General features: G+C 52.4%; 52 protein-coding genes (1 of these 52 running past the window's edge). 7 read left to right on the plus strand and 45 right to left on the minus strand.

The window, feature by feature from the left end; genetic code table 11:
- Positions 1-437: 437 nt before the first annotated feature.
- From tyrS to HMPREF2554_RS01015, 4 genes are all read right to left on the minus strand, one after another.
- Positions 438-1,742 carry a tyrosine--tRNA ligase gene (gene tyrS, locus HMPREF2554_RS01000; RefSeq protein ID WP_070553621.1) on the minus strand — a complete coding sequence of 435 codons (1,305 nt, stop codon included), beginning with the start codon at positions 1,740-1,742 and terminating at the stop codon, positions 438-440.
- Positions 1,743-1,897: 155 nt separating this feature from the next.
- A complete protein-coding gene (locus HMPREF2554_RS01005) occupies positions 1,898-4,216 on the minus strand; it encodes a HelD family protein (protein ID WP_070553624.1) in 2,319 nt (772 codons plus the stop codon).
- A gap of 126 nt (positions 4,217-4,342) precedes the next feature.
- Positions 4,343-4,888, minus strand: a complete 546-nt coding sequence (locus tag HMPREF2554_RS01010) for an adenine phosphoribosyltransferase (protein WP_070553626.1) — start codon at positions 4,886-4,888, stop codon at positions 4,343-4,345.
- Between the two features lie 97 nt (positions 4,889-4,985).
- A complete protein-coding gene (locus HMPREF2554_RS01015; RefSeq protein ID WP_004006301.1) occupies positions 4,986-6,590 on the minus strand; it encodes an AMP-binding protein in 1,605 nt (534 codons plus the stop codon).
- 256 nt (positions 6,591-6,846) lie between these two features.
- Between HMPREF2554_RS01015 and HMPREF2554_RS01020 the strand changes: the two genes are divergently transcribed.
- Positions 6,847-7,284 (plus strand): ankyrin repeat domain-containing protein, encoded by a 438-nt coding sequence (locus HMPREF2554_RS01020; protein ID WP_070553628.1) that lies wholly within the window; start codon positions 6,847-6,849, stop codon positions 7,282-7,284.
- A gap of 112 nt (positions 7,285-7,396) precedes the next feature.
- On the opposite strand, the gene HMPREF2554_RS01025 is transcribed toward HMPREF2554_RS01020, so the two are convergent.
- From HMPREF2554_RS01025 to HMPREF2554_RS01120, 20 genes are all read right to left on the minus strand, one after another.
- Positions 7,397-7,879, minus strand: coding sequence for an arginine repressor (locus HMPREF2554_RS01025; RefSeq protein WP_037231933.1), 483 nt, complete (start codon positions 7,877-7,879; stop codon positions 7,397-7,399).
- A 258-nt stretch (positions 7,880-8,137) separates the two neighbouring features.
- Positions 8,138-8,899: a hypothetical protein gene (locus HMPREF2554_RS01030; protein ID WP_004006298.1), complete on the minus strand. Its 762-nt coding sequence runs from the start codon at positions 8,897-8,899 to the stop codon at positions 8,138-8,140.
- 211 nt (positions 8,900-9,110) lie between these two features.
- Complete coding sequence (pheT, locus tag HMPREF2554_RS01035; RefSeq protein ID WP_070553630.1) at positions 9,111-11,663, minus strand: phenylalanine--tRNA ligase subunit beta; 2,553 nt, start codon at positions 11,661-11,663, stop codon at positions 9,111-9,113.
- A 5-nt stretch (positions 11,664-11,668) separates the two neighbouring features.
- On the minus strand, positions 11,669-12,796 hold the full coding sequence (gene pheS / locus HMPREF2554_RS01040) for a phenylalanine--tRNA ligase subunit alpha (protein ID WP_070553632.1): 1,128 nt from the start codon (positions 12,794-12,796) through the stop codon (positions 11,669-11,671).
- Between the two features lie 278 nt (positions 12,797-13,074).
- Positions 13,075-13,596 (minus strand): ABC transporter ATPase, encoded by a 522-nt coding sequence (locus HMPREF2554_RS01045; protein ID WP_239652978.1) that lies wholly within the window; start codon positions 13,594-13,596, stop codon positions 13,075-13,077.
- Positions 13,597-13,747: 151 nt separating this feature from the next.
- Positions 13,748-15,082 (minus strand): iron uptake transporter deferrochelatase/peroxidase subunit, encoded by a 1,335-nt coding sequence (gene efeB / locus HMPREF2554_RS01050; RefSeq protein ID WP_070553634.1) that lies wholly within the window; start codon positions 15,080-15,082, stop codon positions 13,748-13,750.
- A 207-nt stretch (positions 15,083-15,289) separates the two neighbouring features.
- Positions 15,290-16,630 (minus strand): iron uptake system protein EfeO, encoded by a 1,341-nt coding sequence (gene efeO / locus HMPREF2554_RS01055; protein WP_048778744.1) that lies wholly within the window; start codon positions 16,628-16,630, stop codon positions 15,290-15,292.
- Positions 16,631-16,673: 43 nt separating this feature from the next.
- Positions 16,674-17,660: an iron uptake transporter permease EfeU gene (gene efeU / locus HMPREF2554_RS01060; protein ID WP_070553636.1), complete on the minus strand. Its 987-nt coding sequence runs from the start codon at positions 17,658-17,660 to the stop codon at positions 16,674-16,676.
- 278 nt (positions 17,661-17,938) lie between these two features.
- The gene (locus HMPREF2554_RS01065; RefSeq protein WP_070553638.1) at positions 17,939-18,379 is read right to left on the minus strand and encodes a (deoxy)nucleoside triphosphate pyrophosphohydrolase; all 441 of its coding nucleotides are present in this window, start codon (positions 18,377-18,379) and stop codon (positions 17,939-17,941) included.
- Between the two features lie 66 nt (positions 18,380-18,445).
- On the minus strand, positions 18,446-19,396 hold the full coding sequence (locus HMPREF2554_RS01070) for a cation diffusion facilitator family transporter (protein WP_004006290.1): 951 nt from the start codon (positions 19,394-19,396) through the stop codon (positions 18,446-18,448).
- Positions 19,397-19,460: 64 nt separating this feature from the next.
- Positions 19,461-20,405, minus strand: a complete 945-nt coding sequence (locus HMPREF2554_RS01075) for a TrmH family RNA methyltransferase (RefSeq protein ID WP_246825960.1) — start codon at positions 20,403-20,405, stop codon at positions 19,461-19,463.
- 170 nt (positions 20,406-20,575) lie between these two features.
- Complete coding sequence (gene rplT / locus HMPREF2554_RS01080) at positions 20,576-20,956, minus strand: 50S ribosomal protein L20 (protein WP_004006288.1); 381 nt, start codon at positions 20,954-20,956, stop codon at positions 20,576-20,578.
- 113 nt (positions 20,957-21,069) lie between these two features.
- The gene (rpmI, locus tag HMPREF2554_RS01085; RefSeq protein ID WP_004006287.1) at positions 21,070-21,264 is read right to left on the minus strand and encodes a 50S ribosomal protein L35; all 195 of its coding nucleotides are present in this window, start codon (positions 21,262-21,264) and stop codon (positions 21,070-21,072) included.
- 168 nt (positions 21,265-21,432) lie between these two features.
- A complete protein-coding gene (gene infC / locus HMPREF2554_RS01090) occupies positions 21,433-22,134 on the minus strand; it encodes a translation initiation factor IF-3 (RefSeq protein WP_013398777.1) in 702 nt (233 codons plus the stop codon).
- Between the two features lie 372 nt (positions 22,135-22,506).
- The gene (locus HMPREF2554_RS01095; protein ID WP_013398776.1) at positions 22,507-22,926 is read right to left on the minus strand and encodes a DUF1844 domain-containing protein; all 420 of its coding nucleotides are present in this window, start codon (positions 22,924-22,926) and stop codon (positions 22,507-22,509) included.
- A 71-nt stretch (positions 22,927-22,997) separates the two neighbouring features.
- Positions 22,998-23,708, minus strand: coding sequence for an SseB family protein (locus HMPREF2554_RS01100; protein ID WP_244864684.1), 711 nt, complete (start codon positions 23,706-23,708; stop codon positions 22,998-23,000).
- Between the two features lie 187 nt (positions 23,709-23,895).
- Positions 23,896-24,648, minus strand: coding sequence for a HisA/HisF-related TIM barrel protein (locus HMPREF2554_RS01105; RefSeq protein ID WP_013398774.1), 753 nt, complete (start codon positions 24,646-24,648; stop codon positions 23,896-23,898).
- Between the two features lie 4 nt (positions 24,649-24,652).
- Positions 24,653-24,832 (minus strand): hypothetical protein, encoded by a 180-nt coding sequence (locus HMPREF2554_RS01110; protein ID WP_004006282.1) that lies wholly within the window; start codon positions 24,830-24,832, stop codon positions 24,653-24,655.
- 38 nt (positions 24,833-24,870) lie between these two features.
- Positions 24,871-25,533, minus strand: coding sequence for an imidazole glycerol phosphate synthase subunit HisH (locus HMPREF2554_RS01115; protein WP_013398772.1), 663 nt, complete (start codon positions 25,531-25,533; stop codon positions 24,871-24,873).
- Between the two features lie 293 nt (positions 25,534-25,826).
- Positions 25,827-26,468, minus strand: a complete 642-nt coding sequence (locus HMPREF2554_RS01120; RefSeq protein ID WP_013398771.1) for a LysM peptidoglycan-binding domain-containing protein — start codon at positions 26,466-26,468, stop codon at positions 25,827-25,829.
- 459 nt (positions 26,469-26,927) lie between these two features.
- On the opposite strand from HMPREF2554_RS01120, the gene lexA reads away from it, so the two are divergent.
- Both lexA and HMPREF2554_RS01130 read left to right on the plus strand, forming a co-directional pair.
- Complete coding sequence (gene lexA / locus HMPREF2554_RS01125; RefSeq protein WP_013398770.1) at positions 26,928-27,596, plus strand: transcriptional repressor LexA; 669 nt, start codon at positions 26,928-26,930, stop codon at positions 27,594-27,596.
- Between the two features lie 102 nt (positions 27,597-27,698).
- Positions 27,699-28,067: a VOC family protein gene (locus HMPREF2554_RS01130; protein ID WP_013398769.1), complete on the plus strand. Its 369-nt coding sequence runs from the start codon at positions 27,699-27,701 to the stop codon at positions 28,065-28,067.
- A gap of 162 nt (positions 28,068-28,229) precedes the next feature.
- Here HMPREF2554_RS01130 and HMPREF2554_RS01135 read toward each other — a convergent pair whose 3' ends face one another.
- Positions 28,230-30,248 carry an ATP-dependent DNA helicase gene (locus HMPREF2554_RS01135; protein ID WP_013398768.1) on the minus strand — a complete coding sequence of 673 codons (2,019 nt, stop codon included), beginning with the start codon at positions 30,246-30,248 and terminating at the stop codon, positions 28,230-28,232.
- Between the two features lie 17 nt (positions 30,249-30,265).
- Entirely contained in the window at positions 30,266-31,915 is a 1,650-nt protein-coding gene (gene hflX, locus HMPREF2554_RS01140) for a GTPase HflX (RefSeq protein ID WP_013398767.1), read from the minus strand.
- A 117-nt stretch (positions 31,916-32,032) separates the two neighbouring features.
- On the opposite strand from hflX, the gene HMPREF2554_RS01145 reads away from it, so the two are divergent.
- Positions 32,033-32,662, plus strand: coding sequence for a class I SAM-dependent methyltransferase (locus HMPREF2554_RS01145; protein WP_041322031.1), 630 nt, complete (start codon positions 32,033-32,035; stop codon positions 32,660-32,662).
- A gap of 94 nt (positions 32,663-32,756) precedes the next feature.
- On the opposite strand, the gene dapF is transcribed toward HMPREF2554_RS01145, so the two are convergent.
- The 3 genes from dapF to miaB all read right to left on the minus strand — a co-directional run bounded on the left by dapF (position 32,757) and on the right by miaB (position 36,320).
- A complete protein-coding gene (gene dapF / locus HMPREF2554_RS01150; protein ID WP_013398765.1) occupies positions 32,757-33,695 on the minus strand; it encodes a diaminopimelate epimerase in 939 nt (312 codons plus the stop codon).
- 75 nt (positions 33,696-33,770) lie between these two features.
- Positions 33,771-34,745, minus strand: coding sequence for a tRNA (adenosine(37)-N6)-dimethylallyltransferase MiaA (miaA, locus tag HMPREF2554_RS01155; RefSeq protein ID WP_013398764.1), 975 nt, complete (start codon positions 34,743-34,745; stop codon positions 33,771-33,773).
- A gap of 57 nt (positions 34,746-34,802) precedes the next feature.
- Complete coding sequence (miaB, locus tag HMPREF2554_RS01160; RefSeq protein ID WP_013398763.1) at positions 34,803-36,320, minus strand: tRNA (N6-isopentenyl adenosine(37)-C2)-methylthiotransferase MiaB; 1,518 nt, start codon at positions 36,318-36,320, stop codon at positions 34,803-34,805.
- A 40-nt stretch (positions 36,321-36,360) separates the two neighbouring features.
- On the opposite strand from miaB, the gene HMPREF2554_RS01165 reads away from it, so the two are divergent.
- The gene (locus HMPREF2554_RS01165; RefSeq protein ID WP_246825961.1) at positions 36,361-37,683 is read left to right on the plus strand and encodes a hypothetical protein; all 1,323 of its coding nucleotides are present in this window, start codon (positions 36,361-36,363) and stop codon (positions 37,681-37,683) included.
- Between the two features lies 1 nt (position 37,684).
- Here the strand turns inward: HMPREF2554_RS01165 and HMPREF2554_RS01170 are convergent, their stop codons facing one another.
- From HMPREF2554_RS01170 to dapB, 12 genes are all read right to left on the minus strand, one after another.
- Complete coding sequence (locus HMPREF2554_RS01170) at positions 37,685-38,692, minus strand: DNA glycosylase AlkZ-like family protein (protein WP_013398761.1); 1,008 nt, start codon at positions 38,690-38,692, stop codon at positions 37,685-37,687.
- A 55-nt stretch (positions 38,693-38,747) separates the two neighbouring features.
- Positions 38,748-39,833: a regulatory protein RecX gene (locus tag HMPREF2554_RS11705; protein ID WP_013398760.1), complete on the minus strand. Its 1,086-nt coding sequence runs from the start codon at positions 39,831-39,833 to the stop codon at positions 38,748-38,750.
- A 139-nt stretch (positions 39,834-39,972) separates the two neighbouring features.
- A complete protein-coding gene (gene recA / locus HMPREF2554_RS01180) occupies positions 39,973-41,085 on the minus strand; it encodes a recombinase RecA (protein WP_004006268.1) in 1,113 nt (370 codons plus the stop codon).
- Positions 41,086-41,407: 322 nt separating this feature from the next.
- Positions 41,408-41,629, minus strand: a complete 222-nt coding sequence (locus HMPREF2554_RS01185; RefSeq protein ID WP_004006267.1) for a DUF3046 domain-containing protein — start codon at positions 41,627-41,629, stop codon at positions 41,408-41,410.
- A 157-nt stretch (positions 41,630-41,786) separates the two neighbouring features.
- Positions 41,787-42,194 (minus strand): helix-turn-helix domain-containing protein, encoded by a 408-nt coding sequence (locus HMPREF2554_RS01190; protein WP_004006266.1) that lies wholly within the window; start codon positions 42,192-42,194, stop codon positions 41,787-41,789.
- 234 nt (positions 42,195-42,428) lie between these two features.
- On the minus strand, positions 42,429-42,944 hold the full coding sequence (locus HMPREF2554_RS01195; protein ID WP_041321721.1) for a CinA family protein: 516 nt from the start codon (positions 42,942-42,944) through the stop codon (positions 42,429-42,431).
- Positions 42,945-43,027: 83 nt separating this feature from the next.
- Positions 43,028-43,654, minus strand: a complete 627-nt coding sequence (gene pgsA, locus HMPREF2554_RS01200) for a CDP-diacylglycerol--glycerol-3-phosphate 3-phosphatidyltransferase (RefSeq protein WP_013398757.1) — start codon at positions 43,652-43,654, stop codon at positions 43,028-43,030.
- A gap of 247 nt (positions 43,655-43,901) precedes the next feature.
- Complete coding sequence (locus HMPREF2554_RS01205) at positions 43,902-47,012, minus strand: DNA translocase FtsK (protein WP_013398756.1); 3,111 nt, start codon at positions 47,010-47,012, stop codon at positions 43,902-43,904.
- Between the two features lie 231 nt (positions 47,013-47,243).
- Positions 47,244-48,968 carry a ribonuclease J gene (locus HMPREF2554_RS01210; RefSeq protein WP_013398755.1) on the minus strand — a complete coding sequence of 575 codons (1,725 nt, stop codon included), beginning with the start codon at positions 48,966-48,968 and terminating at the stop codon, positions 47,244-47,246.
- Between the two features lie 279 nt (positions 48,969-49,247).
- Positions 49,248-50,183: a 4-hydroxy-tetrahydrodipicolinate synthase gene (gene dapA, locus HMPREF2554_RS01215; RefSeq protein WP_013398754.1), complete on the minus strand. Its 936-nt coding sequence runs from the start codon at positions 50,181-50,183 to the stop codon at positions 49,248-49,250.
- A 156-nt stretch (positions 50,184-50,339) separates the two neighbouring features.
- A complete protein-coding gene (locus HMPREF2554_RS01220; protein WP_013398753.1) occupies positions 50,340-50,990 on the minus strand; it encodes a tetratricopeptide repeat protein in 651 nt (216 codons plus the stop codon).
- 21 nt (positions 50,991-51,011) lie between these two features.
- Positions 51,012-51,779 carry a 4-hydroxy-tetrahydrodipicolinate reductase gene (gene dapB / locus HMPREF2554_RS01225; protein WP_013398752.1) on the minus strand — a complete coding sequence of 256 codons (768 nt, stop codon included), beginning with the start codon at positions 51,777-51,779 and terminating at the stop codon, positions 51,012-51,014.
- A 284-nt stretch (positions 51,780-52,063) separates the two neighbouring features.
- On the opposite strand from dapB, the gene HMPREF2554_RS01230 reads away from it, so the two are divergent.
- A complete protein-coding gene (locus HMPREF2554_RS01230) occupies positions 52,064-54,007 on the plus strand; it encodes an acyltransferase family protein (RefSeq protein WP_013398751.1) in 1,944 nt (647 codons plus the stop codon).
- 250 nt (positions 54,008-54,257) lie between these two features.
- On the opposite strand, the gene HMPREF2554_RS01235 is transcribed toward HMPREF2554_RS01230, so the two are convergent.
- The 3 genes from HMPREF2554_RS01235 to HMPREF2554_RS01245 all read right to left on the minus strand — a co-directional run bounded on the left by HMPREF2554_RS01235 (position 54,258) and on the right by HMPREF2554_RS01245 (position 55,902).
- Positions 54,258-54,761 (minus strand): hypothetical protein, encoded by a 504-nt coding sequence (locus HMPREF2554_RS01235; protein WP_070553645.1) that lies wholly within the window; start codon positions 54,759-54,761, stop codon positions 54,258-54,260.
- 28 nt (positions 54,762-54,789) lie between these two features.
- Positions 54,790-55,347, minus strand: coding sequence for a hypothetical protein (locus tag HMPREF2554_RS01240; RefSeq protein ID WP_013398748.1), 558 nt, complete (start codon positions 55,345-55,347; stop codon positions 54,790-54,792).
- Between the two features lie 105 nt (positions 55,348-55,452).
- Positions 55,453-55,902: a hypothetical protein gene (locus HMPREF2554_RS01245; RefSeq protein ID WP_239652982.1), complete on the minus strand. Its 450-nt coding sequence runs from the start codon at positions 55,900-55,902 to the stop codon at positions 55,453-55,455.
- 149 nt (positions 55,903-56,051) lie between these two features.
- On the opposite strand from HMPREF2554_RS01245, the gene HMPREF2554_RS01250 reads away from it, so the two are divergent.
- Positions 56,052-57,017, plus strand: coding sequence for a hypothetical protein (locus HMPREF2554_RS01250; protein ID WP_013398746.1), 966 nt, complete (start codon positions 56,052-56,054; stop codon positions 57,015-57,017).
- Positions 57,018-57,036: 19 nt separating this feature from the next.
- Here the strand turns inward: HMPREF2554_RS01250 and HMPREF2554_RS01255 are convergent, their stop codons facing one another.
- On the minus strand, positions 57,037-57,671 hold the 3' portion of the coding sequence (locus tag HMPREF2554_RS01255) for an epoxide hydrolase family protein (RefSeq protein ID WP_041321719.1). The gene runs 439 nt beyond the window's last position; the window shows 635 of its 1,074 coding nt (coding positions 440-1,074); the start codon falls outside the window, past its right edge — the gene reads right to left on this strand; the stop codon is at positions 57,037-57,039.

Raw genomic sequence — 57,671 nt, forward strand, 5'->3', positions numbered from 1 at the left:
CAAACAACACACCACACCAACAACAACACACAATTAGAGTCATCATCAGCCGGTCATCACATGATAAATCACCGCAACCAACCCCACCCGGATCACAACCAGAAATGAAGTCCTCGCCGCGGCGACTCATACAACTATACACACCCACACCCACCACCGCAACCCAGTGGGTGATGAGATAGAACACTCACAAAAACACTAGTCAGATATCTATAAATTCTACAGTGCTGGTTGGGGGTGCGAAAGACCCCGAAGCTATGAAGCTCTTCACTGTTCTTAAAAAGCGCGTATTCCCGTCATGCCACCTCAAAAACTCGAATCGCTAAAATATTCTTTTCTCTTTAGGCCGCCGCACTGAAGATATAAATGAAGGGTTCCCATACATCGAACTGTGTGGAAACCCTTCAAGATCCTGTGGTAAACGGGAATAGTAAACCCTATACTACGGTAATCGCGCCCTGGTTTTTCTTGCCCCGACGCACGATTGCATACTTACCGTGCAAAAGCTGCTCAGATGAGATCAGGGCATCTTCACCTTGAACCTTCACACCATTGACAGATGCGCCGCCTTCTTTCAGGATACGTCGCGCCTCAGACTTGGAAGAGGCAAAACCAAGCTCCGTAAGCGCAGTAATCAGATCCAGCCGATCCGAAGAGAGCTCAACCGAAGGCAGCTCATCCATTACAGCCTGAAGAGTGCTCTCGTCCAAGGACGCAAAGTCTCCCTTGCCAAAAAGAGCTTCCGAAGCCGCTATGGCCTGTTCCGTAGGCTCAACACCGTGAACAAGGGTCGTAACCTCATAAGCAAGCCGTTTCTGTGCTTCACGCTTGTACGCTTCGGCTTCGACCTTATGCTCGTATTCGCCAATCTCCGCACGAGTCAAGAAAGTGAAGACCTTCAAACGATCTATTACATCCGCATCAGCGGTATTAAGCCAGAACTGGTAAAAAGCATATGGAGAACACATCTCGGGGTTCAGCCAAATTGCGTTGCCTTCACTCTTACCAAACTTCGTGCCATCAGAGTTTGTAATCAGAGGGGTTCCAATAGCATGAACGGTTTTTCCCTCGACCTTGCGAATCAGCTCGGTGCCGCTGGTGAGATTACCCCACTGGTCAGAACCACCGGTTTGCAAAGTGCATCCGTACTGACGGTTAAGCTCAAGATAATCTAAGCCCTGCAAGATTTGGTACGAGAACTCAGTGTAAGAAATACCTTCTTCAGAGTTTAGGCGTTTAGCAACAATTTCTTTCTTGACCATCGTACCCACACGAAAATGCTTACCAATATCGCGCAAGAAATCGATAGCCGAAAGCTGCCCGCCCCAATCCAAATTATTCACCATACGAGCCGCATTCTCGCCCTCAAACGAAAGAAAACGCTCAATCTGAGACCGTAGAGATTGAACCCAATCAGCAACGACTTCTCGGGAGTTAAGTACGCGCTCCGATGTCTGCCGGGGGTCTCCGATCAGACCAGTAAAACCGCCCACCAGACCTAGGGGATAGTGCCCGGCAAGTTGCAGACGACGCATTACCAAAAGCTGCACAAGGTGCCCCAAATGTAAGGATGCGGCGGTAGGGTCGTACCCGGTATAGAATGTAAGCTTTTCATCGCTCAATGCTTTTTCAAGTACCTCTTCGTCAGTACTCACATGCACGAGTCCGCGCCATTTGAGCTCCTGCCAGATGTTCTCGAACGTGTCGTCATTGTGCTGCGCATTAAGGATGTCGGCAGACATGGTTCTCTATGTTCTCCGTTCCATGACATACGGTGTAAAAATATTTGATGCGCAGAATACAGCCTGCACATAGTAAGTACACCCAGGATTGATAGTTATAGCCTAGCACTACGTCGCTACCTGCGATACATGCCAACACTACTTACGGGTCTACTTTACGACTGGGCAGATCCGGCTGCTTCAGCACCTAGACCTGCGGGCATTGAGGTTCCTACCAGATGAAGCCGCTGTGTGGGGCGAGTCATTGATACATATAGATCACCTACAGCACCTTGTGCATCGTCAAGAAGCTGCTGCGGTTCCACGATGATGACAACATCAAACTCAAGCCCTTTAGCTTCCCAAGGAGTCAAAACAAGAACCTGATTTTCGACGGCGTCCTCAGCGGTTCCTGTACGATCCGCATGTGTTTCCATAACTGCACGCGCCACCTGTGTGTACTGGGCGGGGGAACAGACTACTCCGATAAGAGCCCCATCTCCTAGGGCAACCTCATCACTCACGCGCTGGACAGTCTCAGCAACCACGTGTTCCTGGGGCACCCGATGGATAAAAGGTGCCCATTGTCCTTCACGCACAGCACGAGGTGCTGACACTTCATACCCGGCTTCGCGTGCAACGGCGACCGCCGCATCCGCAATTTGTGCCGGGGTACGGTAGTTAATCGTCAATTCATCAAGAGTAAACCGTTCCCCCACAAAAGGTTCAAGAGCCTGAGACCACGATGAAGCGGCAGAGGCTGAAGACGCCTGCGCAATATCTCCCACTACCGTAAACGATTTCATGGGGCATCGTCGCATCAGCAAACGCCATTGCATAGGCGAAAGCTCTTGCGCTTCATCCACAACAATATGCCCATAGGCCCAGGTGCGATCCGCCTGTGCCGCAGCTGCAGCAGTCATACGATTGATACCTACCTCGTTGAGAGCGGCGATCTGCTCGGCCGTAACAACGCCGTCTGCACCAATATCGGCGAGTGTCTGATGCACATTCTCAAGTGCTTTTGACGCATTCTCAAGGTTAGCTCGATGCTCAGCCTCTGCGCGCGCTGCTGCTGCCGCACCCGTGACCCGGGAGAAATCACCGAGAAGCTCCGCAGCTTCATCCAGTAAAGGAACATCAGCCTCAGTCAAAGGAGCATCGGCAAGGCGTTTGAGAAGTTCCCTTTCTGCCTCAGTAAAATTCTGAGTTGCGGACTCTAGATATTGCTGTTTCGAGAACAGGGAACGCACCAGCGTTTCAGGTGAAAGCGGCATCCAGGCAAGGTTAAGAGCACGTCGTACATCCAAAGAAGCACGCACATCATCTTGTAAATAAGGGCGGTCCACAATGCGACCGGCGGCTTTATTAAGCTGATCGTCCAGCACGCTCGTCAGTTCCTTAAGCAAAATTTTGACGAACGTCTCGCGAGCTTCATTATGTGGTTTTCCAGTAGCACGAGCCCGAGAACGTGCTGAACGTACCATCTGTGGAGTAAGAACAACATCAGTGCCCTCAACGTTGAGGCGCTGTTCCTGCTCAGGAACTTTTTGGCGATCTTCAACTGCTTTCTTGATTACCTCTACCATGCGCAAATCACCCTTAAGCGCAGCGATACGACGATCGTGCTCGGGTACAGCGCGAAGCCCAGGGTACAGTGTTGCCAAGGAAGCCATGACCACTCCGGTTTCGCCCAGAGAAGGCAGAACACGCTCAATGTACCACATGAATGAATGCGACGGTCCCACCACTAATACACCCGCTTTAGCGAGGCGTTCTCGATTTGTATACAGCAAATATGCCGCACGGTGCAGAGCAACTGCAGTTTTACCGGTACCCGGTCCGCCCTGAACAACCCGAACGCCGCGCAGTTCGGAACGAATAATCGCATCCTGCTCGGCTTGGATGGTCGCGACGATATCATTCATCCGCCCGGTACGTTTCTTATTTAAAGCCGCGAGAAGCGCACCTTCACCATGCAAAGTGTCGCTATCCTGAAGCAATTCGGAGTCGAACACCTCATCTTCGATGTTGGTGACGGTACGTCCCTCTAGCATCAGATGCCGCCGACGCCGAACCCCTAACGGATTAAACGCCGTAGCTTGATAGAACGTGCCGGCCTCGGGGGCACGCCAATCCATCAAAAGCCGCTTCTGGTCGCTATCCATAATTCCTAAACGGCCGATATACCGAACCTCATCGGCTCCGTCTTTTGTAAGGTCAAGACGGCCAAAAACAAGCCGCGCATCCACTGCGTTAAGCTGGGCCAGGCGATCTTCGTAATGGGTGGCAAAAGAGTCCCGTTCGGAACGGTTTTGATGCCCACCAACCGCCTGATTCTTGCGAACATCCGCGAGTTTTTGTGAGGTTTCTTCCCGTAAATCATCTAGTCGTGCATAGATTTTTGCAACATGTTCGCGTTCTTGGGCAAGCTGCTGCGCAAAGACACGTGTAGCAACATTCTCGGAAACATTCTTAGATGTTTCTGCGGGCATAAAAACTCCTTTAACGGCATAACGCCGATTAACTCACGATTTACGGCGATGCCGAAAACAGAGTATCTATTTTACAGGGTTATATGCACGCTCAAAAGCTATGTCTATGTGCTTTGAGGCAGGACGTTACTCAGAAACTACACTTAAAGTTTCTACTCGGTATTGCGCCAGAGCTTCACGCCCGCCCAAGCCTTTGAGCTCCAAGAGAGTGCCAATTCCTGCTACTTTCAGCTCCGCACGTTCAATAAGCTTCGCGGCAGCCATCAGCGTGCCACCGGTTGCCAAGATATCGTCGAGTAGAAGCACGCGGGTTCCCGGTGCGAAATCATGACTGTGAATCTCGATAGCTGCAGTACCATACTCAAGCTCATATTCTTCGCGGTATGTTTCACGGGGCAGCTTACCGGCCTTACGTACCGTCATAATGCCTTTGCCGGAGGCATAAGCAAGCGCTGAAGCCATAAGAAAACCACGGGCTTCTACACCAGCGACAACGTCATAAGTACCTTCAAAAAGCCGTGCTATCTCGTCAATAGATGCTTTAAAAACCTCAGCGTTTGCAAAGAGAGTGGTGACGTCGTAGAACAGGATTCCCTGATGTGGGTAATCCTGAATGGTTGCGCATGCCGCCGGAATAAGCTCTTGCATGGATGCGAGCGCAGAAACGTTCATTACTCTCTCTTTCGGAGGTCAGCGGGTTTTGGGATCAGTCGATGTATGTTCGCCGCAGAATTAATGCGGCACGGTGGCTTTGACAGCCTCAAGAATTCTACCTTTTTTCGATAAACATGGCACGTAGTTCATGTTTAAGGATTTTTCCAGTGGGCCCCAACGGCATGGAATCTACAATTCGATAATGGCGCGGATACTTATAGGCAGCGAGTTTCTCACGCGCGAGAGTATCTAATTCTTGAATCAGCGATTCATCATCCTTGTGCCCGCGAGAGACGACAACAGCTGTAATCTCCTCGCCAACAAGCGCATCATCAAGACCAATAACGGCAACGGCTCGAACCTGCGGATGCGCTTGAAGAACATCCTCTATTTCACGAGGATAAACGGAATACCCATTACGCAGCACCATGTCTTTAATGCGGTCCACAATATAAATATTGCCGTTGTTATCCAGACGAGCTATATCTCCGGTGGCAAACCATGTACCGTCGAAAACCTCGTCCGTAGCCTGAGGGTTATTCCAGTATCCCGCCATGATATTTTCGCCCGAAACCCAAAGCTGCCCATGAGTTCCTGCAGGTAAAGATCGACCTTCATCGTCACGTATCTGCACCTGCACTCCCGGAAGCACACGTCCGACGGAGCCAGTTACGTGCCCAAACTGGGCCTGATTAAAACTGACAACTGGTGAGGTTTCGCTCAGCCCATACCCTTCATATATAGGACAGGAAATTAACGCATCAAATGCACTGTGCGCAGATGCGGGCAGGGGCGAGCCTCCAGAAATACCATATCGGATGCGTCCTTTCAGCTGGCGAGCGTTAGACGGGTTTTCTTCGAGTGCGGCTATAAGCGCAGCATACATACTGGGTACTGCTGCAAGAACCGTCACATCAGCTTGGTCGATGAGTTTGATTGCCTTTTCAGGAGTGAACCTTGGCAAAAGAGCGATGGTTGAGCCAGCAGCGCATGCCGCGTTGAGGGTGACTGTTTGCCCAAATGCATGAAAAAGAGGTAAGCCACCAAAAATAATATCTTCAGCGGTAAATCCGAACACTTGAGCACAGCTTTGGGCATTACTCAGAATATTAGCGTGCGTTAGGGTCGCACCCTTGGGCTTTCCTGTGGTTCCCGAGGTATAGAGAATAAGCGCCGGGTCCGCCGGGCTTACGGGGCATAATTTGAGTTCTGGTTCAGACGGATGGTCTGTTCCAAAGGGAGCTAATGAAGATTGAGGGTCTGCACTCGTGCCGCCTAATATCTCAAGATGCACGGTTCCGTCACACACGAGGGGCACTTGGTGTGCTTCCGCTGCTAGGCGGGTTCCTTCCCAGGCAAAGAGCACGGTAGCGCCGCTATCCTGCAGATGATGTTCAAGCTCGGCACCACTCAGCAGAGGGTTTAACGGAACACAGAGAGCACCGCTTGCCAGAATGCCATAGTATAGAGCGGGCATCAGGGGAACATTAGGCAAAGAGAGCGCTACTCGATCGCCTTCCTTCACACCACATTTTCGCAGATGTGTCTGTACCCGAGCCGCCGCCTGCCCCAGTTTTCGATATGTCACCGTAGCGATATTCGAGGAGGCTGAAAATACTAGCGCTGGAGTGTTCTCGTGTATGCGGCTTGCGAGCAGACGTGCAATATTGTGCGATATTGCCGGTTCAGGGGCGGAGGCATTCTCAACAGTAACGGGCATCGTTTCTTTATTCCTGTTGTATGTTCTTGCGTAGCATGAAAAAGCTCTAACTCGGGGTAGTGCTAACAGCACAATATGGCGTTTGTTTAGCCTTCTCCATTCTAAACCCGTCAATCTCAGGCAAAGTTTACAGCATACCTATAAACCGAGCTTTTTACCTGTCACATTTATTCAACAAATTTGTATTCTGATGAATTCATAATAGTATTTACGAATAAATCAAAATAAACGATAATCTCTCATGCAGGAAGCCTCCATGACCGATAACTTTTCAACATCATCTCAGATCTCCCCCGAACTAAAAGACCAAGAGCTCGAATTCCTCAATTCGATCTTCGACCTTGCCCGCAATAATAAGCCTATTGCGCTCCAGTCGCTCCTCGATCAAGGCATACCGGTAAATCTCACAAACTCCCACGGAGACACCCTCCTCATCCTTGCCGCTTACCATGAGCATGAAGAAATCGTGCGCGTTCTTCTCAAAGCGGGCGCAGACCCAGATCGTCTCAATGACCGTGGGCAAACGGCGTTAGTCTGCGCGGTATTCCGCGATAACCTCACTATCTCTCAGTTGCTTCTTGATGCTGGCGCCAATGCGTCTTTAGGTACACAAACCCCTGCAGATGTTGCCCGGTTCTTCGACCTACCACGTATGCAAGAACTTCTTGCTACGGCAGCATCAACCGCTGAATAGCACAGAGGCAGTGGGAACAAACCATCACGTCTCAATTTTGCGCCCACCGCCTCTTGCAAACCATAGCTTTACACGGCATTCAACGTATCTGAATATTCAATAAAGTCTTTTATTAGTTTGTAGACCATGCCAAGAAACTAGCTGCAAGTTCCTGTCCACCAGCAGGATCGCGGGATATTACCATTACGGTATCGTCTCCAGCTATTGTGCCAAGAATTGCCTCTAAGCCGCTCTGATCGATAGAGGACGCTAGGAATTGCGCGGCACCGGGTGGGGTACGCAAAACCGCAATATTGCCCGAGCCTTCCGCCGTGATAAGCAGCTCTTTAAAGAGCGAAATCATGCGTGCATCGGGAGCTGCCCCTCCCCCACGACGCGCAGGATAGTTTGGAACAGCATATATGAGACCAGCGCCCTCATCACGAATACGTTCAGCACCAATTTCTACAAGATCACGTGAGAGCGTAGCCTGAGTAACTTTCATACCGTCATCAGTAAGATATTGCGCCAGCTCAGCCTGAGAACGTACACGGCGGGTCTGCAACAATTCCACGATACGTGCCTGACGCGCGATTTTTGTCGAGGGGAAAGGCATTTTGTCTTCTACTTCCTTCGGTTCCAACCACAGGTTGAGTCTAGTCACGGACCCCACGAGGTACCGCACCGCTCTCAATACTCAAAGATAATACATATACACATAATTATGCGACCTAAATATCGATTATGCGCAACTTTATTTGAAAACTTTTACGTTTCTAGCATACTTTGTGGACTTTATATCCTCTATTCCCGCATACAAAAGCGGAACCTGACCTCGCATATTCTACAAGGTCAGGTTCCGCCTACTACTGTGCTACTTTTGCCGCGACTCTACATCGTCCTGTGAAGATTCTTCCTCAACGATGTAGCCCTCATCGTCCTCTTCATAGTCGTCAGATTCCTCGAATCCGTCGACATCTACATAATCAACACGAGAGCGGCGATTAGACCATATGCCAAAAGCGCATCCACCGATCAACACAACAAGAGCTAGCGCAAAACTACCCCAGCCAACGAGGTACTGCTGACCTACACTGCCCTGCTCAATCGCTTTAACGCTTCCTTTTTCACCGGTACGCACAACCTCAATCTGGTGGTCAGAGGTCTCTGCGACTAAAGCACTTACCTCACGGGGGAAATCCTGCGCATAGGTTCCAGTCTGCGTACCACGAAAATCGATATTTTCACCCGCATGGACCTCATAGGTGTCCTTCAGGTTTGAGCGATATTTCATGCCGTCGATGCGGTTATCCTTCGGCAGATTACCCTTATATTGCGCTACATTCGAGTCTGTTTCTAAATCGGGGGTCAAATCAACGTAACTGCCTTCAATAACCCAGCTTTTGCCCTCGTATTCCGCGTCCTGATTCGCGGAGAAAAGCGCACGAACACCCACAACGCACAGAACGATTGCAACCACGATAGCCAGAAGTACGCTAAATACCGATACCCAGTTGATGTGGGGTCGTTCTTCGTAGTATTCATCGTCGGCATCGCTCATGCCGAAAAAATCATCCCTGGATTCTTCAGTACCCTCGTAATCGACGTCTTCGTATTCGTCATCACGCTGTGTCATGCGCTCTCCTTATCGTGTTTCCTGTACTAGGGTACCGGTGCCTTAGCTTTACGGAAAGTTAAGACGTGATAGAACCTTCACAGAGTGACGATTTTCTAACGCTCACCTACAGCTTGGCAAGTACATGACTCGTATGAATACATAGCTAACGCCCCTTCTGATCCGTGTAACGGGCGAAGGGGCGCTAGTGATGAACTATGCCATAGTGTGTCTACACACGCGCCACAGCCCCAAAGCGTTCCGCAGCAACAGCAACCGCTGCCTCACGCGAAGCGCTTGCTTCTTCAGCAGTGAGCGTGCGATCAGGTGCCCGGAAGCGCATAGCAAACGCCAATGATTTCTTACCACTCTCGACACCCTGACCACGATAATCATCGAAGACTCGCAAATCTTCGAGCAATTCCCCAGCGCCATCACGAAGAGCCTGAGCTACCTCAGAAGCAGGAATATTCTCATCGACCACAAGAGCAACATCCTGAGTAGCTGCCGGATAACCGTAAATAGGCGATGCCTGAGGCACACCCGAGCGGGAAGCAAACAGTGCAGTAAAGTTCACCTCAAAAGCACAGGTACGTTCAGGGAGATTCTCGGTCTGCAGGAGCTTCGGATGCAGCTCGCCAGCATAACCGATAGTTTGTCCGTCCTGTGTGCGGAGCTGCGCGGTTCGTCCAGGATGGAATGCCTGATGGGTTCCTTGGGCAATCACAATCTCAACACCTAAAACATCCGCTATGAGGCGCGCCGCATCCAGCGCATCGCGCCAGTCATAGGCACGAGCCTGAGTGCCAGGCATTGGCTCGTGCTCAACACCAGCAAACAGGCCACTAAAATACACAGGCTGCTCGGGGATACCCGCATTCAAATCCGCAAGAACCTCATCACTGGGCCGTTCACCCAAAGGAGGGATACTAGCGGAGCCCTGTCGTTCACCAGGAATAAAAACGCGGCCAGCTTCAAAAATCTTCAAGTTTTTGAAACCGCGCGAGAGATTCCGCTGCAAAACCTCTGTTAAACCGGGCAGGAGCGAGCGACGCAGCCATCCCTCAGCAGAAGAAATTGGGTTCGCTAACCGTACCGAGTTCACTTTTTCGCCGGCGGTTGGCGAAGACCAAAGATTATTCGCTTCCTCCGAGACGAAGGGATAAGCGAAAACCTCGGTCAACCCAGCTGCCGCGAGTGCATTAGCAGCTCGCCGACGGGCGGCTTGTTCTGGGGTATATCCGTGACCTGCGGGAGCGACGGGTAGAGTGTACGGAATATTCTCGTATCCATCCAAACGAGCAATTTCTTCCGCTAGATCTTCCGGAGCCAGCAAATCATTACGCCACGAAGGAGCTTTTACGGTGTATCCCGTCGCGGTCGCCTCAACCTCACATCCTATTTCTGTGAGAGTATTGACGATCTGTTCGGGTGAGTACTCCACCCCGATGCGGTTCTTCACGTAATCCCGGGGAAGGTCGATGACCACTGGATCGCGAGAAATCACGACATCGGTCACCCCCGCATCTGCAACTCCTGCTGCGAGCTCGACAAGTAGCTCAACTGCACGCTGGGCAGCCGCTGGCTGAAGTTTCGTATCTACCCCGCGTTCAAAACGCTTAGACGCTTCAGAGATAAGCTTATGACGGCGCGCGGTACGCGCAATGGAAACTTCATCAAAGCGTGCCGCCTCAATCAGAATATTCTTTGTCTCGGTCGTGACCTCGGTAGAAGCACCACCCATGACACCAGCAAGGCCGATAACGCCAGAATCATCGGTAATCACAATGTCCTCTGGATGCAAGTCGCGTTCAACGCCGTCCAAAGTCGTCAGCTTCTCCCCTGCGACTGCTCGGCGCACCACGATTTCTCCCTGTACCTTATCGGCATCATAGAAGTGCAGCGGCTGACCAGTCTCAAGCATCACGTAATTGGAAATATCAACCGGCAGCGAGATAGAACGCACACCCGCTAAGCGCAAGCGTGAAGCCATCCACGTGGGTACTGGCACGGTTGCATCCACACCATTAACCTGGCGCATGGTGAAGCGTATAGTTGCCGGGTTATCGTGAATTGGCGTGGAATCCTCTAGACGTACCGAGATGCCTTCAGAGTTAGCCTTGGGGGCGCGAGCGCCGTATTCCAGAACGAAGTCGTTAAAAGAAGTTCCGGTCGCATGCGCATATTCACGGGCAATACCGCGAATCGAAAACGCATATCCGCGATCGGGAGTCACATTAACCTCTGCTGCTTCGTCATGCAGACCCAAAAGTTCCAACGCATCGGAACCGAGGTCCGGGTCAAGACCCAGCGTAGAGAGCACCAAAATACCACCGTGATCTTCACCAATCCCCAGCTCTCGGGTAGAAGCAATCATACCGGCAGACTTATGTCCATAGGTTTTACGGGCGGTAATGGCGAAGTTTCCGGGCAGTACGGCGCCGGGAAGAGTTACTACGACTTTGTCGCCGACCTTGAAGTTATGGGCACCGCAGATAATACCCTGCACGCCGGATTCTTCAATGCCTTTGCCGGTGAGAGTCTGTGTTTGTCCTTCGGGAACTACGCGCACCTGGCACCAATTCACGGTCTTGCCGTTGGAGTGAGTTTCGGGCTCCAGTGAAAGCACCTGACCGACCACGATGGGGCCGGAAATCTCATCGGTAGGACGATGCACATCCTCTTCCTCTAGACCTACCTTCACGAGAGTTGCAAGAACGTCCTCAGCCGAAGCATCCTCGGGGACAGGCGCAAATTCGCGCAGCCATGATAGGGGTATACGCATAGTGTCTAAATCTCCATCCCGAACTGTTCAGAGAAACGGATATCGCCCTCAATCATGTCGTGCATATCAAGGACATTATTACGGAACATGAGGGTACGCTCAATACCCATGCCGAACGCAAAACCCGAATATACATTGGGGTCAATGCCTGCGGCACGTAAAACATTGGGATGCACCATGCCGCAACCGCCCCACTCAATCCACTGGGGCCCGCCTTTCGCATGGGGGTGCCATAGGTCGAGCTCTGCAGAAGGTTCCGTGAAGGGAAAGAAGTTCGGACGCAAACGAATCTTCGCGTCCTCACCAAACATTGCACGCGCCATATATTCGAGAGTGCCCTTCAGATCAGCCATGGTCAGTCCCTTATCGACTGCCAAGCCTTCAATCTGATGGAATACTGGGGTATGCGTAGCGTCAAGCTCATCTGTGCGATAAACCTGACCAGGGCACACAATGTACAGTGGCAGCTCACGGGTAAGCATGGAACGCATCTGTACCGGAGAGGTATGGGTACGTAAAAGAAGATGCGTTTCTTTAGGCTCTACATAGAAAGTATCCTGCATCTCGCGTGCCGGATGATCTGGCTTAATATTCAGGGCATCAAAGTTATACCACTCGGACTCTAGTTCCGGTCCATCGGCGACTTCCCAGCCCATACCCACGAAAATATCGGTAAGTTTTTCCTGCATCAACGCAACAGGGTGACGCCCACCCAATGAATGGCGTGCCGTGGCAGCGGTTACATCTACCGCTTCTTCCGCAAGGATGTGCGCCTCGCGCTCTGCCTCAAGTTCTGCGGTACGGGCCTCAATAGCCTCGGTGAGTGCCGCACGCGCCTGTCCCAAAAGTTTACCGACCGGCCCCTTATGTTGGTTTTCAAGGTCACGCATCTGCCGATTGGCAAGGCTTAAGCTGCCTTTATCGCCAAAGAATCCAAGACGTACTTCCTTGAGCGAGTCAAAGTCTTGCGCGTGCTCACGCAGAGCTTTCTGCGCGCGTTCACGTTCTGCCTCGAAGGCTTCTCGAACGGTTTCTAAACCGTTCTCAGGGTTCTCTTTTAAAACCTGTGCAATACGGGCAAGAATGTGCGCTGATTCGGGCGCGTTCTCATGTTCCTGCACGGAATCGGTCATAACTACTCTTCTCTGCATTTGTGCATTGTTCTCACCAGGCGGGCGCGCCACAGGGCACGCAGACACGCGCTATCTTTCTAGTTTAGTGCAGTTGGAGTCTTCTTTCACGATAGCTTGTGTCTATAGGCCCTAGGCATGAAAAACTACAGAACATTCTCCCGATCAGAGTAGCCGAAAGCCTTCCACAAAATCTCAGCGCAACCAGCGTTAAATTTAAATAGATCCTGGCCGCATCACCTCTGTGAATGCAGCCAGGCATTATGTCGTCATTTATGTATTTAGACGAGGAGCTCTTTAACAGCGGGGTCAAAAGCGGAACGAATCCATAGGACGTTCGTGATAAACCAGCCAGCATAGATGGGAACAAGACCGTAATGCTGGGAGTTAAGAATATTGCCGATCATCGACATAATAGCGATAAAAGCGCCCAAAATCGCAAATATCAGTCCAAAAGTAAGACCGATGCGTTTACCTTTCTGAATGGTGAAATAAACCCATAGATAAACGACCGCTGCCACGGCAAGAAGCACGAGACCACCCCAAACCCCAAATTCCGGAAGGCCTTCAAGCGGTTTGAAGTTGTTTGGCGCAAAAGCTGAGATAACACCATGAAGAAAGCACAAAAGCGCCGATACAATCATAATTTCTTGAAGACGGAAAATTTTAGGGTGTTTCGATGGTGAATTAAATAGGCTGTCGTGCGATTCGCCGCCTTCTTGGATGTAAATCGCTTGAGTATCCGACGGGGCTGAATCACGTCTAAAAGTGTTCGGATCGTACTGAGGTGCTGGAGTAGTCATCATTGTCTCCCACGATGTATATGTGATTTCTAGCTCAATAGTACCCTGAGGGCTTACGGAAACAAATTAAATTTCCACAATATGACGCATAGCGGCTGGCCAACGTCCGCTATATGAACGTAGACCAGCCGCTAAAGGTTGAATACGAAGCTTAGTTAAAAAGTTTTGATGCTATAAAATCGTTCTCGTCTTTAACTCCTGCCGGAATAGCGAAGACCGCGCTCCCGGTATGCCGCAGATACTCACTCATAGCGTCCGATGCCGTCATGGTACTGAGCAAAGGAATAAAATGCGTGCGAGGGTCACAGATAAAAGCGATAAAGAAGAGACCGGCATCCAGGTGCCCCAGCCCGTCAGAACCATCCGTGTAGTTATACCCACGACGAAGCATCTGCACCCCGTTGTTTTGGTCTGGATGCATCAGACGCATATGCGAATCATCGGGAATAATGGGACCGTATTTGCCCTTCATATTAAAATCCGGAGCGGTAAATTCTTCACCGCCTGACAGCGGCGCGCCTGTTACTTTGGTGCGCCCCACGATTTCTTCTTGTTCCCGTAGCCGGGAGCGGTCCCATGTCTCGATAATCATGCGGATGCGGCGTGCCGCAAGGTAGGTGCCGCCGTCCATCCATTCGGGGTGCCCCTCCGAATTAGATTTTGAAGCCCAGACATGCTTTTCCAACAACTCTGGATTCTGAACCTTAATATTGTTGGTACCGTCTTTGAACCCGAAGAGGTTGCGCGGGGTATCCTGCGTACTTGACGTGGATGCGGTACGCCCAAATCCGAGCTGGCTCCACGCTACAACGGCACGACCCGCCGCAATACGCACTAGGTTTCGGATAGCGTGAAAAGCCACCTGGGGATCATCAGCACAGGCTTGAATACACAGATCGCCGCCGCTTCGCTCGGGTTCTATGACATCCCCCGCCATCTTGGGAATGTCTACCAAGGCGGGCGGAAGTTTATCTTTAAACCCGTACGTATCTTTGCCTTCTGAATCCACGAAAAACGATCGCCCCAAGCCAAAGGTGATAGTTAGATGCCCAGCAGAAAGGTCCATAGCTTCGCCAGTATCTTTTGGAGGTGCTTCATAGGAGGAGTCCTCCCCCACGATTTCTCCCGCCATGAGTTTACGCGATGCTTCTGACCATTCTTTAAAAAGCTTCTTGATCTCATCCTTCGATGTGGTTTTAAGAGTGAGAGCCGCGAAATACATGCGGTCTTGGGCATCTGTCGAGATACCACTCTGATGCTCACCAAAGAAAGAATATGAGTCTTTAACAGCAGACTTACCCGAGGCCTCAGCATTTTTTTGGTCTTCTGCGGAACATCCAGCAAGAGCGCCTACAGTTGCCACAGAGGCAGCCGCTATACCTGCGCCCGTCATCAGAGTCCGTCGACTGGTACCACGAGATACGTCTGACTGGTCAGCAGTGTGGGATTGCTGAACCTGTGTCGTGGGTGTTTTTTCTTCACGCATGAGATATTCTCCCTAAATATTTTGGAGATTATATGACAACTGTGTGTCAGTTGAGTATTTGAGAACCGACCGCCCGCAAGTGTCTCTGTATCCGCGATTATCTCGCGAATGTAGAAACGCTCACGGACGGCTCAGCGTCTAGGCAGCATCTCTCAACGCCATCAATCCCCTGTGTGATCAGGATCTGTACGTTGAAATGCTGATACGTTACTTAGCTGTTGCCGATGAGGTACCTGCCGCTGGCTCGGAAGCATCCTGCGAAGCTCCAGCGGAGGACTCAGATGACGCAGCCGGCTTCGAAGAAGAAGTATCATCGCTCTTGCCCTCAGCGGACTCACCGCCTGCCACGGTCTCAGTCATCTGCGAGACAGGCTCTGCGAGCGCAGTCACGGCATCGGAGAGCTCACGGACTTCTTCTTTGCTCAGCTCGTTATAGGGCTTGAAACCGTCGCCCTGCTTGTACTTATCCAGGATCTTCTGCACGGCGTCGAATTTCTCTTGCAGAGTCTTGGCAAGCTCAGGGTTCTTCTTCTGCAGAATCGGCAGAAGGTTTTCGTAGTCCACCTTCGCACCATCTACGTTACCCTGGAAATCGGAGAGGTCAGTGTGTGACCAGTTCTCTTCCTCACCGGTCAGTTTGGTGTTGACAACCTCGTCCAAGAGCTCTTTCGCACCATTGGAGATCTGGAAAGCATCAAGCTTAAACTTATCCGAATGCACGTAATCGTACAGCTCTTGGGTGTCCTTCACGAGCGTTTCGCTGACTTGTTTACGTTCTTCAGTGGTAAGCGGCTTGTATTCCTTTCCGCCGTTGGCGTCTGCCTTAGGCTGCCACAAGTCTTTCTCGATCTTGTGCCAACCGGTCCACTCCTGAATCTTACCTTCTTCAAGGTCGGTTTCACGCGCATCCAGCTTGAGGTCTAGGGTCTCACCGTAGCTTTCCGCAATGGGCTCGATGCGCTCGTAATGTATACGGGCCGCCGCGTACTTAGCCTTTGCCTCCTCGTTCTTGCCTTCTTGGTAGAGCTTGGCGAACTCGTCAGTATCGGTTTTAAGCGCCTCGACCTGGTCTTTCACGTATGAAGAGTATTGCGTAACTGCGGTATCGCGCATAGCCTGCTCATCAGCAGAGATGGGCTGAGCGCTCTCGTTCTTGACAACTTTAAGATCACCCTTGATGCCGTCGCCAACCATACCGGGCTTGCAGGCTGTCTTATACGAGCCTTCAGGAAGTTCAACAGTGAGATCACGAGAAAGGTTGGGACCAATGTTTTCGACCTCAGAAATAATGCGCAGTCCGTCGGAGCCTAGGACGTAGAACTCGGTCACTTTCGAGCCTTCGTTCTTTACCTTGAAGGTAACCTTACCAGCTTTAACTTCGGTGGCAGAAAGCTTGCACTCGGTATCGGTTGAAGTAACCGAGATGGAACCGTCAGCGGTTCCGCCAGAACCACCTGAGGCGTTATTCGCGCTATTGGGCGTGCACCCGGTCAGCGCAATAGCGCCGACTGACAGCAGGGCACCTGCGGAGTATAGGGACTTTCGCATTGTGTTTTCCTTTGTTCGGGGACAGAGAAATATGAAAAATCAGTTATCCGGCATCGGAAGTAGGGGTCTTAACACCTGCAGAGTTGGAGGAAGAAACAGTTTCACCAGTGATTTTATTAGCCACCTTCGATACGTGCACCATGCCAGATGCTTGAGACGCATCAGCAGCTTTACGCGAAGGGGCATGACCTCGCTTTTGTTTCCAGAAGAAGAGGGGCATAACGATACCCACGTACAGCACCCACGCTATAGCCTCGACCCACGTGGTAGTGGTTGAAAGGTTAAAGACTGCTTTCAGGATCGTGGCAAGGAAACCGCCCGGTTCGATAAAGTCTTGAGAAGCGAATGCTATATTGTTCAGTCCCGGCAGTATTCGTGCTTCCTGTAGATCGTGAATACCATAGGAGAGCACACCAGCAGCAATAATAATAAGGAAAGCACCGGTCCAGGTGAAGAACTTCGCAAGGTTGATCTTCATAACGCCGCGCATCATAGCCCACGCAATGAGTACTGCCGTCAAAATACCGACAATGGCACCAATGACAGGAAGCACCGTGCCTATCTCAGTGCCTTGAGTAGCGGCGCGAGTGGCAGACCAGATAAAGAGCGTGGTTTCAAGACCTTCACGCCCTACTGAGAGAGTCGCGAGAACTATCACGGCCCATGAGCTAGTTTGAACCGCATCAAGTTTTCCGTGAAGTTCTGCAGAGAGGGCGCGAGCATTCTCCGCCATCCAGAACACCATCCAGGTGACAAATCCAACCGCAATAATCGAGAGGGAACCGCCGATGGCTTCTTGGGCTTCAAAGGTCAGCGTTTCAGGCCCAAAAGTCAGAATTGCTCCGAAGATGAGCGAAACAGCGATGGCGGCTGCAACGCCAATCCAAATAGGTGGGAGAAGGTGATTACGCTTGGTCTTGTGCACATAGGCAATAAGGATACCCACGACAAGCGCGGCTTCTAGCCCTTCCCGTAAACCGATGAGGAAGTTACCAATGAATATTCCCCATGATTGTGCATCAAGACCCATAATTCGTCACCACGTTAGATTAGACAAAATTTCTTTTCTTTAATTTAACTCTAAAGGTTCCCTGGGTTACACACCCCATCAGGATCGTGTGAGACTTAGCACACCATAAGTGTAGTGTTGGGATAGGCATAGTTTACCTACAGAATGTCTGCATAATAACAAGGGACCCAACGCTTGTTCAGAAAGAAATATCCGTTAACCTTTCATTTTTTTACAGAAATAACTGATACTTATGCCTTTACGCTCTGGAAATACCTCACAAGACGCACCGTTATATTTCAGCTCTGATGGAGTATGCTCAGCAGCTCCCGCACTATAGGCAAGTCGGCAGGAATCCAGGGTAAATCAAGAATATCTTGACCGCTCTGCTTCTTCACCGAAACCCATCGAAGTTCACGATGATCTTGGAGTGGTAAAGGCTCACCCCTGCTAATCTCGGCAAGGAACACCCGCATAGCAGCCTTCTCGTTTAAGACCCAGCCTTGCGGATGATCTCCCTGTACCTCAGAACCAAGATGTACGCTCACACCAAGTTCTTCCATCAGTTCACGTTCCAGCGCCTGCTCGCAAGATTCCCCCGGCTCAACCTTGCCACCCGGAAACTCCCATAAACCCGCAAGGGATTCGGGTGCAGACCGCTGCGCAACAAGCATCCAAGAGGGTGATTCAAGGCTGTCTACAATAGCAGCACCTACCACATGAACGGAATATTCCGACATCTGTTCCTTTCGAAAATAAGCATTCCAGCAGACCAAGAAGATCTATAAGTCCGGGCTTTCTACCGGCTAATGGGATACGCTCGTGGAGTCCTGCGCTTTGGGACGGTAAACATCCGGCTCCAGATATATAACGCGTGCCGCCGGTACCGCCTCACGAATACGTTCTTCAGTTTTGTCGATCTCATTCGCAACGGTAATTCCCGTATCAGCATCATGAATGCGGATCTTAGCCGCAACTAAAATCTCTTCAGGCCCCAGATGCACAGTCTTAATATGAATAACACGACCCTGATCCCCGTTTTCGATTGCAGCACGAATTTTCGCGAGATCCTCCGGGGAAGCAGCCTCCCCCAGAATCAAAGACTTCATCTCAGAAGCAAGGAATATAGCAATAAAAACCAGAAGTATACCGATAGCCAAAGTTCCGGCGGCATCCCACAGACCGTTGTCGGTCAGCAAAGTCATCGACACACCGAAAAGAGCCAAAACCAAGCCAAAAAGTGCGCCCGCATCCTCCAGCAGAAGTACCGGAAGCTCCGGATTCTTTGAGGTACGTAAGAAACGAAGCCAGCTCTGCTGTCCTTTCATCTCGCGCGATTCTTTAATAGCAACGCGGAATGAGTTACCTTCCAGGAGAATAGAACCTACAAGCACCGCAACCGGTACCCACTGCCATTCCGTAATTCCGTGCGGGTCATGCCATTTTTCGTACCCTTCATAGAGCGCGAAGAGGCCGCCAAGCGCGAAGATAATAATAGATACGATGAAGGCATAGATATAGCGGTTACGCCCGTAACCAAAAGGGTGCTCTTCGTCTGCTTCTTTTTGCGCTACTTTGCCGCCTACCAGCAGAAGTAACTGGTTACCCGAGTCTGCCACCGAGTGAATAGCCTCGGCCAACATTGAAGATGAACGGGTCAGAAGGTAGGCAATAAACTTAAGAACCGCAATGCCTAGGTTTGCGCCTAAAGCCGCAAAAATTGCGCCTGATCCGGTGTGACCAGAATGAGCGGACATTCTTTCTCCAATACATGTCTGTGTTTCAAAAGTTCTTATTTTAGTGAGCCAATAGATCTGGAAGCTATCGAGTCTGGTGTTGTGCCATTGCCGAAGCATAGAGGCATATCGCTGCAGCAGTACCCACATTCAGCGATTCAGCAGCGCCGTACACTGGAACTGCAATGCGCATCGTAGCCGCAGATTTCTCCTCAGCACTAAGCCCTTGAGCTTCATTTCCAAAAAGCCACATAGTAGGACGAGAAAGGTCAAACGCACCTTTTACCCCCGCCGGGGTCTCATCGCTAAAACCTGCGCGAAGAACTGCCGCGTGGTCAATAAGATCTTGAAGATTTACAGTACCGTACCCATCGGCGGCAAGCACAACGGTTCCCTGAGATTTTACATCCTCGGCAAATTCTTCCAGCTCAACACCTTGAATAATGGGAACGTGAAAGAGAGAACCTGCCGTTGAACGTACTGTCTTGGGGTTATAAAGATCAACCGACCCCTTCGTGGTGATAACGAGATCGGCCCCTGCCGCATCCGCCACACGCAGAATAGTACCCGCATTCCCAGGGTCCTGAATCCTGGATAGTACAGCGATAAGTTTAGGGTTGAGAGCGTTTTCACCCCATAAGACAGAGAACGAAGTATCCACCATGAACGAAATGGCAATAATACCTTGCGGGGTTACGGAATCCGCCATAGCCGCCAAGACTTCATCGGTCACGACACGCATAAAGACACGGCGGCCTTCCTCAGGTGTAGGGGTACCGTGCGCTTGTTCCAGAAGTTCAGCAATATCGGGGTGACGCTCATAGGCGCTTTCCGTAACGTATACGGCGTCTAACACCGGTGATTGCAGATGCGCTTTCAGTGCCTCACGCACGGCTTGGGGTCCTTCGACCATGAACTGTTTTTTCTTGGCACGCCCACGACGAGTGCTCAGTTTGGCGATGTCACGTACACGATCAGCATGCGGATTCGACATCACGGTTGGGGAACTTATGCGTTCTAGAAGATTCACCCTTTAAGGGTACAGGCAAACAGGTAACCGATGCGCTCCCCCGCACACGCTGAAGTGGGGCTGCATTTACGGGATTTTCTATATCAGTAAGAAAACGGTCGCCGTCATGAGACACGGCGACCGTTTACGCTTTAATACCCGCACTGCTGCAGGTACTACCTGGCTCTCAGTTATGCTTTAGGAGCCGAGGTATCCTCAGGTAGGTTTTTCTTAGCGATCTCAACCAGAGCATTGAAAGCTGCTGGCTCGTTCACAGCGAGCTCAGCCAGCATACGGCGATCAACCTCAACACCGGCAGCCTTAAGGCCCTGAATGAAACGGTTGTAGGTCAACCCCTGTGCACGGGATGCAGCGTTAATACGCTGAATCCAGAGGCGACGGAAATCGCCCTTCTTCTTACGACGGTGGTCGTAACTGTATACGAGCGAGTGGGTGACCTGTTCCTTAGCCTTACGGTACAGGCGCGAACGCTGACCGCGGTAACCGGATGCACGATCGAGAATAGTACGGCGCTTCTTGTGCGCGTTAACCGCGCGCTTCACACGTGCCACGTGTGTCTCCTTCGTCTTATGTCCTGAACGGCCATCATGTTATACCGTGCAGGAGCGAGTCTTGGTCTGTGATGCGGATTTTCCCGCTTCTCTAGGCGAATTGTAAGCGTAGCTTACTTACCCAGCATCTTCTTAACAACCTTTGCCTGGCCACCAGTAACAATCTGGTCGGATGCCAGACGACGGGTCAGACGAGATGACTTGTGCTCCAGGTAGTGGCGGCGGTTCGCCTGCTGGCGCTTAACCTTGCCGCTACCGGTGAGCTTGAAGCGCTTCTTAGCACCAGAGTGGGTCTTCTGCTTCGGCATAGCTGCCGTTCTCCTTACATTCATCCCCGCGCGAGCGGAGTAGCTTGAGGGGGAAGAGTGCCCTCCCCCAAGGACGAATTACGATCGGGGATTAACCCGCCGTGCCAAACTCAAAGTTCAAGGACGCCACCTCCACGAGGGGCGCCCCCAAGCTGTGTTTCGGCTCTATTACTCGGCTGAAGCCTGAGCTTTCAACTCGGCAGGCATAGCATCTGCCAATGAGTTACTAACGGGCTTCGCCGTAGTCGTGTCGAGACGCTCGCGACCCTTGCGGTTGCCTGAGTTCTGTCCACGGCGCACTTCTGCTTTACCGCGAAGCGGTGCCAGAACCATCACCATGTTGCGTCCATCCTGACGAGGACGAGACTCAATGGTGCTCACCTCAGCCAGTTCTTCTGCCAAACGCTCAAGCAGACGCACACCCATCTCGGGGCGCTGCTGTTCACGACCTCGGAACTGAATCATGGCCTTGACTTTATCCCCACCGGTCAAGAAACGACGAGCGTGCCCAACCTTGGTTTCATAGTCATGGGTATCAATCTTCAGACGGAAACGGATTTCCTTCAGAACGGCGTTAACCTGTTTCTTGCGGGATTCACGAGCCTTGACCGCAGCTTCGTACTTGTACTTACCGTAGTCCATGAGCTTACAAACGGGCGGTTTCGCGTTCGGGGCAACCTCGACAAGGTCGAGTTCGGCATCCTCAGCAAGACGCAAGGCATCTTTAAGAGGAACAACGCCTACCTGCTCGCCACCGGGGCCAACAAGTCGGACCTCCGGAACGCGGATACGATCGTTTATGCGTGGTTCGCTAATGAGTAGCTCCTGTGCTCTGTGGGTTTCCCCGTGAATATTATCCGTGGCGAGCACTAAAAAAGCCCTCGCCGTTTACAAGCGAAGGCACACATCGAATACCGAAAATTCGGTTATCTAACCCGTCTGCCTCACACCATATGCGGGCGGATGCGGGTGGGAGTAGACTCCACTTGCAAACAGTACATTAGTCTACCGGGTTTACAGCTAATTCACAAGAAAATGCCAAGAACGATAACCTTCTTCGTCATATTCCCGTTTTATCCCTGTGAAGCCGGTCAGTCAGCCCAGTAAACCTGCCGTGAGGGGCAGCTACGATTATGCGCATTACGCTACCCCGCACAAGGCAAAATCTTATCTGAAAACCTGTGTAGCGAACATATGAAGATTTACATTCACGGATCGTTCAAGGTACTTCAGCACGCAGAATTAGTACACAGGACCGGTAAATTTCTCGCCAGGCCCTTGCCCCGGCTCATCTGGGATTGACGATGCTTCCCGAAACGCCAGCTGTAACGTCCGCAGCCCATCACGCAGCGGGGCGGCATGCTGCGAACCAATTTCCGGCGCCGCCGCCGTCACAAACCCCGCCAATGCAGTAATAAGTTTGCGTGCTTCATCCAAGTCCTGTAACTCCGCAGCATTATCTTCGGCAGCCAGACCGCATTTGACGGCTGCAGCGCTCATGAGATGGACAGCCGCAGCACCGATAATCTCAACGGCTGGCACATCGGCAATATCCCGCATCTGTTCACTAACGGCATGCATTTGTTCATCAGTTAGCTCTGTACCGCCGTGTACAGGTACAGATTCATTTGATGATGCGCCAAATTGAAAACTATTCGTCATATTACTCATGGTTCTAGAATCTCACACTCTCTAAAGTTCACCAAGACATCATCAACTGAGACTACACAAATCTATGAAGCAGAAAGAAGCTTAATTTGCACAGAATCAACCGCCTGTGACATAAGGTCGCTGCTCGCCAGACTCCGCTGAAAATCCTGAATTACCATATTGAGCTGTTCGCGGGTGAGTCCGGGAAGAACAGCAAGTTTAATCGCAAGCTCAGGACCAGGTCCTCCGCCCCTTAGGATCTTTCCCGTGCCTGTGCGTGCCTGTACGCCGTCACCAACATCGCATTGAACATCCACCAAAGCGGGTTGTGTAGAGATAAGGCGCTTTAGTTCATTTAGTACCTCGTCGCTGAGATACGAAGGGATCCACGGTTTCCCCTGCGCCAAAGACCAAACAGCGGGGCGACGTACCACAAAGGTGAGGTTCTGACCAGGATTCACAACGATGAGTTGGTTATCATCTTCCACAGCACTCAATGCCGTTTTACGCATAGAGGCCGCAACCGGGCGAGCTTGCGGATGCCACTGCGTCAAAGCATCAACACTCGTAAAAACAGGAAGAGCTTTTCGACCATCTGGAGCCTGCAAGCTAACTAATGCCATATCAGCTTCTTTATCAGATACCAGACCATCATGGGTTATATGAGCTTGTGAAAGCTGAGCAACAATCGGAGCAAATATTCGCACTTCACTCAACGCTTCAACAACTGCTGCCTCATCAACTTCATCAGCTTCAAAAGAGGTCAGAACCCGGACTAAATCTGGGTTTGTCAAACCATCGTCTCCATAGTATTGATGGGTTTGTGACGTTCCCTCTCCCAGGTTCCTCCCTTTCCAGGGCTGTCCGCCAGTATCAGTTTGCCTCCCAGCGCTGCGCAATTGAGCCGCAATATGCTCCGGCAACGCGCGCTGTGCAACTGCACGCTTTTGGGGTTCAGACAGATTCCGTTGTTCTTGTGGGTTATGAGGCATCATCATTAGCCGCCTTAAGAGCCTCTTCAAAAGTAAAATTGCCGACGTACAGTGCCTTCCCTAGGACAAGACCTTCCAAGCCCTGATTCGTCAGCGCACGAAGAGTGCGAATATCTTCCAGTGAAGCAACACCTCCCGAAGCCACAACGGGATGCTCAGTGAGACTGAGAACTTCACGAAGCAGCTGTAGCCCAGGCCCTGAGAGAGCACCATCTCGGCTTACATCTGTCACAATATATCGGCATGCTCCCGCAGTTTGCAGCCATCGCACTGTGTTATGCACGGAATCGCCACACCATTCGGTCCCACGTGCTACAACGGTTCCATTGCGAGCATCCAAACCCAGAGCTATCCGCTCACCATAGTGCCCTAGTGTTTTCTCTAACCATGCCGGATGCTGCAGCGCCGCCGACGTCACGTTGATGCGATCGGGTTCAAGACTCAAGGCGATTTCCAAAGAACGTTCATCTTTAACACCGCCACTGACCTGTATTTTTATAGGATTCTGAGCTATCGCACGAACTCGATCAATAACCTTGCGAAGGGTGCGAATGTTGTTACCACGGCCAAACGCCAAATCCAGATCAACAAGATGAATCCATCGTGCCCCCGCGCGGCGCCACGATAGAGCCGCTTCCACCGGATCTGTACCCTCACTCTGTTGGGAGAGGCGACCGCCTACGGGACGCACTGCACGCCCCTGAGCAATATCGACTGCGGGAAGAAGTTCTAGAGTACCCATATTCTTATCCCTGTGACCCGTATACGAAAGTTACATATGCTCCGTAGCCGAAGAGGGCTAAAGCAATAATCCACAGCACAATCTGCGCGCCAAGAGATATGCCCTGTTTACGGAAAGATATACCCCCACCGGCAAAGAATGCCCCAACAGTCATAAGAATAAGTCCGGAGTATAGAGGTGACATGTGATGCTCCTTCGCAGTTTTTCGTAAAATTTATGATGCTACAAACGGTTCATGACGGGAAGATGCGCAACCCAGCGGCGAAGAAATTCTTCACCTGCAGCACCCGAAGCTACCGGACAAAATTGAATTGCTGTGAGAGGACCATTCTCGACAGCTGCAATATAACGCGGATCTGCATCAGTCCAACTGACAGCAGGCGGCTCCATATAGTCTATACTCTGGTCAAAATCCCAGGTAAACACGCCATCCTCTGCTTTGAAATTTAGGGGTTCAGGAAGATCCTGTAAAAATTTACTGGACACAGCGGCCTCAACCCTATAGCATCCTGGATGAGCCCCAGCGGTGGCTAGATCTTGTGCAGCACCCGGCCACTCTCCTAGTGCAGAAATATCAAGGTCTCCAAGCTCTGGGTTCACGGTTCGGATAACTTCAAATAACATCCCAAAACCAGCCCCCGCAACAAGGACAGGACGGCCGCCTGCAACGCGCCTGCCAAGCACCCGATCACCGTGGAGTTTCCGCACAGCCTCGTATGTTTCGAGAGATTTCTTATGGCCAGCAATCACCGTACCATCAGCGTCTCGTAGAGAATCGAGATCTGTGGTAACGAACGCTTGGGCACCGACGCGCTCGCACGCTTGCTGGAGCTCGCCATATGTGCCAAATTCGCCAAGTATAGCTACTGTGGGACGTGTGGGCATAGAGACTCCTTAGTTCCGCTCCCACCGGATTCCAGACGAACAACCGGGCGAGCATACAAATGTCATGTATCTCTAGGGTACAAACTCCAAGGTTTCTGCCCCTAATCTCACGCTATCATCGCATACCGCATGTTATATCGCCTGTATTGAGCACCATATGTCCATAAAAGGGCCTTACGCGATACAGGTCCCTTCAAAGCCACCAGTCGCAAATTAGTCATGAGAGCAAAGAATGCGGAATAGTTATAATAAGCGCACATCCAGTCACGTTTTCTAGATAGCAACTATGGCTGCTATCGCACATTTGGGACTTCTAGACGCTGCCCGACTTTGACAGTTGAACCCTGCAGATCATTAAGTTTACTGATCTGCACCATGGTGTCGCGTGGATCAGTCTTCGGGTCTACCTCTTGTGCAATATCCCAGAGCGTATCTCCAGATTGAACGGTCACGTACCGGGTTCCTGCGCCTTGAGAATTATTTCCAGCGTTTGCTGTATGCGGCGATATAAGAATGATCGCCCCAAGAACGACAAGGGCCGCCAGCGTTATCAGCGGAATGCCAAAAACCCAATTTTTCAGAGCCCTAGAGCAATGCATAGCACGTGTGAAAAATGAGGGATTGCGCTTATTAACCACCGACACACCTTTAAGTTTTTCTGGAACCCGCCGCTGTCCGCTTGATGTTTTACCGGTTACGCTCTGCTGAGTCTGAGAGGAAGATGTGACGTTCACTTTCTGTGGTGCAGCTGAGAATGAAGTCTCGTATACAGCTTGTACTTGAGGAAAAGTCAGTCGAGGATGAGGATGAGGCACACGGGAACGGCTCGGTGAAGCATAGTGTGTACGTGCTCGATAAGAGCCCTGACGAACACGAGCCGGGTGAATGACGGTTAACCCCGCCGGAATCCGGGAGGAAGAAGCAGCCGTTGCCATAGTATTTTCCTTTCCTCTGGTGTGTGACAAGTTCATATCCTCGCCGTTACACACCATTCTCAATGCTCATAATGCGGTTGGTATGAGTTCATATTCCTGCAGAAAGCACATATTTTGCTTTCGGATTCTCTCAAGATGCTCTAGAAATACCGAAGTATTTCGAAGACCGATAATCCCTGCATAGCAAGAGCCTGAACTAGAACATTTCACCGAAAGACCTCAACTTTTATCGAATATGTCTTCCGTAGACACCAACTATATCGAATCTAGTTTCGATAGTCTAGTAGAAAGTTACTAAATATTTCTTCGATTATATTCGAGGTTCATAGAATATTTGTTTGAAGTTTTCTCTCTGATGCTTTAGACTGAGAACGAGACGGTTCATCGTTATGCTTACCTGGATCCAGTCAATACTCTAGGAACCATGGCGTGCGTAAATAGTTAGAAAGAAGGCTCCGCATGACACCCGAAGCTCAGCGCCCTCCGCTGACTCCGCGTCAGCAGAAAATTTTGGATGCGATTCGTACAGAAATCGAGCAGAAGGGATATCCCCCTTCGATGCGTCAGATTGGCGATATCGTTGGGTTGGCTTCGCTTTCTTCGGTGACTCATCAGCTCGGTCGTCTTGAGAAGATGGGGTATATTCGCCGCGATCCAAAACTACCGCGTGCCATTGAGATTCTTGACGATCTAGAGCATGAGGGCACTTCAGCCCATTTTCCGGAGCTGCCTACATTTGAGGTGAGCGATGAGGATATGGTTCCCGTGCCCCTCGTAGGTCGCATTGCTGCTGGTGGGCCTATTACGGCTGAGCAATCCGTTGAGGATGTTCTCTCTCTCCCCCGCCAGCTCGTGGGCAGCGGGAAGCTCTTCATGCTTCGCGTCAAAGGGGATTCTATGATTGACGCCGCCATATGCGACGGTGACTGGGTTGTTGTGCGTGAACAACACACCGCTGATAATGGAGACATTGTTGCGGCTCTTCTTGACGACGAAGCGACCGTCAAAGTATTCCGCCAAGTAGATGGTCATACCTGGCTGCTCCCCCGAAATTCCCAATATGAGCCCATACTCGGCGACCGCGCCACGGTGATGGGTAAAGTAGTTTCTGTTCTGCGAAGCATCTAACAGGGATCTTCTGAACTGCGCGCGTTTTTCTCAAAAGACACGCGCTAGAGGTTCCGTTCCTGCGTATTCAACCGTCTCATGTCCAGAAGGAACAACAGCACAATGATTGACCGTGAGATCGTTTTTATTGTCTATGTATCGGATATCGAGGCCTCAGTGTCCTTCTATACGAGCATTTTAAATCTTGAGGTCAGTTTTACCTCGCCACGCTATGTCACCATGGATTTAGCGCCGGGAGTCTCGCTAGCGTTGTGGACCGGAGCAAGCAATACTCTTCATGAAACTTCAACACGTACGTCTGAGGTATGTATAAATCTCAAGGGTTCCGATGCAGAAATCCTCACGCAGTACCAAGCCTGGGTGGAACAAGGGGTTGTCATATTGGAAGAGCCCCATCGTGATGTATTTGGGATGACTTTCGTAGCAAGTGATCTAGATGGGAACCGTATCCGAGTTTCCCCGATAGACTAACTAATTACTATAGGCAGCCATAAGCGCACAATACATCAGGGAGGGCACCGTTGAACGGTACCCTCCCTTTCTCACATTACATCTATGGACGCTTCGCTACGTTTATGTCTCGGCACCAGTACCGGAATACAACGTGCATTAAGCCCGCGTATCTTATTGCTTTTAGTCAATACTCTGGTAAAGCCGTTCTAAAGCACCCAAAACAACATTCTTATCCTGGGTGGTCCAAAGGTTAGGCATCGCCCGCATCAGGTACCCACTGTATCGCTGAGTCGCCAGCCTAGAGTCAAGGATCGCCACTACCCCGCGATCGTGGACGGAACGTATCAATCGCCCTGCTCCCTGAGACATGCGGATTGCCGCATGATATGCCGAAACAGCCATAAACCCATTCCCGCCTTTTTCTGCCACGGCACGGGTACGCGCTTGAGCGAGTGGATCGTCTGGGCGCGGGAACGGTATACGGTCCATCAGTACCAGACGACAGGAGTCTCCGGGAACATCTACTCCCTGCCAAAGGCTCATGGTGCCGAAAAGACAAGCATTTATATCTTCAGTAAACTCCTCGACAAGAGCCCGCAACGAAGACTCTCCCTGCAAGAGAATATTCAAATCCGTGTGCTGACGTACATATTCAGCCGCTTGCTCGGCACCTCGCTTCGATGAGAATAACCCCAGAGCCCCACCACCAGAAGCTTCACATAATTCGCGTAATCGTTCGAGCTGCTGAGGATTCACGCCAAAGCTCGGTTTGGGCAAGTCGGAAGCCACGTACAGAATTCCCTGCCGTGGATAATCAAAAGGAGAGCCTACATCAAGACCTTCCCAGCGCGGAGCTTGCGGCCCCGCTAACCCTAGGGCACCTGCTACCGCATCGAAGGATTCGCCCACGGTAAGGGTTGCACTCGTAAGAATAACGGTACGGTCCTCAAAAAGCCCCTCACGCAAACGGCTTCCGATGTTCAAAGGAGCAACGTGGAGTGTGGCGGGATCCTGATCGGATGCCGCCGTATATCGTCCGTTTTCCCAATTACCCTGGCGAGATAGCCACAGCACTTCGCGGTGTTCGGCAGACTCCAGCATGCGCGTTGCGGCATCGTGTACCTCAGAGACACGTGAACGAGCCATCTGAAGCCCGGCATCCGCCTCTTTATTGTCACTCTTAGAGTCGGAAAGCGCCGCCCGTGCGGCATCGGCTACAGCCGCGAGCGCGTTCAGAAGTCGCCCTTCGAGCCTTTCTATCAAGCCCTCAGAAACACCTTCACATGCGGTTTCTAAAGAACCGGCGGCTTGTTCAAGCGCGCTGGAGTCTGCTTTGGAGTTCTTGCGGATATCGCGAGCAGCACGCCTAATTAAGGAAGCAGAAAGAGAATCCGTCACCGCGCCGGTCACGCGGTCTGCGAGCTCATGCGCCTCGTCAATAATAGCGATATCGTGTTCGGGAAGTACACCTAAGCCTTCAAAAGCGTTGATGGCAAGCAGCGCATGATTAGTAATCACAAGATCGGCTTCATATGCTTCTTGGCGCGCCCGCTCACTAAAGCACTCCTCAACGAGGGGGCAGCGTTTTCCCAAACACTCTGAGGCGCTCACGGATACCTGCGCCCAGGCACGATCCGATACACCGGGTTTAAGTTCATCGCGGTCGCCGGTCTCGGTTTTTTCCGCCCAGGACCTTAACCGCAGCACCTCTTCACCAATGCGAGACATACTACGCTGAGGCATGTCGAAGAGGGTATCAGGTTCCTCTTCGGGGTATCCCCCGTCGAGTTTGTGCAGGCACAGGTAATTGTTCCTGCCCTTGAGGATTGCGACCTGAGCTTCAGATTCGGGCTCAGAAGAGAGCGCCTCCATAAGTTTTGGAAGGTCTCGTTTTACGATCTGCGCTTGGAGGGCTAGGGTTGCGGTCGCCACGATAATGGGTTTTGTGCTCGCACCCGCATGATGCAGGGCTGGCACCAAATATCCGAGGGATTTACCGGTTCCGGTGCCTGCCTGCACGAGGAGATGCCGCTCAAGGTCGAAAGCTTGCGCAACATGGGCTGCCATCCTACGTTGTCCGAGGCGTTTTTGCCCGCCCGTTTTTTCAATCGCACGATCGAGCAAATCTAACACGGGCTTTGCACCGGGCAGAGTTTCAAGCTCCGCTCCGGTGGGCGCAGTAATATTATCATCGGTCACGGACGCTCACGCTCTCATTACGCGAGTTCACAGACGTTTTCGGGTTCAGAGGCAGAGTCTTGAAGCTCCAATTCAAGCACTTCAAGGAGCTCGCCGTCGATCACATAGTCAGAGAGTTCTGCGGCAACATCCTCACGCACCAAAGCGGTGACAAAGGTTCCATCTGAGACAAACGCAGTACTTTTAATCTCAGCGTCCCAAGCATGAAGACGGGAAATAACTTCACCGTGGTTGTAGGGGATCAGTAATTTAACTTCAAGCGATGGCCGCGGAATTGTATCCGCAATCTTCTGCTTGAGTTCGTCAATGCCCTCCCCTGTGCGCGCCGAGACGATGACGTGGTTCGATTCGCGCTGCCGCATGCGTTCGAGGATAAAGGGATCTGCCGCATCCGCTTTATTGAGCGCAATAATCTCGGGTATACGGCGAGCATCTAAATCTGCGATAACCTCACGCACGGCGCGAATCTGCCCCTCAGGGTCTGGGTGAGATGCGTCTACCACATGCAGAATCACGTCTGCATCGGCTACCTCTTCGAGCGTGGAACGGAATGCTTCCACGAGCTGGGTGGGCAGCGAGCGCACGAATCCTACAGTGTCCGAAAGCGTATAGCCGATGCCGTCCGGAGTCTGTGCTTTGCGCACGGTCGGATCCAGGGTTGCGAAGAGAGCGTTCTCCACCAGAACACCGGCATCGGTCAGACGATTCAGCAACGACGACTTACCTGCGTTCGTATACCCCGCGATAGCGACCGAGGGTACCCTGTTGCGTTTACGGCTTAGGCGTTTTGTCTCACGTGCGGGCGCCATAGCAGCTATTTCGCGCTTGAGCTTTGCCATGCGGGCACGCAGACGGCGGCGATCCATCTCGATTTTGGTTTCACCAGGTCCGCGTGAACCAATGCCTTCACCGGATGCTGCACGCCCGCCTGCCTGGCGTGACAGGGATGCGCCCCAGCCGCGCAGACGCGGAAGCATGTATTCGAGTTGGGCAAGTTCGACCTGTGCTTTGCCTTCACGAGACTTCGCGTGTTGAGCGAAGATGTCTAGAATCAGGGCGGTACGATCGATCACTTTGACTTTAACGATATCTTCGAGGGCTCGTCGTTGTGAGGGTGCTAATTCAGAATCGACGATCACAGTATCAGCACCGCTTGCCTCAACAATGTCTTTGAGTTCGAGGGCTTTTCCTGAGCCAAGAAAAGTTCCGGGGTCTGGTTTGAGGCGACGCTGAACTAGCCCGTCCAGCACTTCAGATCCTGCGGTTTCGGCGAGTGCAGCGAGTTCTCGCAGGGAGTTTTCAGCATCTTCGACGGTCCCTTCGGTCCACAGCCCGGCGAGAACCACGCGTTCTAGGCGCAGCTGACGGTATTCAACTTCAGTCACATCATCGAGCTCGGTAGAAAGCCCGGCGACTCGGCGTAATGCGCGGCGTTCGGCGAGGTCTTCCTGCTCGCCGTCAAATTCTGAGTGTTCCCGCTGATTATCGGAAATTTCTCGGGCACGGGTATCGAGCACGCGGCGTTGTGCGGTGCTACCGGTGCTTTCGGGGTAGATAGTGGTCTGTGCCGCTGCATCTGCACGGCCTAAGACTCGTTCTACGGTTCGGCGTAGCTGCTCATCACTGGGCAGCTTTTCGCTGGAAAAAGAGGTATCTGTTAATTTCATATGTTCCTCTATTTTAGCGGTCGCATGCCGCAGTTGTCGCGGTTTTCGGTTATCTCTCGCTGTGGGCGCATCAGCGTAGCAGCGATGATGCGGGGTGCAGCCGGGTACACTGGATTCATGAGCGAACAGCATTATTTTTCCTCGTCTCCCGAGGTCGAGTTCAAACCTCGAACGGTTCAGGTTGAGTTGGCGGGGCGTCAGGTTTCCGTGACGACCGCGAACGGTATTTTTAGTCCTTCGGGAATAGACAAGGGAACTGCGGTTCTTTTAGCGCAAGTACCTGAGCCGCACGGAAAATATATGCTCGATATTGGATGCGGCTGGGGACCCATCACATTATCTTTAGCTATGCTTGCTCCGCAATCTGAGGTTTATGGGATTGACGTCAATTCCCGCTCGCTTTCGCTCACGGAACAGAATGCCCGCGCTTTGGGGCTGCATAACGTCTCGGTGAGCACCCCTGATGAGATAGATCCCACATTACGTTTCGATACTATCTGGTCCAATCCTCCGATTCGCGTGGGTAAAGAGGTTCTGCACAATATTCTGCTCGCGTGGCTTCCGCGGCTAGCCCCCGGCGGTGCTGCCTATCTGGTGGTTCAAAAGAATTTGGGTTCTGATTCCCTGCAAAAATGGCTGGATGCACAGCTCACCGAACGTTTTGGACCCGAGTTTTCGGTATCTCGATATGCCATGTCGAAGGGGTTCCGTATCTTGGAGGTTGTGCGTTCTTCCAAAGGTTCTTAAAGGCTTCAGGTGGATGCTCACGCGATAATGCCCGCCAGCTTCTCCGCCTCAGAAGAAGGCTGACGGGCATAAGTTCTCAAAACTCCTTCGTAGGTTAGTGGAGCTCAATCTTGGCAACCGTCTGAGCTGGCCCTGCTAGAACGACGTGTTCGAGGTCGTCGGGGCCTAGGACGAAGGTTACTGCGAGCGTGCCGCCGGGAACATGAACCAGCCATTCATCGGGCGCCTCTTCGCCGCCCCAAAAACGGGTTGCCGCCGCGGCCGCGCATGCACCAGTCCCGCAGGATAGAGTCTCACCTACGCCGCGTTCGTATACGCGCATCCTGATGGCTCCAACATTTTTATTCTCGTCGGATGTTTCTAGATCAACCGGAACCACAAACTCAACGTTAGTTCCTTTTTCGGGGGCTGGATTTACCTGTGGTTGGCTGTTCAGATCGAGTCCGTCCAACTTGCCTTCCTGACCCAGCATCACCACAGTGTGGGGGTTACCCATCGAAATCGACAGACCGGCTCGGGGAGTCATCAGTCCACGCGCCGAAACATGCGAATCTTCACCACTTTCGCGTGCTGTGTCTCCGTGGATAAAACTCCACGGACCCATATCAATGGCATATCCTTCTTCGGTGCGCGCCACGATTTTGACGCCACCTCGCGTAGCAATCTTGACGGTCTCACCTACCTCAAGGTCAATCATTCCCTCAGTACGCAAGTAATCGACGAAGGCACGCACACCATTCCCGCACATTTCGGCGATCGAGCCGTCACCATTACGGTAATCCATAAACCAGATAGCGTCTGGATGTTCTTCCAGCATATTCTGCCCGGTCCTGAAATTTTCGGTATACGCTGCACGGATAAAGCCGTCAGCACCGATTCCAAAATGACGATCGCAGACACGCGCGATGAGGTCAGCATCGAGCGGGATCTCAGAGGCTGGGTCGGTCAGAAATATAAAGTCATTACCCGTTCCATGCCCCTTTGTCAGAGTACGCCCGGCTAGTTCTCCCCACGTGGATACGCCATCGGTCATGCTCGTTTTCTACCCTTCGTTCTTCGTGACTAAATCTCTGTAAATTCTACCGGTTTACCGCAGAGGATGCGCTGCTTAAGCGGGTTTCGGCCCTTTACAGCCTTGACTCGCCTGGTGCACGACCTCAAGCGCTTGGCTGAGCAGGTTCTTCGATTCGGCGTCAAACCAGTGTACGCGGTCGTCCCCGCGAAACCAGGTTATCTGACGGCGCGCAAATTGTCGGGTTGCCGTCGCGGTGTCTTCGATCGCATCGTGCAGAGTATACGTCGCGCTCAACGCGGGGTCGGAGGCGGTAGTCTGCGCATCCAAAACCTTCAAAAACTGGGCGTACCCGATGGCACGTGAGGCGGTCTTTCCCTCACGCAGACCATGCTGTTCCAGCGTTCGTACTTCATCTAAAAGCCCTGATTCCGCCATGTTCACCACCCGGCGGTGTAGGCGTTCATGGAGGCGTTCACGATCCATATCAAGCCCAATCTGTATGGCGGGTGAGACATATTCGCGTACTGGCATGAAGGCAGAAAAGGGACGTCCCGTCACCTCAAAAACTTCGAGGGCACGTATAACGCGCCGTTCGTCGTGAACACGCGCCGCAGAGTCAGGATCGACCTGAGCCAGGCGTGTGCGCAAAACACCGAGCCCCTGCTGGGCGGCTTCCTGCTCCAGCCGAGCCCGTACCGCCGAATCCGTGCCGGGAAATTCGAGTTTATCAAGAGCTGCCCGAACATAGAGACCGGATCCGCCCACCAGAATAGGGTACTTACCGCGTGCTCTAATATCCGCAAAGAGCTGCCGGGCTTGATGCTGAAATTCTGCTACCGAAGCTTCCTGCGTGATATCCAAAATATCGAGCAGATGGTGAGGAACCCCCTGCATTTCCTCAGCGGTAATCTTAGCAGTTCCGATATTCATACCGCGATAGAACTGCATGGAATCCGCGTTTACGCATTCACCGTCAAGATGCCGGGCAAGAGCAATTGCGAGCGCACTCTTACCAGTACCGGTGGCACCGACAATAGCGAGAATAGGAGGCTCCAAGGGGTACGTCATGGGTCTATTGTACGGGTCTACATATAATTATGAGACCGCGCGCACCCCCTACGGTATCTAGGATTTAGGCCCAATAGTGGGCATGCCAAGCCCCACCGGACCGCCCGAAGCCTGGGTAGTTCCGGCACCGCAAGATTCGGCCTGTGAACGGTCCCAGGCCTCCCCGGCTCGGGTGCGGCGAAGCTGATACTGCTCAGCGGTGGGATCTGAAATCAGATGGAATGACCCTGCCTCAGTGATAGGAACGGTCACCATGTCTCCAGGGCGAGGCTCTTCGCATCCAGCGGGCACCGAAAAATGTACGAGGCGCTGATCCGGTCCGCGACCCGCCAGACGATGCGTCTGCTGCGCTTTACGTCCAGACTCTGCGACAACCATCAACTCGACAGTCTTCCCCAGCTGTTTATGGTTCTCTTCGCCCGCAATACGGTCTTGCAGAGCCACTAGGCGTTCGTAGCGCTCTTGCACAACATCTTTTGGAATCTGGTTTTCCATAGTCGCCGCCGGGGTGCCGGGGCGAATTGAGTACTGGAAGGTAAATGCTGACGAGAACCGCGCCTGCTCCACCACGCGTAGCGTATCCTGGAAGTCTTCTTCGCTCTCACCGGGGAACCCCACGATAATATCGGTGGTAATGACAGCGTGCGGAATGCGCTCGCGCACCTTCTCTAAAATGCCCAAGAATTTCTTGGATCGGTATGAGCGGCGCATGTCTTTGAGCACCTTATCTGATCCCGATTGAAGCGGCATATGCAGAACAGGCATGACGTTCGGGGTTTCTGCCATCGCTTCTATCACGTCGTCGGTGAACATAGCTGGATGCGGTGACGTGAACCGTACTCGTTCCAGTCCCTTAATATCACCGCAGGCGCGCAATAGTTTGGAGAATGCCTGACGATCCCCAAATTCCACGCCGTAGGAGTTCACGTTCTGCCCAAGCAGAGTTACTTCGATCGCGCCGTCATCGACGAGCGCTTGAACTTCAGCGAGGATATCGCCGGGTCGACGATCTTTCTCTTTACCGCGCAGTGACGGCACGATACAGAAGGTACAAGTGTTGTTACATCCTACGGAGATTGAAACCCAGCCCGAGTACACATGATCGCGTTTCGTGGGCAGGGTCGAGGGGAACACCTCAAGCGATTCGAGCAGTTCCGCCTGCGCTTCGTGATTGTGGCGGGCGCGTTCAAGGAGTGTGGGGAGCGAGCCAATATTGTGGGTGCCGAACACGACATCTACCCAAGGGGCTTTTTCGATAATAGTGTTCTGGTCTTTTTGAGCCAAGCATCCGCCTACAGCAATTTGCATGCCTTCGTGGCGCCGCTTCACAGAGGCCAGCTGCCCCAAATGTCCGTAAAGGCGGTTCGATGCGTTCTCGCGCACCGCGCATGTGTTAAACACTACGAGGTCGGGTTCTTCCCCCTCAGCGGCGCGTACATACCCGTTCGCTTCTAGCAAACCAGACATACGTTCAGAATCGTGAACGTTCATTTGACAGCCAAAGGTGCGAACTTCATAGGTTCGGGGAGTTTCGGCGGACGTTGCGGATTCAGCAGAAAAATCATTTAGGGTCATGCTCACGCCATTAGGGTAGCGGATGGTGGATAATGGCTCTATGCAGGTATCCCTTAGTAATTCTTCCGGCCAATATCCTGATGATCCCCTCGCGACTATTCTTGAGCGTGCCATCGCGGAATACCATCCCGCGCCCACGCACTCCCCCGCCGATTCTGAGGCGTTCCGAGTCAGTGTTCTCAAGATGCTTTCGTGGGCGGCAACCCTACCGGCTATCGGAGATCGGATTCCGCTCTCGCTGACGATTCTCTCAACCGGAATGCGCTCGGTAGTGCTGCGAGTACGCTATGGCTCTAACCCGCATACGCCCTGGCAGCCCGAATCTGTCATCTTAAAGCGTTATCGCCGCGGAGATTCGGCGACTAACGCAGGCGGTTTTGGATACCTTCGGGAAAAATACGGTGCGGTTGCCCTTGATGAAATGGTTCCAGATATCTACCCTGCCCTCTACGGTGTTGATGATGATCTACGCTGCTTAGCACTCGAAGACGTGGTTTTTGAAGGGTCGGTACCCGTTGCAAGCTCCCTCATAGCTGATACTTCCACGCAGCTTTTCAACCAGAACAATACGGCACGCGCTTTTGCGGCTTACGCGGCAGTGTGGGGTGAATTCGCCCGACAAGGAATTTTTGACGACACCGTCGATCAATATCGCGCGTCGCTCGCGAAGGCGGACCGTAGGGCGCAGTTCCCGGGGGCGATGCCCTCCCCGAAACTTGCCGAGAAGGGGCTTCAACGCCTATATCCCGATCTCCCAGCAGAACGGAGCGAAGATGCCGAAGAACCTACAAACGATCTCCAAGAACTAATCTTCCGGTTCCATCGCATTACTCAGCCATTTTTCCTCAAACGCCCGCCGGTACCCGAGCAGTTTAAACGTAGCCGCGGGCAGGTCTATATGCTCTCGTCAGGAGATTTTTCGCCGCATAACGTGCTGTACTCCCCTGCCGATACGGCACCTTCTCGCGGTATCGGCACCCGCGCTTTTGATACGGAGGGAACCTGTATCCACCACCGCGGATTCCCTTTTGTGGAGGCGATGCTCGGGTTTCCCTCGTCGCCCCAGTACCCGCTTTACCGGGTAGATAGGGAACAGGAGCTTCCTAAATTTTATACGGTCCTCTTCGGTGAAATACCTTTAGATGCCAGGCTTGCAGAAGACATTGCGGTGTGCGCAGCTATTACAGTGTGTACGCTTTTGGAGCTTTACGCCGACGGAGCTCGGGTGCGGGTTCTTCCCCGCATTTGCCGCCAGGGTGTTGAGCTGATGCGCATCCTGCTTACTCTTGGGAACACCCAAGACCCTGCGCTTTACGATCTCATCCAGCGCCTTGGCGATTACGGTAAGAACCTCGAAAAGTAGATTAGACGGCACGTCCAGTTGCCTCACCGGCGGCAAGCGTAAAATCCCAGCTAATTCCGTTCCAGGTGAGAACCTGCGGACGCAGTTCCTCACGCAATGCAAAACTCTTATCGGCGTACCCCAGCAGATACTCGTCGAAGGCCGGGAGGCTAAGCTCGCGGTTGAGTGCATCCTTAAGCTCCGAACGGGTAATGCCTTCTTGCCAGGAACCTACCGCATATTCTTGCCCGCCCAGCACAATAGTCTGGGTACAGCGAGCATGTTCAAACGCATACCGGGCATCGGTTATTGTAATCCCAGCCCACCAGCGCAGATCCTCCGCGGTCACCGGCCCGTGACCGCATATATAACGTGTACCCAGTTCAGCCAGTGCCTGTTTTCGCTCATATTTTGTGCGGGGCACAGGTATGGAGTCGCGGTGCACGAAGCTTTCTTCTTTTTCCCGGAGCGGCCCTTGAAGAACCGTGCCCTCACCGCCGTAGAGTCGAATGAGGTGGCTGCGCCGCGAACTTGGCCCGCTATAGCCGTATTCATCCAGAATGGTGTAGAGGTCAGTGCGAGTGAGCGGCTCAAGATGTCCCCTGGTTTGTAAAGCGTCATGAAGGTGCTCACGCCACCGCTCAAAGTCTTCGAGCGTAAAGTTACATTGACGCATATAGGTGGGTTGAGGCTTCGCGCCTCGGCCGGCGACAGCAGCATACAGCGAATCTGCACTGTTAAGAGTCAAAAAGTGGAGTGTCCCGCGCATGGGCCACGAACGTACAATGCTGTAGTCGTGAATGCCTTCAAGAACTGTGTCAGTACTGCACCCAGCTCGTAGCGCAATGGCACGCACACCGGCGTTATAGTTTTGCCCCTGAACAGCGTAGAGATGATTTAACACATGTATCGGGGCGCTTGTCTCTTGGTACAGAGTGTCAGCGTCTACACCTATACCACGATGCGCTGCACTTGGAGCGAGGAGCTGAGCGATCATACGCCTGGCACGAAGTTCTTGTAACGGCTGCATAGATTACCTCTTATCTGTTGCTGGATCCGCTGGATACTCTTCTGATGAAGAATATTCAACAGTCTTCTTCCTGCTCGCTGCGGTACCTCTCGATTTCTTCTTTTACCACCGAAAACGCTACAGATGAAGAATATCCTCGACGTGCCAGCATCCCTACTAGCCGACGCAAGATTTTCTCATTCTCGGTACGATCTGAGAAGTTCATGGAAGGACGCAGTTTTTTGCGCACGAGCTCCGCCGCATCCCGGTGCTCATCTTCGTCCGTGCGTGCAGCGAGCGCATCTTCAGCAAGTTCTCCGGTAATTCCTCGCTCTTTGAGTTCACGGCGCAGAGCGGTTCGGGAAAGCTTCTTATGTTTTCCCCGCTGTTCCACAAAGGAACGCGCATACTCGGCATCGTCGATTAGGTGAGCCGCCTCAAATTTATCGAGCAGCGGCTCTATAAGACTTTCCTCAAACCCTTTATCGGCAAGTTTTTTCTGCAACTGCGCGCGGGATTTAGCAGAATACGCCAGCTGATTGTAAACCAGAGTCTTTGCTCGCGTGTACGGATCTGGCTCTTCGCGCTGTTTCCAACGTCCTGAGCGATTGGTGCCCGGAACATTCGTCTTTTCTTCGGCAGCGATACCTCGAATAAGAGCTTCTTCTTCGGTGCTCAAAGGTTCGTTGAGGGCACTCCCCTCACGAAATAATGGGCCTGATGACCTTTTCTTCTTTCGTACTTTTTCTGGATGTTCTTCCTCTGCACGATGAGCCCCAATAGCCGGGGCGAAGGGCGATTTTTCGGTGTTCTTGGGGCGCCGGAATCCTTTTTTCCAGTCCGGGTTTCGACGCTTCTTACGGGCGCCCGATGTACGCTCTGCTGAAGTTTTTGATGAAGCGTTTTGTGTACGGGGTTCTGCATCATGTTGAGCTGCCGCCCCTCCCCCTCGTGTGCTTGGGAACGAGCGCGATGAGGAAGAACGATAGGGTACAGAATCGGGGTCGGGTTTGTCTTCCACATATCCGTGTGCGGCGGGATGCCAATCAGAGAATCCTGTGGCTTTGCCCTCTGCAGCATCAGAAATTGTTTCAGCGTCAGAAATCGTAGGGTCACTCAACGGGTTATCACCCCAGGCATCCGCCAACCAATCGTTACCCATGCCGCCTTCCTGTGCTGATTCGATGCTGTAATCCTGTAGGTACAACGCCTCAAAGGCGTAGAGTCCTCAGATATGCTGAGCGTGTGCCGCGCATCCTCAAAGCTAGGCTATCGTGGATGCGCGGCACACGCCATCTTATTTAGAATTCTTCTGCGAGCTCGTCGAGAGGATCGGCTTCAACCGATGTGGCTTCAGCTTCTTCCGAAGATTCCTCGCCTTCAGGATCGATAATTCCGAGTTTTACGAGGACCTTATACTGTAGTTCCTCAGTCAATTCCGGGTTATCCTTGAGCAGTTTACGCACGTTCTCGCGCCCCTGCCCCAGCTGTTCGCCATCATAGGTAAACCAGGCGCCAGACTTCTTGACGATGTCATGCTCTACCGCGAGGTCAAGAATACCGCCTTCAACGGAGATACCCTCACCATACAAAATGTCGAACTCGGCCTGTTTGAAGGGAGGAGCCATCTTATTCTTCACGATCTTGGCACGAGTTTTATTGCCAATGGGGTTCGCCCCGTCCTTTAAGGTCTCAATACGTCGAATATCGATACGCACCGAGGCGTAGAACTTCAGGGCCTTACCGCCGGTCGTGGTTTCGGGAGAACCAAAGAACACGCCGATCTTCTCACGAAGCTGGTTAATGAAGATTGCTGTAGTGCCGGTGGATGCCAGGCGACCCGTAATCTTACGGAGAGCCTGGCTCATCAAACGCGCCTGCAGGCCCACATGAGAATCACCCATATCGCCGTCAATCTCGGCGCGGGGAACGAGAGCCGCTACAGAGTCGACTACAACGATATCAACAGCGCCGGAACCAACCAGCATATCCATAATTTCGAGTGCCTGTTCCCCAGTATCGGGCTGCGATACCAAGAGGGCATCGGTGTCAACGCCGAGTTTGGCAGCATAGACCGGATCGAGTGCATGTTCAGCATCAATAAACGCCGCGATACCGCCCGCTTTCTGCACATTCGCTACAGCATGCAGAGCGACAGTGGTCTTACCAGAAGATTCAGGACCATAAATTTCAATCACACGGCCGCGGGGCAGTCCGCCGATACCGAGAGCAGCATCCAAAGCGATAGCGCCGGTTGAAATAACCTCCGTTTTCACGGTCTCTTTATCGCCTAGACGCATAATCGCGCCTTTACCATAATCCTTGTCGATTTTAGCCATCACGGCTTCGAGTGCCTTGGCACGGCCTTCTTCAGGAACACGAGCGACGCCCTGTGCCTTGCTGTTCTTTGCCACGGTTAGTTACCTCGTTCTATCAATAGAAGGTCTCAATGATTCTTCGGGAGGTGCTTCTCGCCACCCTCTGCACACTACTCTACGAAGTCCGCCTGACACTTTAAGACCGGCGGCGGAAGAATGTGGAAAAATCCCCCAGAAAGTACAGATATTTTTACTCTGTGGATAGATTAGCATGACTCGAACAAAAATCCTATAAATCGCACAAATTTTCGGCAAATTTTTTCGAATTTATGCTCGCCGTGTCTATCTCAGAGTCTCCACATACAGCGTCGCAACAACCCCTAAACCGGACTTATTCCGCAGCAATTCATGGATTCGGCTACCTGCGCGGTTCACGGTCGGGTCCCAAACGGCGAACCTCCGGAATATCCTGTGTCTCGCAGACCGCAAGCCAAACATCCTTCGGTGCAACCCCAGCTTCAAGTGCCTCTAAAGCCGTCATATTCCCAAGCGACCCAAGCACCAAATCTCCCGCCAAAACTCGGGCATACCCAGCACCGAATTCGTAGTCCATATTTGTCCAAAACTCGCTGAGTTTCATCATCCCTCCTTACGCTCTCCTGTTTCAGAGCACATCCGAAAAAATCACGAGAATGCTTCATCAGAGTCCCCTGCGAAGGTAGACCTCTACCGTTGTCAATGCATAAAAAAGCGAACCGCGCATCATAACGGATGCGCGGTTCGCTCACATAGGTTTCTTAGAGCGAAGCCATCATGTAATCGTTACGGTACTGCTCAGCAAGCTCGGCGGGAACGGTATCCGGAACGTGTACGCCCTCTAGAATTGCCATACGGTCGGCGACTTCACGGAGCATCTGGTACATCGGGATATCAAGCGCCTGGCAAATCCATGCCAAAAGCTCCGAAGAAGCTTCCTTCTGCCCACGCTCAACTTCGCTGAGATAACCCAGGGAAACACGTGCGCTCTGTGAAACCTCGCGTAGGGTACGACCCTGGCGCTGACGAACGTCACGAAGAACCTCGCCAATAGCCTGGCGCAGAGGTACAGTCTTTGCCTCTTCCACAACAGGAGCTACCTGCTGCGGAGCTGGGTTAATTTCTTTCCACCGGGTAATACCATTAATAGATACACGCTTCTTGGTCATATGCGTTGTTTCTCCTCGTACGTAGGTCAACCAGTGTTCGGTTCTTACAGTTATTAAGCCTAACTCATTTTTTAGTTCTCGGCTAGCCTCGGGTACTGTAGCGTTTATATGAGCCTGGCTAGTATATATTCAAACTTACCAAGCTATAGTTTTATTCCCATGCACCTGGGAAATCCCTGGAAACTTGATTAAAGTATCCCGTGAAAAGATACTTCAGCTGACCTCTAGATAAGGCTACGATGCGTCCTTAGTACCGTGCACAGCCTGGGTCAGCAGGAGAATTACATCCGCCGTTGCCGAGGCGCGAATCTGTACCCGATCCCCCTCATAGTGCCGCTGTACGGCATAGGTTGCCTCTGGAGTGTGCACACCCAAAAATACGGTACCAACGGGCTTACCATCGTGCGGCTCTGGCCCTGCAACTCCAGTGGTCGAAACCCCGTAGTCAGCTCCACAGATTCGTGCGGTTCCCTGCGCCATCTGCCGGGCAACTTCCGGATCAACGGAGCCAATCTTAGCTAAAAGCTCCTTGTTTACGCCTAAAACGGATGCCTTGACCGCGCTCGCATATGAGATAACCCCGCCGCGATAGTATTCCGAGGCTCCCGCAACGGTGCAGATAGTACCCCCGACGTCTCCTCCGGTGAGAGATTCCGCCGTAGAGATTGTCAGACCTGTACCGACCAACGCATCGTGAAGCATCTGAGAGGCTTCCTTCGCACTATGCGGTACCGTTTTGAGTACGTCCATAAGTACTCCTCTCCTCCCAACGAGATATATCCGACGTATAAAATACCGGGACAGTCCATCTAGAACCGTCCCCAGCCTCATGCCTATGCGGGATGCTGCGCCAGCCATGTCTGGCGAAGCTGATGGGCATCACGCACATAAACCGCCCCTGTCCAGACGGTAATAGCGGTTACCGCCGCCATAAGAACCCATCCGGGAACCAACCAAGGTTTGCCGAGGAGTCCTAAGGGTAAAAGCATCACCACGAGAGCAATGGTTTGTAAAACGGTTTTGATCTTTCCGCCCTTATTTGCCGCCATAACCCCGTATTTGATAACGAAAAAACGCATGATGGTGATTCCCCACTCCCGAAGGAGAATTACAGCGGTCACCCACCACCACAGCTCGCCCAACCAAGAAAGGGTAATGAACGCCGCACCGGTGAGGAGCTTATCAGCAATAGGATCAGCGATCTTCCCAAAGCTCGTGATGAGGTTACGGCTTCGAGCCAGGTAACCGTCCGCCCAGTCGGTAATCATCGCAGCAATGAAGAGGGCGAAAGCAAGCCACCGCTGCGCCACATCTTCAGCTCCGAATGTCCCGCCCGCAAGGAGCACTACAACGAAAAAAGGAACTGCAATAATACGCACAACCGTCAGAATATTCGGCAGATTCCAGTTAGATACATGACGCTCGGTCTGCGATACCGCCGATACTGATTCCTGACTCACTGTTACCCTTCGTCTCTACAGTCTGGTACCAACGACTCGTTGTTGGCTGCAAGGAACTCCCAGAGCGTAGCCCTCGCCTCATATCTTTCCAGTATACGAGGTATCGTTCCCATAAGAATGGCGTTCCGATAAATCCTTGTTTGGGCTCGTAGTAATAGAAAAATTCCCGCTTCCGCAACACGATATGCCAGCAGAAGCGGGAATCTCTCTAGGGTGTGAGAACTACTTTGAATACGACTTGTTTGGGTTATCGCCCCGTGAGCTGCCAGGCGTCCTCCGAGCCCTCATCGCTCTCTTCCACCGCATATTCGGCAGATTCTGCGGGGTTCACCGATTGCGCGTACGGGTCTTCAAAAGTTTCCTCAACGGGTTCGGGCACCTCTTCACCCCGGATGCGTGCCAAGGTATTCTGTAGATCGTCCGGGCGCACCAGCACATCGCGCGCCTTCGAACCCTCGGAAGGACCAACTATGCCTTGAGACTCCAGCAGGTCCATAATGCGCCCCGCCTTCGCAAAGCCCATGCGGAGTTTACGCTGAAGCATTGAGGTAGAACCAAACTGCGTGGTAATCACGATTTCAGCCGCCTGGAGCAGGTCATCAAGGTCATCGCCGATTTCCTCATCAATCTGCTTCTTCGCGGCAGAAACCATAACGTCTTCACGGTAAATTGTCGGAGCCTGCTGCTTCACGTGCTCAACAACCGCGTGAATCTCGGATTCAGAGACCCACGCACCCTGCACACGCATCGGCTTCGAGGCACCCATTGGCAGGAAGAGCGCATCGCCCTGACCGATCAGTTTTTCAGCGCCTGGTTGATCCAGCACCACACGCGAATCCGTGACCGATGACGTCGCAAACGCCATACGCGAAGGAACGTTCGCCTTAATCAGACCGGTCACCACGTCAACCGAAGGACGCTGAGTTGCAAGCACCAGGTGAATACCAGCTGCACGCGCCAACTGCGTAATACGAACAATCGCCTCTTCAACGTCACGCGGGGCAACCATCATCAAATCGGCAAGCTCGTCCACGATAACCAACAGGTACGGGTACTCGTGAATTTTTCGTTTACTCCCCGGCTCAGGCTGAATCTTGCCCTCGCGTACGGCCTTGTTGAAATCGTCCACATGCTTAAACCCGTAATGCGCCAGGTCGTCATAGCGTGCATCCATCTCACGTACTACCCATTGAAGCGCCTCCGCTGCCTTCTTCGGGTTAGTAATAATAGGCGTAATCAGGTGCGGAATTCCCTCATAGGCAGTAAGCTCCACGCGTTTGGGGTCCACCATCACCAAACGCACCTGATCAGGTGTAGAACGCATAAGAATCGAGGTGATCATCGAGTTCACGAACGAAGACTTACCGGCACCGGTTGCACCCGCAACCAACATATGCGGCATTTTCGCCAGGTTCGCAAGCACAAAACCACCCTCGACATCTTTGCCCACGCCCATAACCATCGGATGCGGGTTCGAGTGAGCCTGCGGGGACCGTAAGACATCACCCAGAGATACCGTCTCGCGGTCGGTATTTGGGATCTCAATACCGATCGCCGATTTACCGGGGATAGGCGATAGGATACGCACATCCGGGCTGGCGACCGCATAGGCGATATTCTTACTCAGCGCGGTCACACGTTCAACCTTCGTACCGGCACCCAGCTCGATCTCGTAGCGGGTCACGGTCGGACCGCGCGAGAATCCGGTGACAACCGCATCAACCTTAAACTGCTCTAAAACATTGGTCAGTGCCTCGACCACGTGTTCATTCACTTCGGATGATTCCTTAGCAGGGGGACCTGCCACCAGCATCTGCTCTGCGGGCAGGTTATAAGTGCCCTGCGAAGACTCGACGGATTGTTCGGGGCGGGCCTGCTCGGTATGCGCGGTGCGCGTGTTGTTTTGCAGGGGTCGTGACGCCCCCGTACCGGCAGCCGCTGCTCCGCTGACCGTAGCTTGCGGCTTCGTCTGGGGCATGCGGGATGCACCACTACTTTGCTGCGGTTTAGCTGATGTACCTTGCTGCACTGCTTCCGGCTGTGACTGTTGAGGAGGCTGCATCTGAGGGCTTGCTATCTGCTTTGTCGCAACATTCTGCTCGGATGCAGCGGGCACAACCGACTGCGCCGATGTGTCATCAAATGCCTCTACATCAAAGAGCGCATCCGGTGCTACACGACCGTGTTCAACGGCGGCACGCTGCGCCTGAGCCAGGCGTGCCGAGGGCGCATCCGAAGCCTCATGATCGAACACGGTGTTCTCGGTGCGGCGTTTGGGCAGGCGGCTCAACCTACCCTGAGACGACGCCGAAGAATGCGGTGCGGGTGCATCCGCAGAGGTTGCGGAAAACTCTTCATGAGTATTAACCACAGGGCTGGCGAATGCCTCATCGCCAACGTATTCATCCAGTCCCTGATCGGCCTGTTGGGAACGACCGAATCCGAACCACCGCTTAATTGACCCGAAGATACCGCCGCGAGATGTACGGCGTTCTTCCTCATCACCATAAAGATAGCTGCGATCATGTTCCGAGGCACTCAAATCGACGGTCTGAGTCGCTGCCGTGGAATCCGCATCATAGCCGTCCTGCGGGTATGCGATGGTCGGATCGTCATCGGTGGATGCAACCGGCTTTTCACCCAAGGCCACGCGAATGAGATGTGTAAGCCGCGGAATAACCTGACGCACCGGAGTAGCCGTCAATACCATAAGCCCCATGACGAAGAGAACCAGAATAACGAGCCACTGCACAAATGCTATGCGCTGCATGAGAGGCCCAAGAAGTGCACCAATGGCGCCACCCCCGGCCCAGACAACCTCAAAACCGCCCGAAAAACTGGGGTATCCGGCATTCATCGCGAAGAAAAGCGACGCTGCAATAAGGATAAGCAGCAGACCGAGCGAGACTCGATTGGTGCGGCGAACATCATCCGGCGTACGGAAAACGCACCATGCCAAGATAAAGCTCAGAATCGGTACCAAGATAGCACCCTGACCGAAAACGCCGCCCAGCATGGTGTGCCATGCCGAAATTGGGGCATGAATAATGGCCGGTGCAGACATGACGCGCCAGCTATACCATTCGACCCCCGCCGTAATAACGCCGAAAAGCAGAATGAAGAGCGCTCCGCCGTCTCGGCGTGCCTGTGGATCTAAATCTGTGCGATGCACCCCAAGAGCACGCACAGCACCGCCCACCGTGTGGGCGATGCCTAACCACACTTTCGCAATAGCATTTGCTACAGGGTTGGTTTCGGGGGTATTCGCGCGCTTAGACGTGCCTCGGGAGCCGCGTGCCGAGGTTTTCTTGGCTGATCCGGTTTTGCTTTTACGCCCTTGATTACTCCGTGAAGCCATATTTACTAGGTTAGCAACCTTCCATGTGCTTGGGGCTAGATGCCGTCATTCTCTCGCGACCGATGCAATCGGGGCAAGAACGTGATACGCATCCATAGTATTCATATGCTACCGTACACGGGAACGGGACCGACCGCTCAAGTAGCTATCGGCCCCGTTTGTCGTGTATTGTGCGGGGTGCGTTCGCACAGAGCGTGCCCGCACCGCCTTTCGCCGTGGGCTATGCGCTCACTACACCGTCGGCTTAGGCTCCTCATCCGTTTTAGTCTCAACGACCACCGGGACGATCATGGGCTTACGGCGCAGGCGGCGGGAGATCCATGCACCAATGGTACGACGCACAATCTGCTGAAGCTGCTGTACCGTATGTACCTTCTCGGGCGCACGGTGAAGCGCATCCTCAAGGGCGGCGGTAATTTTGGGGGTGATCTCGTCGAAGACCGAATCGTCTTCGGCGATACCGCGGGCATGAATATCTGGCCCGGTTACCACACGTTTGGTAGCACGATCGATCACCGTCACGATAGAGACGAATCCTTCTTCGCCCAGAACGCGGCGGGCCTTAAGATCGTCCTCAGTCACCGAACCGACAGAACGTCCATCCACGTACAAGTATTCGCAGGGAACTTCGCCAACGATCTTCGCTACGCCATCTTTGAGATCCACAACGGTACCGGATTCGCACAGGAGCACGCCTTCTTCGGGAACACCTGTCTCTTTCGCCAGTTCCCCGTTAGCAATCAGGTGACGAACCTCGCCGTGAACAGGCATGACGTTCTTCGGTTCCAGAATGTTGTAGCAGTACAGCAGCTCTCCCGCCGCCGCGTGACCGGAAACGTGAACCTTTGCGTTGCCCTTATGCACAACAGTCACGCCAAGTTTCATCAGGGCATTAATGATGCGGTACACGCTGGTTTCGTTACCCGGAATTAGCGAAGAAGCCAACACGACGGTGTCGCCCGGTTCAAGCTGAACCTTGTGATCGCCATTAGCCATACGCGACAGAGCTGCCATCGGCTCGCCTTGCGAACCGGTACACATGAGTACAAGCTCATCGGGGCGGTATTCATCGACCTTCTTCAAATCTACAAGAACGCCCTCAGGTACCTTGAGGTAACCCAGTTTCTCAGCGATGGTCATGTTGCGCACCATGGAGCGTCCGACCAGCACAACTTTGCGCCCGCGCTCGACTGCGGCATCGAGCACCTGCTGCACGCGGTGAACGTGTGAGGAGAACGAGGCCACGATAATACGACCGGGCGCATCGCGGAATACGCTCGATATAACAGGTCCGATATTTTTTTCGGTGGGTGTAAACCCGGGAACCTCTGCGTTTGTGGAGTCAGGCAGGAATAGATCCACACCTTCGTCGCCCAGACGCGAGAAGTGACGCAGGTCGGTGATGCGCCCATCCAGTGGAAGCTGATCCATCTTAAAGTCGCCGGTGTGTAGCACAGTTCCTGCAGCGGTTCGGATAAATACGGCGAGTGCATCCGGAATAGAGTGGTTAACCGCGATGAACTCGCATTCAAAAGGACCAAATTTTTCGATCTGGTGTTCCTTTACGGTGAGCGTATAAGGCTTGATGCGATGCTCGGCAAGCTTCGCTTCTACCAGCGCGAGAGTGAGTTCGGAACCGATGAGGGGAATATCGGGACGTTTCTTAAGCAGATAAGGTACCGCCCCAATGTGGTCTTCGTGCCCGTGAGTGAGAACCATGGCGACTACATCATCCAGGCGATCGACCACATAGCTGAAGTCGGGCAGGATTAGGTCTACACCGGGCTGGGACTCTTCAGGGAAGAGCACACCGCAGTCTACAATCAGCAGTTTGCCGTTGATTTCGTAGACGGTCATATTTCGACCGACTTCACCCAGACCACCGAGAGGCACCACGCGCAGGGTGTCTTTCTGCAGTTTGGGAGGCGCCGGCAGATCATTTTCAAAAACGCTCATGCGTATCTCCTTATTTTCTATGATTCTATTTTTCGTGTCGTCTAAGGGCGCACCCACTGTGAGTATCAAACTCCGAAGCGTATCGGGCTGCTTCGCGGGTGCTGCTCATGCGGCTTGAGGGGCTGAGAGTCCGTTCGCCAAAGGTCGTGGACGCATCTCGCCTCTAGAGGAGGGGGTCCACGCCTTCACGTTCCGCTTCTGCACGGAAAGCGGACCCGCGTGATCTTCTCGCTACATACGAGTCACGCTGGGTCCGCCCGAAACTAGCCGCAGAAAGTCTTATGCGTTTTTAAGAGTCTGCGCGATAGTGGAGGAAAGCAGATCCGCTCGGATAGCCTCCGCCACCTCGGGTTCGGAAAGTACATGGGGCAGGCGTACAACAGGTGTGCCAAGAACGCCTTGCCAAGCCAGGATTTCTTTGGCAGCAACGGCGCCAGGGGCTCGTCCCATGGTGGCGTTCACAATGGGCACGAGCTGCAGGTTAATGCGCTGCGCACTCACAAGATCCTGCGCTACAACGGCATCGATAAGCTCACGGAAGAGCATGGGTGCCACATGCGCGGTAACTGAAACTAAGCCTACGGCTCCTACTGCCATCCAAGGCAGAGTCAAACCATCATCACCACTGTAGTAATGCAAATCTGTGGTTGCCATAACGTCGGTTGCGGCGCCAAAGTCAGCCTTCGCATCCTTAACAGCAACAATATTATCAAGTTCTGCCAGCCGACGGTAGGTGTCGGGGGCAATCGGGATGCTGGCACGCCCCGGAATATCGTAGAGCATGATGGGTGTACTGGTGGCTTTTGCTACGGTGCTAAAATGCGCGTAAACGCCATGCTGAGTGGGCTTGTTATAGTAGGGAGTCACTACAAGCAAACCGTCAACACCAACCTTTTCAGCGCGACGGGCAAGCTCAATGGTGTGCGCGGTGTCGTTCGAGCCCACGCCAGCAACAATAGAGGCACGGTCTCCTACAGCTTCTTTGACGATGGCGAAAACTCGCTCGTTCTCATCATCGGTCATGGTCGAGTATTCTCCTGTGGTGCCACAGACAATCAACCCGTCATGACCATTGTCAATGAGGTATTCCGCCAGGTGTGCAACCTGTTTTTCATCCACAGATCCGTCTTGAGCGAAGGGCGTTACCATCGCCGTGAGCAGACGCCCAAAGGGCGGGTTTACAAAAGTACCGGGGTTCATCACGTTCTCAGCCATACACCCCAGAGTACTATCTTAAGCTATTCTTACGCTACATTAATTTTGCTTTTGTCCCGAAAATTTTCACTTTTTTGTGGAGTTCTGCATTCTTGAGCTCAAAACGCAACTTCAAGCACTCCTCATGAACACCCATGGACTCCCCTAACAGCCGCGCTATTTCAGGTCGGTCACACCACGGCCGCGGCGCAGAGAAATCGCATTTCGCATAGCGGCGCGGGCACGTTTACGTTCACCGCAGACATCGTACATGCACGAGAGATTAAACCAGGCTTCCCAGCTGTCCGGATTTGCTTCGAGAACATCGGCAAATTTTTCAAGTTCTACTGAAGCAGCCTCACGATCAACCCTTCCGGAAGGACTTCGCGGCAGCGTATCTTCGGGAAGTTTACCCTGGGCATCAAGCTCCTGAGCCATCCGCTGTATACGCGCACCAAATATCACCTCGCGCACAAGCGCCCACGCACCCACTGCGGGCAAAAGTAATAGTCCCGCCCCGAGCAGAATACCTAGGATATTCCCCGACGCAATGAGCACGACCCCACGCTGTGCCGTAAACAGCAGATACAGCCCCAAGAGCGCCACTGTGAGCGCCGCAAAGATTTTACCTTTACCGCCCGCATCCACCAGCATAAATACTCCGCTAAAAATCAGCACGCCCAGTATTGACGCACGAATACCCAGCGGCAGAGGCAGCAGAAGCACGGTACAGACTAATAAGAGACAGGCAATCGCAACCCATAATCTCAGCGAGGTCAGCCACGCACCGCGCCGCGAAGACTTTACCGTTTCTTGTTCTGAGGTCATTGGAGTCGGTATCCGCACGATCTACAGATCCATATACTTATCGAGTCCAACACTCAACCCCGGATGCGCCGCAACCTGCCGCACACCTAAGAGCACACCGGGCATGAAGGATGCGCGGTCGAAAGAATCGTGGCGGATTGTCAAAAGCTGTCCGGGGTCGCCCAGCAGAATTTCCTGATGCGCAACCATGCCGCGAAGCCGCACCGCATGCACGTTAATACCCTCAACTTTGCCGCCGCGAGAGCCCAGAGGATCACTCTCGGTAGCATCCGGGCTGATCCCACGTCCCGCTTCTTCTCGCGCAGCCGCAACCCGGCGTGCTGTGTGAGCGGCTGTTCCCGAGGGGGCATCGACCTTATTGGGGTGGTGAATCTCGATAATCTCAACCGATTCAAAATACGGCGCTGCCTTAGCGGCAAATTCCGTCGCCAAAATGGAGCCCAACGCAAAATTCGGTGCAATCAGCACACCCACCTGCGGGTACTCATCAAGAAGCTCACGCAAGGATTCCACACGTTCTTCAGTCCAGCCGGTAGTACCCACAACAGCATGCACTCCATGCTCTACGGCAAAACGGACGTTCGTCTCGGTAGCGGTCGGCACAGTCAGATCAACCATAATCTCAGCATTGGTTTCAACGAGCTTTTCAAGAGAGTCTTCACGTCCTAAAGCGGCAACTAATTCAAGATCGGGGGCATCGGTAATAGCCTTGACCGCTTCCGACCCCATACGCCCCGATGCGCCAAGAACCGCCACCCGCCGTATTTTAGTCTGCGTTGCTTCTACCATTCTGTTGCCTCCAAAACTTACGAATAGCCCAGTTATCTCTACCCTATTATCGCATGTGGTGTACAGCACGAATCGAGACACTATGTTGCTTATGTACTACGCCCCATCAACGCTCAAGCACCAGCACAACACCCTTATAGATACCAAAATATCTGGTAACCGCGTTTCTTAAATTTCACAAAACTTCCCGATGGCTCCAAACGTCTCTATCTAACAAATAAACTTTTATACTAGTAAACAGTATTTTTCTTCACTCTTTCATCGCCCCGGAGTAACAACACATCATGAAGCAACTTTTTCCGTCCGCGGTCAGCCCCCATGAGGCTAACCGCTCTTTTATGTTGCCCGGGCTCGACGGCCTGCGAGCCATCGCCGTACTCTTGGTAATTGTGTATCATCTCTGGCCTACTTCGGTGCCGGGCGGTATGATCGGGGTCGATATTTTCTTCGTCATCTCGGGATATTTGATTACCGCCCTCTTACTCCGTGAAGGGGCGATAACTGGACGTATTAACCTGTTCCTTTTCTGGAAGCGCCGCGCTCGCAGGCTCCTCCCTGCGATTGCGCTACTCATTTTAGTAACCGGACCCATCGCACTAGCAATAGGCGGCGATATACAGGTCAATCTGGGCAGACAGCTTACTGGCGCAGGCACATTCTCATCTAACTGGCTCTCTATTTTCAGCGGTAACGACTATTTTGCTCAGACTTCTCCCGAACTTTTCACGAACTTTTGGTCGCTTGCCGTTGAAGAGCAGTTCTACCTGTTCTGGCCTCTTCTCCTGGTAGCGGCGGGTGTTATCCTCGGCAGACGGTGGAGACGATTCAGCCTCATTATCTTTATAGCTATCATTGCATCCTTAACAAGCGGCACGGTTATGTTGGCGTTTGGAGCGCCCATCAGCCGTATTTATTACGGTACCGATACCCATGTTTACGGTCTGCTTCTAGGTGTTTTACTAGCTTTTTCGATCCCGTGGTCGCTCTATCCACCTCGTGATAAACACGTTATATATCGAGTGGCGCAACCCTTTGGAGCGGTGACTTTCCTGCGTGTAATTCTCAGCTGGCTCTGCTTGGTTGCTCTCATTTCGCTTGCTCTTCTTATGCCTGAGAAGGCGCCGGGCACTATCCCCTGGGGGCTCCTCGGCGCTTCGCTGCTGACTCTTGGAGTTATTCAAGGAATCCTGCCGGATATGCTCGCCGGGGCATCGTCTCTATTACGTTCGGTGTTATCTTTCGGTCCCCTCACCTGGATTGGGCAGCGATCCTACGGACTTTACCTCTGGCACTGGCCGCTTGCCGTTATGGCGCATTATCTTCTGGGTGTGGATCGTTCACCGCTGTGGAACGTTGTCGTTCTGCTGGTTACCGTCATTATTGCTGAGCTTTCTTATCGTTACCTTGAAACTCCAGTACGGCGATATGGTTTCCGTAGCTCGTTCGCACAATTTTTTGGAAGCATTCGTTACGGCAGGTATCGTGCTCTACCCATTATTGCTTTAGCCCTTGTGATGGGCGCAGGCTCAGCGACTGCCGTCGCGGTACGAACTGCTCCTGATCAAACTAGTGCACAACGCGCCGTTGAAGAAGGCAAAAAGCGCGCCCAGGAACGTTTAAAAGCGCGTGAGGAACAACGAGCACATGCGAGCGCCTCGCCAACAGCAAGTGCGGCAGCAGCGACCCCTAGCTCTGCAGCCCCGGCGGTGCCGTATGAATATCCGCAGGTGAATTCTGCTGATGTAACCGTGATCGGCGATTCTGTAGTGCTTTCTGCAGAGCCCGATATTTATGATGCGATGCCGGACGCCACGATCGATGCGGCGGAGGGACGCACCATTGTTCAGGCGTTGCCCATGGTTAAATCCTGGTCATCGCAGGGAAAAATTGGGAAAGTTTTAGTACTCTCGGTAACCGCTAACTCGACGCTGATGCCCGGTCAGCTTGAAGAGGTTTTGCGGGCGCTTCCGGCAGACACGAAGTTGGTGCTCGCAACGGGGTACGGTCCGCGAACCCTCACCTGGATTGATTCTTCAAATAATCTGATTCGTGAGTTTGCGCAGAAAAATTCTTCCCGCGTCTATATTGCAGACTGGAACGGTGCAATAACGCAGGCGGTGCGGAGCGATCCAAGCCTGATGACTTCGGACGGTGTGCATCCGGAGGTTAAGGGGCAGATGCTCTACGCCCGTATTCTGACGGAGGCGGTTGCTCGGGCACAAAGTTAGGAGGAAATCGTACGTGTAGTGTATTGGTGGCGTTTTTTAAACCTTTTGAATCCACACGCTTCAAACTACGGGTCAAGAAAAACAAACCGTTTTGATACTGGCAGGTTGGAGGAAGGAGTTTTGAAAGTAATTAAACCTTTCAAGAACTTCACGTACCTGGAGTAGCATCATGTGTACGTCTGCATGACCTGCTAAATCTATTCCACATCGTCAAGACGTCTTTGGGATCCAGCTTTGCTTGCTTAGTACATTAGTACAACAAAGTAATACTCCCCTGCATATCAGCAAAAGCCTTCCTATCGGCAGGGTTCCACGAATTGCAGCGAAACAAAATGCTGTTTTCACAGCGCTCAACTAGCATTCCGCTATCACCGGTGAAAGACTCTAGTTGCTTTACATCCGTAAGTCCCCGAGGACCAGCTAAATACTCGTTGTACACAAGGATTGATGATTCTTGAGTGGCACCATGAATAGGTATTCGGGCGTAATTCTCGTCGCCCTGTGTCGGGTTCACATCACCACGAACCAACCTGATTCTCTCCGATAGCTTTCCGTCTGGATGGGTAAACTTACAGCCATAGGCATTTAATCGTAAAGCTACCTCTCCAGCCTGATGCGGTGACGTGAACCGTATTTCCAGTTCCTTCGGGACATCCGTGATATCAATCGCTCCGAAAATCTGCAGCCCCTCCCACTCAAAATAGAACTCCTTGATGGTTGGGCTACGGCGCATCATCTCACTAAAGTCTGGCATGTGTCTTCCCTCCTGCTACCTGAAGGCGTTAGCTGAGATCTATGTCAAAATTCCTTTTGATCGCAAACTTCAACTCATCCATCACATCATCAACCGTTTCCTCCCGCCGAATAGATGACCTTATTGATCCAAGAAAGAACTGCAGACCATCAATATACCCTTTTGAGGTTTCATAATTAGGGCGAGCTATCAATGGTCGATTGTACGCACCTGACTTCTTTGAGGTTTTCGATGCCACCCAATCCACATCATCCCGATACTTTTGCAAGAATACACACAGGCAGAAAGCAAAATCATTGGCCAAGCTGAAAAAAGTACCAGAAATATCATCCATCTCTGGCCCAGTCCTATCCATAGATTCCCTCCCCAACCGCAACAGCTGTTCTAAATCACTGAGAGTGGGAAATTCTTTGCCGCTCGTGGAGCCTAGATACTCTGCAACATACGCGATCCTTGGCCCTTGATCCTCTTTGAACATTTTAACGACCTGCCGCAGCTGGGCTCTAGTCATTACGTCGAACGGCATCGGCTTATGACGCGGCGTAAACCAATCGTAAGCTTGATCAAAATCTTCAAAGTTCATCATGAGTTATAGGTTTTCTCTCTGACATGCTGAAAATACACCAGCGGTGATGTTAGTTGTCTCTTAGACGGTGATGTCGCTAAAAATCTCTCAGAAAGTTCTCTACCGCTAAGAGCCTTGACGAGCTACCCGCAGGGCATCAAGCATCAGGTGATCCGTATCGGTCTCCTGTGAGAAGGAGTACTCGTAGAGCAGATAATCCAGGCTTTTATCCTCCGTAAGAGCGTCTTGAGCATACGATAAAGAGGCGGCAAACCGGGCACGGTAGAAAAGCGGTTGTACAATATCGTACGGTTTATCGGCGTCGAGCTCCTCAAGGTACATCTCGTCCATGCTCTCTGCCCACTGCTGGAGACGTTCGGCGTGGGAGAATATTTCTTGCTCACGCACTATACGCACAATATCCTCAGCCACTTCAAGCGCTGAAAGGTGCTGCTGTTTCCAGTCAAGCCACGCCAATGCTAAAAGGCTGATAAGTTTCTCACGTTGTGATGCATCTAGACCGCAGATTTGCTGTAGTTCTTCGGTATAGTCGGGAGGGACAACGATAGTGAACATAGCGGGGTTCCTTTCGCGAATTCTCCCAACCTTAGCACAAGGATAAAGTGAAACAGGGAGGAATCTCCTCATGAGAAACTCGTGAAAGCTGTACACGATAATCTCTACCATAAAAGCACCGCCCCTATACCCAATATCAAAGGGATTCTATGGAGTCACAGCAGGAAACATCACACGATATATTAGAGTCTCTTCTTCAAGAGTTTGTAGAGCGTGAAGAAGACTTTAGTTTCTACATAAGTCTCTGTCTTCGTCTGCTTGCGCGGTCTCCACAGCACGGTTGGGATGTTAAGGCTTTTATGCGGGGGTTAGAGCCCGAAGATATGGCAGCTCCACGCGATCCTGCCGAGCTCCGAACAAACCCAAAGTTTCTGGAGAGCGAATGGATCATGGGCAAATATTCTATCCTTCTAGAAGCTTTCGACGAGGCGGTAACTTCCCATCACATATCTACTGCCGCTCCAAGAGATACGACCCTGGCAGGATACGATCTTCGCATCCTGTGGAAAATCGTCAATGCCCACTACAGCTCGTATTTTGAGCCAGACCCGCGCAGGCGTGTTAGCTGTGCGATTGAGGGGCTTGTGGGAAAAGATTATTCGGTTGAAGACCTCACACGTGATCTTCAAGATTACCTTGATCGGCATGCGTGTCTGCTTAAACTACCAGACCTCTGCCGCGAGCTGGCGGATCAGGGTAAAGATCTGGCAGTCTTCGCGGACCTTGGTATACGTCTTCTTGAATCCGTCACCTGGCCCGTGGATGATCTGCGTTCCTTCCTTCAGGAAATAGGCTCGGAGGATGTGGTGAATCCAGTCGGTATTCCCAAGCTTGACTGGCACGAGCTGTTTCGCACGTCTGACGATGAGATTTTTGCCGACAGTGAGCGGCTCATGCAGAAGTACAGCATTCTCGCGGATACGCTTGGTGAATTGAGCAGTCCCGCATACTCTCAAGTTGATCTTGCTGCCCGCGTCGCCCACGCCCAGTACGAGCTGTTCTTCGAGTGTGAAGGGCAAACGCGCCTCCTGAAGGCTCTGCGGATTCTTTTATCGGAGGATTACACGGCCGATATGCTTTGCACTGATGCAGAGGCATATCTAGCAGATCGGTAAAAAGTTAAGGTCAGCACGATTAGGCTGCCAGAAATTCCAGGAGGTCTTGAACGAAAAGCTCCGGCTCCTCCAGAGCCGCAAAGTGTCCGCCGCGCTCAGGATGTGTAAACCTAACAACATTGAAAAACCGTTCCGCATATTCGCGTGGAGGATTACTGATATCGTGCGGGAAAATCGCGAATGCGGTTGGCACCTCTACCCTACCCTGCTGTATATTCCCGGTGCCCAAAGCCTCCCGATATATCCTTGCGGCAGAGTGCCCGGTATTCGTTATCCAGTACAGCATCGTATTTGCGATAATAATATCCCATGAAATCCCGTTTTCGCTCCACGACTGCATTTTCTCCGCCATAAAAGCAGCCAAAAATACTGGTGAATCGGCAAAACCGTAAGAAACAGTCAAAGGTTTTGTGGAAAGCAGCATATAGTAACCGCCTTCAACCTGCGACCAACGCGCAACCCGGTTCAAATAATCTTGTTCTGCATCCGAAAGCGTGCTCCTATCGAGAGAATACTGGTTTGAAAACGGGACATCGGTCAAGTGCAGTTTCAGGATACTCTGCGGATAACGCAGCGCCATCTGCTGACCAATCGAGGCTCCCCAATCACCGCCGTGTACCATATAGTGTTCATAACCCAACTGTTCCATCAACG

Source organism: Rothia sp. HMSC071F11, from assembly GCF_001809115.1.
Lineage (GTDB): Bacteria > Actinomycetota > Actinomycetes > Actinomycetales > Micrococcaceae > Rothia > Rothia dentocariosa.

Coding starts and splice junctions, on each gene's coding strand:
- tyrS (WP_070553621.1), bottom strand. CDS start 1,742: ATGTCTGCCGACATCCTTAATGCGCAGCACAATGACGACACGTTCGAG.
- HMPREF2554_RS01005 (WP_070553624.1), bottom strand. CDS start 4,216: ATGCCCGCAGAAACATCTAAGAATGTTTCCGAGAATGTTGCTACACGT.
- HMPREF2554_RS01010 (WP_070553626.1), bottom strand. CDS start 4,888: ATGAACGTTTCTGCGCTCGCATCCATGCAAGAGCTTATTCCGGCGGCA.
- HMPREF2554_RS01015 (WP_004006301.1), bottom strand. CDS start 6,590: ATGCCCGTTACTGTTGAGAATGCCTCCGCCCCTGAACCGGCAATATCG.
- HMPREF2554_RS01020 (WP_070553628.1), top strand. CDS start 6,847: ATGACCGATAACTTTTCAACATCATCTCAGATCTCCCCCGAACTAAAA.
- HMPREF2554_RS01025 (WP_037231933.1), bottom strand. CDS start 7,879: ATGCCTTTCCCCTCGACAAAAATCGCGCGTCAGGCACGTATCGTGGAA.
- HMPREF2554_RS01030 (WP_004006298.1), bottom strand. CDS start 8,899: ATGACACAGCGTGATGACGAATACGAAGACGTCGATTACGAGGGTACT.
- pheT (WP_070553630.1), bottom strand. CDS start 11,663: ATGCGTATACCCCTATCATGGCTGCGCGAATTTGCGCCTGTCCCCGAG.
- pheS (WP_070553632.1), bottom strand. CDS start 12,796: ATGACCGATTCCGTGCAGGAACATGAGAACGCGCCCGAATCAGCGCAC.
- HMPREF2554_RS01045 (WP_239652978.1), bottom strand. CDS start 13,596: ATGACTACTCCAGCACCTCAGTACGATCCGAACACTTTTAGACGTGAT.
- efeB (WP_070553634.1), bottom strand. CDS start 15,082: ATGCGTGAAGAAAAAACACCCACGACACAGGTTCAGCAATCCCACACT.
- efeO (WP_048778744.1), bottom strand. CDS start 16,630: ATGCGAAAGTCCCTATACTCCGCAGGTGCCCTGCTGTCAGTCGGCGCT.
- efeU (WP_070553636.1), bottom strand. CDS start 17,660: ATGGGTCTTGATGCACAATCATGGGGAATATTCATTGGTAACTTCCTC.
- HMPREF2554_RS01065 (WP_070553638.1), bottom strand. CDS start 18,379: ATGTCGGAATATTCCGTTCATGTGGTAGGTGCTGCTATTGTAGACAGC.
- HMPREF2554_RS01070 (WP_004006290.1), bottom strand. CDS start 19,396: ATGTCCGCTCATTCTGGTCACACCGGATCAGGCGCAATTTTTGCGGCT.
- rpmI (WP_004006287.1), bottom strand. CDS start 21,264: ATGCCGAAGCAGAAGACCCACTCTGGTGCTAAGAAGCGCTTCAAGCTC.
- HMPREF2554_RS01095 (WP_013398776.1), bottom strand. CDS start 22,926: ATGACGAATAGTTTTCAATTTGGCGCATCATCAAATGAATCTGTACCT.
- HMPREF2554_RS01105 (WP_013398774.1), bottom strand. CDS start 24,648: ATGGGTACTCTAGAACTTCTTCCCGCAGTCGATATTGCTCAGGGGCGT.
- HMPREF2554_RS01110 (WP_004006282.1), bottom strand. CDS start 24,832: ATGTCACCTCTATACTCCGGACTTATTCTTATGACTGTTGGGGCATTC.
- HMPREF2554_RS01115 (WP_013398772.1), bottom strand. CDS start 25,533: ATGCCCACACGTCCCACAGTAGCTATACTTGGCGAATTTGGCACATAT.
- HMPREF2554_RS01120 (WP_013398771.1), bottom strand. CDS start 26,468: ATGGCAACGGCTGCTTCTTCCTCCCGGATTCCGGCGGGGTTAACCGTC.
- lexA (WP_013398770.1), top strand. CDS start 26,928: ATGACACCCGAAGCTCAGCGCCCTCCGCTGACTCCGCGTCAGCAGAAA.
- HMPREF2554_RS01130 (WP_013398769.1), top strand. CDS start 27,699: ATGATTGACCGTGAGATCGTTTTTATTGTCTATGTATCGGATATCGAG.
- hflX (WP_013398767.1), bottom strand. CDS start 31,915: ATGAAATTAACAGATACCTCTTTTTCCAGCGAAAAGCTGCCCAGTGAT.
- HMPREF2554_RS01145 (WP_041322031.1), top strand. CDS start 32,033: ATGAGCGAACAGCATTATTTTTCCTCGTCTCCCGAGGTCGAGTTCAAA.
- dapF (WP_013398765.1), bottom strand. CDS start 33,695: ATGACCGATGGCGTATCCACGTGGGGAGAACTAGCCGGGCGTACTCTG.
- miaA (WP_013398764.1), bottom strand. CDS start 34,745: ATGACGTACCCCTTGGAGCCTCCTATTCTCGCTATTGTCGGTGCCACC.
- miaB (WP_013398763.1), bottom strand. CDS start 36,320: ATGACCCTAAATGATTTTTCTGCTGAATCCGCAACGTCCGCCGAAACT.
- HMPREF2554_RS01165 (WP_246825961.1), top strand. CDS start 36,361: ATGCAGGTATCCCTTAGTAATTCTTCCGGCCAATATCCTGATGATCCC.
- HMPREF2554_RS01170 (WP_013398761.1), bottom strand. CDS start 38,692: ATGCAGCCGTTACAAGAACTTCGTGCCAGGCGTATGATCGCTCAGCTC.
- HMPREF2554_RS11705 (WP_013398760.1), bottom strand. CDS start 39,833: ATGGGTAACGATTGGTTGGCGGATGCCTGGGGTGATAACCCGTTGAGT.
- HMPREF2554_RS01185 (WP_004006267.1), bottom strand. CDS start 41,629: ATGAAACTCAGCGAGTTTTGGACAAATATGGACTACGAATTCGGTGCT.
- HMPREF2554_RS01190 (WP_004006266.1), bottom strand. CDS start 42,194: ATGACCAAGAAGCGTGTATCTATTAATGGTATTACCCGGTGGAAAGAA.
- HMPREF2554_RS01195 (WP_041321721.1), bottom strand. CDS start 42,944: ATGGACGTACTCAAAACGGTACCGCATAGTGCGAAGGAAGCCTCTCAG.
- HMPREF2554_RS01205 (WP_013398756.1), bottom strand. CDS start 47,012: ATGGCTTCACGGAGTAATCAAGGGCGTAAAAGCAAAACCGGATCAGCC.
- HMPREF2554_RS01210 (WP_013398755.1), bottom strand. CDS start 48,968: ATGAGCGTTTTTGAAAATGATCTGCCGGCGCCTCCCAAACTGCAGAAA.
- dapA (WP_013398754.1), bottom strand. CDS start 50,183: ATGGCTGAGAACGTGATGAACCCCGGTACTTTTGTAAACCCGCCCTTT.
- HMPREF2554_RS01220 (WP_013398753.1), bottom strand. CDS start 50,990: ATGACCTCAGAACAAGAAACGGTAAAGTCTTCGCGGCGCGGTGCGTGG.
- dapB (WP_013398752.1), bottom strand. CDS start 51,779: ATGGTAGAAGCAACGCAGACTAAAATACGGCGGGTGGCGGTTCTTGGC.
- HMPREF2554_RS01230 (WP_013398751.1), top strand. CDS start 52,064: ATGAAGCAACTTTTTCCGTCCGCGGTCAGCCCCCATGAGGCTAACCGC.
- HMPREF2554_RS01235 (WP_070553645.1), bottom strand. CDS start 54,761: ATGCCAGACTTTAGTGAGATGATGCGCCGTAGCCCAACCATCAAGGAG.
- HMPREF2554_RS01240 (WP_013398748.1), bottom strand. CDS start 55,347: ATGATGAACTTTGAAGATTTTGATCAAGCTTACGATTGGTTTACGCCG.
- HMPREF2554_RS01245 (WP_239652982.1), bottom strand. CDS start 55,902: ATGTTCACTATCGTTGTCCCTCCCGACTATACCGAAGAACTACAGCAA.
- HMPREF2554_RS01250 (WP_013398746.1), top strand. CDS start 56,052: ATGGAGTCACAGCAGGAAACATCACACGATATATTAGAGTCTCTTCTT.